General features: G+C 55.9%; 49 protein-coding genes. 18 read left to right on the top strand and 31 right to left on the bottom strand.

Going from position 1 to position 57671, the window contains the following annotated elements; translation table 11 throughout:
* Positions 1–87: 87 nt before the first annotated feature.
* Complete coding sequence (locus CGZ80_RS24120; RefSeq protein WP_094418233.1) at positions 88–1527, top strand: sigma-54-dependent transcriptional regulator; 1440 nt, start codon at positions 88–90, stop codon at positions 1525–1527.
* Positions 1528–1541: 14 nt separating this feature from the next.
* Here the strand turns inward: CGZ80_RS24120 and CGZ80_RS24115 are convergent, their stop codons facing one another.
* From CGZ80_RS24115 to groL (CGZ80_RS24055), 13 genes are all read right to left on the bottom strand, one after another.
* On the bottom strand, positions 1542–2309 hold the full coding sequence (locus CGZ80_RS24115) for a PIG-L deacetylase family protein (protein ID WP_094418232.1): 768 nt from the start codon (positions 2307–2309) through the stop codon (positions 1542–1544).
* A 40-nt stretch (positions 2310–2349) separates the two neighbouring features.
* On the bottom strand, positions 2350–2730 hold the full coding sequence (locus CGZ80_RS24110) for a hypothetical protein (RefSeq protein WP_094418231.1): 381 nt from the start codon (positions 2728–2730) through the stop codon (positions 2350–2352).
* Positions 2727–3572: a sugar phosphate isomerase/epimerase family protein gene (locus CGZ80_RS24105; protein WP_094418230.1), complete on the bottom strand. Its 846-nt coding sequence runs from the start codon at positions 3570–3572 to the stop codon at positions 2727–2729. The genes CGZ80_RS24110 and CGZ80_RS24105 overlap by 4 nt, the downstream gene beginning before the upstream one ends.
* On the bottom strand, positions 3569–4267 hold the full coding sequence (locus CGZ80_RS24100; protein ID WP_094418229.1) for a hypothetical protein: 699 nt from the start codon (positions 4265–4267) through the stop codon (positions 3569–3571). The genes CGZ80_RS24105 and CGZ80_RS24100 overlap by 4 nt, the downstream gene beginning before the upstream one ends.
* A gap of 99 nt (positions 4268–4366) precedes the next feature.
* A complete protein-coding gene (locus CGZ80_RS24095; RefSeq protein ID WP_094418228.1) occupies positions 4367–4846 on the bottom strand; it encodes a hypothetical protein in 480 nt (159 codons plus the stop codon).
* Between the two features lie 23 nt (positions 4847–4869).
* Positions 4870–5478, bottom strand: coding sequence for a zf-TFIIB domain-containing protein (locus CGZ80_RS24090; protein ID WP_143544126.1), 609 nt, complete (start codon positions 5476–5478; stop codon positions 4870–4872).
* Between the two features lie 120 nt (positions 5479–5598).
* On the bottom strand, positions 5599–6162 hold the full coding sequence (locus CGZ80_RS24085) for an isochorismatase family protein (protein ID WP_094418226.1): 564 nt from the start codon (positions 6160–6162) through the stop codon (positions 5599–5601).
* A gap of 46 nt (positions 6163–6208) precedes the next feature.
* Complete coding sequence (locus tag CGZ80_RS24080) at positions 6209–6499, bottom strand: FmdB family zinc ribbon protein (protein ID WP_094418225.1); 291 nt, start codon at positions 6497–6499, stop codon at positions 6209–6211.
* Positions 6500–6578: 79 nt separating this feature from the next.
* Complete coding sequence (grpE, locus tag CGZ80_RS24075) at positions 6579–7175, bottom strand: nucleotide exchange factor GrpE (protein WP_094418224.1); 597 nt, start codon at positions 7173–7175, stop codon at positions 6579–6581.
* 34 nt (positions 7176–7209) lie between these two features.
* Positions 7210–8328, bottom strand: coding sequence for a molecular chaperone DnaJ (dnaJ, locus tag CGZ80_RS24070; RefSeq protein ID WP_094418223.1), 1119 nt, complete (start codon positions 8326–8328; stop codon positions 7210–7212).
* A gap of 161 nt (positions 8329–8489) precedes the next feature.
* Positions 8490–10109: a chaperonin GroEL gene (groL, locus tag CGZ80_RS24065; protein ID WP_094418222.1), complete on the bottom strand. Its 1620-nt coding sequence runs from the start codon at positions 10107–10109 to the stop codon at positions 8490–8492.
* A gap of 40 nt (positions 10110–10149) precedes the next feature.
* Entirely contained in the window at positions 10150–10446 is a 297-nt protein-coding gene (groES, locus tag CGZ80_RS24060; protein ID WP_094418287.1) for a co-chaperone GroES, read from the bottom strand.
* A 142-nt stretch (positions 10447–10588) separates the two neighbouring features.
* Positions 10589–12295 carry a chaperonin GroEL gene (gene groL / locus CGZ80_RS24055; RefSeq protein ID WP_094418221.1) on the bottom strand — a complete coding sequence of 569 codons (1707 nt, stop codon included), beginning with the start codon at positions 12293–12295 and terminating at the stop codon, positions 10589–10591.
* A 747-nt stretch (positions 12296–13042) separates the two neighbouring features.
* Here groL (CGZ80_RS24055) and CGZ80_RS24045 point away from each other — a divergent pair.
* Together CGZ80_RS24045 and polX are read left to right on the top strand one after the other, a co-directional pair.
* Positions 13043–14944 carry a hypothetical protein gene (locus tag CGZ80_RS24045; RefSeq protein WP_094418219.1) on the top strand — a complete coding sequence of 634 codons (1902 nt, stop codon included), beginning with the start codon at positions 13043–13045 and terminating at the stop codon, positions 14942–14944.
* A gap of 22 nt (positions 14945–14966) precedes the next feature.
* Positions 14967–16685: a DNA polymerase/3'-5' exonuclease PolX gene (gene polX, locus CGZ80_RS24040; RefSeq protein WP_094418218.1), complete on the top strand. Its 1719-nt coding sequence runs from the start codon at positions 14967–14969 to the stop codon at positions 16683–16685.
* 16 nt (positions 16686–16701) lie between these two features.
* Here the strand turns inward: polX and CGZ80_RS24035 are convergent, their stop codons facing one another.
* Positions 16702–17838 carry a lactonase family protein gene (locus tag CGZ80_RS24035; RefSeq protein ID WP_233148634.1) on the bottom strand — a complete coding sequence of 379 codons (1137 nt, stop codon included), beginning with the start codon at positions 17836–17838 and terminating at the stop codon, positions 16702–16704.
* Between the two features lie 205 nt (positions 17839–18043).
* Between CGZ80_RS24035 and CGZ80_RS24030 the strand changes: the two genes are divergently transcribed.
* Together CGZ80_RS24030 and CGZ80_RS24025 are read left to right on the top strand one after the other, a co-directional pair.
* Positions 18044–21154, top strand: coding sequence for a DUF11 domain-containing protein (locus CGZ80_RS24030; RefSeq protein WP_094418217.1), 3111 nt, complete (start codon positions 18044–18046; stop codon positions 21152–21154).
* 176 nt (positions 21155–21330) lie between these two features.
* The gene (locus CGZ80_RS24025) at positions 21331–22311 is read left to right on the top strand and encodes an esterase/lipase family protein (RefSeq protein ID WP_143544125.1); all 981 of its coding nucleotides are present in this window, start codon (positions 21331–21333) and stop codon (positions 22309–22311) included.
* A gap of 44 nt (positions 22312–22355) precedes the next feature.
* Here CGZ80_RS24025 and CGZ80_RS24020 read toward each other — a convergent pair whose 3' ends face one another.
* From CGZ80_RS24020 to CGZ80_RS23965, 12 genes are all read right to left on the bottom strand, one after another.
* Positions 22356–22709: a hypothetical protein gene (locus CGZ80_RS24020; protein ID WP_158249841.1), complete on the bottom strand. Its 354-nt coding sequence runs from the start codon at positions 22707–22709 to the stop codon at positions 22356–22358.
* Entirely contained in the window at positions 22702–23274 is a 573-nt protein-coding gene (locus CGZ80_RS24015) for an Rpn family recombination-promoting nuclease/putative transposase (RefSeq protein WP_158222836.1), read from the bottom strand. Before CGZ80_RS24015 ends, CGZ80_RS24020 begins: the two co-directional genes overlap by 8 nt.
* Positions 23275–23514: 240 nt before the next feature.
* Positions 23515–25767, bottom strand: coding sequence for a polyribonucleotide nucleotidyltransferase (pnp, locus tag CGZ80_RS24010; protein WP_094418213.1), 2253 nt, complete (start codon positions 25765–25767; stop codon positions 23515–23517).
* Positions 25768–26270: 503 nt separating this feature from the next.
* Positions 26271–26540 (bottom strand): 30S ribosomal protein S15, encoded by a 270-nt coding sequence (rpsO, locus tag CGZ80_RS24005; protein WP_094418212.1) that lies wholly within the window; start codon positions 26538–26540, stop codon positions 26271–26273.
* 107 nt (positions 26541–26647) lie between these two features.
* Positions 26648–27325: an adenylyl-sulfate kinase gene (gene cysC, locus CGZ80_RS24000; protein ID WP_094418211.1), complete on the bottom strand. Its 678-nt coding sequence runs from the start codon at positions 27323–27325 to the stop codon at positions 26648–26650.
* Positions 27326–27554: 229 nt separating this feature from the next.
* The gene (locus CGZ80_RS23995; protein WP_094418210.1) at positions 27555–28406 is read right to left on the bottom strand and encodes an ABC transporter permease; all 852 of its coding nucleotides are present in this window, start codon (positions 28404–28406) and stop codon (positions 27555–27557) included.
* A 4-nt stretch (positions 28407–28410) separates the two neighbouring features.
* The gene (locus CGZ80_RS23990) at positions 28411–29220 is read right to left on the bottom strand and encodes an ABC transporter permease (protein WP_094418209.1); all 810 of its coding nucleotides are present in this window, start codon (positions 29218–29220) and stop codon (positions 28411–28413) included.
* 215 nt (positions 29221–29435) lie between these two features.
* Positions 29436–30908 (bottom strand): sodium/glutamate symporter, encoded by a 1473-nt coding sequence (locus CGZ80_RS23985; protein ID WP_094418208.1) that lies wholly within the window; start codon positions 30906–30908, stop codon positions 29436–29438.
* The gene (locus CGZ80_RS23980; protein ID WP_094418207.1) at positions 30905–31438 is read right to left on the bottom strand and encodes a FliO/MopB family protein; all 534 of its coding nucleotides are present in this window, start codon (positions 31436–31438) and stop codon (positions 30905–30907) included. The genes CGZ80_RS23985 and CGZ80_RS23980 overlap by 4 nt, the downstream gene beginning before the upstream one ends.
* A 51-nt stretch (positions 31439–31489) precedes the next feature.
* Positions 31490–32191 carry an NAD-binding protein gene (locus tag CGZ80_RS23975; RefSeq protein WP_094418206.1) on the bottom strand — a complete coding sequence of 234 codons (702 nt, stop codon included), beginning with the start codon at positions 32189–32191 and terminating at the stop codon, positions 31490–31492.
* A gap of 45 nt (positions 32192–32236) precedes the next feature.
* Positions 32237–33466 carry an NAD(P)/FAD-dependent oxidoreductase gene (locus tag CGZ80_RS23970; RefSeq protein ID WP_233148633.1) on the bottom strand — a complete coding sequence of 410 codons (1230 nt, stop codon included), beginning with the start codon at positions 33464–33466 and terminating at the stop codon, positions 32237–32239.
* Positions 33467–33470: 4 nt separating this feature from the next.
* Positions 33471–34262 carry a TIGR04282 family arsenosugar biosynthesis glycosyltransferase gene (locus tag CGZ80_RS23965; protein ID WP_094418205.1) on the bottom strand — a complete coding sequence of 264 codons (792 nt, stop codon included), beginning with the start codon at positions 34260–34262 and terminating at the stop codon, positions 33471–33473.
* 505 nt (positions 34263–34767) lie between these two features.
* On the opposite strand from CGZ80_RS23965, the gene CGZ80_RS23960 reads away from it, so the two are divergent.
* The 6 genes from CGZ80_RS23960 to CGZ80_RS23935 all read left to right on the top strand — a co-directional run bounded on the left by CGZ80_RS23960 (position 34768) and on the right by CGZ80_RS23935 (position 44457).
* Positions 34768–36339, top strand: coding sequence for a serine/threonine protein kinase (locus tag CGZ80_RS23960; RefSeq protein ID WP_094418204.1), 1572 nt, complete (start codon positions 34768–34770; stop codon positions 36337–36339).
* Positions 36340–36453: 114 nt separating this feature from the next.
* A complete protein-coding gene (locus CGZ80_RS23955) occupies positions 36454–37692 on the top strand; it encodes a lysophospholipid acyltransferase family protein (protein ID WP_094418203.1) in 1239 nt (412 codons plus the stop codon).
* A gap of 9 nt (positions 37693–37701) precedes the next feature.
* Positions 37702–39795: a hypothetical protein gene (locus tag CGZ80_RS23950; RefSeq protein WP_094418202.1), complete on the top strand. Its 2094-nt coding sequence runs from the start codon at positions 37702–37704 to the stop codon at positions 39793–39795.
* Positions 39764–41002: a hypothetical protein gene (locus tag CGZ80_RS23945; RefSeq protein WP_094418201.1), complete on the top strand. Its 1239-nt coding sequence runs from the start codon at positions 39764–39766 to the stop codon at positions 41000–41002. Before CGZ80_RS23950 ends, CGZ80_RS23945 begins: the two co-directional genes overlap by 32 nt.
* Positions 41003–41105: 103 nt before the next feature.
* Positions 41106–43052, top strand: coding sequence for an ABC transporter ATP-binding protein (locus tag CGZ80_RS23940; protein WP_094418200.1), 1947 nt, complete (start codon positions 41106–41108; stop codon positions 43050–43052).
* Positions 43053–43170: 118 nt separating this feature from the next.
* Positions 43171–44457: a PQQ-binding-like beta-propeller repeat protein gene (locus CGZ80_RS23935; RefSeq protein ID WP_094418199.1), complete on the top strand. Its 1287-nt coding sequence runs from the start codon at positions 43171–43173 to the stop codon at positions 44455–44457.
* A 42-nt stretch (positions 44458–44499) separates the two neighbouring features.
* On the opposite strand, the gene CGZ80_RS23930 is transcribed toward CGZ80_RS23935, so the two are convergent.
* The 3 genes from CGZ80_RS23930 to CGZ80_RS23920 form a co-directional block, all read right to left on the bottom strand.
* Positions 44500–45546: a prenyltransferase/squalene oxidase repeat-containing protein gene (locus CGZ80_RS23930; protein WP_094418198.1), complete on the bottom strand. Its 1047-nt coding sequence runs from the start codon at positions 45544–45546 to the stop codon at positions 44500–44502.
* An 86-nt stretch (positions 45547–45632) separates the two neighbouring features.
* The gene (gene mutM, locus CGZ80_RS23925) at positions 45633–46532 is read right to left on the bottom strand and encodes a bifunctional DNA-formamidopyrimidine glycosylase/DNA-(apurinic or apyrimidinic site) lyase (RefSeq protein ID WP_094418197.1); all 900 of its coding nucleotides are present in this window, start codon (positions 46530–46532) and stop codon (positions 45633–45635) included.
* A 30-nt stretch (positions 46533–46562) separates the two neighbouring features.
* Complete coding sequence (locus CGZ80_RS23920; protein ID WP_094418196.1) at positions 46563–47420, bottom strand: DUF429 domain-containing protein; 858 nt, start codon at positions 47418–47420, stop codon at positions 46563–46565.
* 240 nt (positions 47421–47660) lie between these two features.
* On the opposite strand from CGZ80_RS23920, the gene trpB reads away from it, so the two are divergent.
* Together trpB and CGZ80_RS23910 are read left to right on the top strand one after the other, a co-directional pair.
* Positions 47661–48884, top strand: a complete 1224-nt coding sequence (gene trpB, locus CGZ80_RS23915; RefSeq protein ID WP_094418195.1) for a tryptophan synthase subunit beta — start codon at positions 47661–47663, stop codon at positions 48882–48884.
* 74 nt (positions 48885–48958) lie between these two features.
* Positions 48959–49642 carry a metal-dependent hydrolase gene (locus CGZ80_RS23910; protein WP_094418194.1) on the top strand — a complete coding sequence of 228 codons (684 nt, stop codon included), beginning with the start codon at positions 48959–48961 and terminating at the stop codon, positions 49640–49642.
* A gap of 83 nt (positions 49643–49725) precedes the next feature.
* Here the strand turns inward: CGZ80_RS23910 and nirD are convergent, their stop codons facing one another.
* On the bottom strand, positions 49726–50046 hold the full coding sequence (gene nirD / locus CGZ80_RS23905) for a nitrite reductase small subunit NirD (protein WP_094418193.1): 321 nt from the start codon (positions 50044–50046) through the stop codon (positions 49726–49728).
* Between the two features lie 113 nt (positions 50047–50159).
* On the opposite strand from nirD, the gene CGZ80_RS23900 reads away from it, so the two are divergent.
* The 5 genes from CGZ80_RS23900 to CGZ80_RS23880 all read left to right on the top strand — a co-directional run bounded on the left by CGZ80_RS23900 (position 50160) and on the right by CGZ80_RS23880 (position 57151).
* Positions 50160–51995: a TIGR03960 family B12-binding radical SAM protein gene (locus CGZ80_RS23900; RefSeq protein ID WP_094418192.1), complete on the top strand. Its 1836-nt coding sequence runs from the start codon at positions 50160–50162 to the stop codon at positions 51993–51995.
* Positions 51996–52286: 291 nt separating this feature from the next.
* Positions 52287–53381: a GNAT family N-acetyltransferase gene (locus CGZ80_RS23895; protein WP_158222835.1), complete on the top strand. Its 1095-nt coding sequence runs from the start codon at positions 52287–52289 to the stop codon at positions 53379–53381.
* Positions 53382–53486: 105 nt separating this feature from the next.
* Positions 53487–55658, top strand: a complete 2172-nt coding sequence (locus tag CGZ80_RS23890; RefSeq protein ID WP_094418190.1) for a spermidine synthase — start codon at positions 53487–53489, stop codon at positions 55656–55658.
* A 382-nt stretch (positions 55659–56040) separates the two neighbouring features.
* Complete coding sequence (locus CGZ80_RS23885) at positions 56041–56352, top strand: flagellar biosynthesis anti-sigma factor FlgM (protein WP_094418189.1); 312 nt, start codon at positions 56041–56043, stop codon at positions 56350–56352.
* 277 nt (positions 56353–56629) lie between these two features.
* Positions 56630–57151: a Fur family transcriptional regulator gene (locus tag CGZ80_RS23880; RefSeq protein WP_094418284.1), complete on the top strand. Its 522-nt coding sequence runs from the start codon at positions 56630–56632 to the stop codon at positions 57149–57151.
* Between the two features lie 32 nt (positions 57152–57183).
* Here the strand turns inward: CGZ80_RS23880 and CGZ80_RS23875 are convergent, their stop codons facing one another.
* Positions 57184–57618 (bottom strand): hypothetical protein, encoded by a 435-nt coding sequence (locus CGZ80_RS23875; RefSeq protein ID WP_094418188.1) that lies wholly within the window; start codon positions 57616–57618, stop codon positions 57184–57186.
* Positions 57619–57671: the final 53 nt, after the last annotated feature.

Here is a 57671-nt window from a genome sequence, read left to right as displayed (position 1 = left end):
GTTTTTCCTAATGGTGACCTAGGAATTGGTGCAGAACTCTATCCCGGCATTGCCGGCACCATTTGATTTCGAAGACGACCGAGCAATATGACCCCGACGGCCTCTATCCTGCTTGTTGACGATGACTGGCACTTAGTTCAGTCGATGGCGGATTGGCTGCGCGAGCTCGGTCACAGCGTCGATGTTGCCGACTGCATTGAAGGCGCGAAGGTCTCTTTGGACCAGCGTCCCTACGATTTGCTGATTACCGATTTGCGGCTTCGCGATGAAGACGGTTTCCAGCTGATTGGGTACACCAAAAAGCGGCATCCAAACACTGTTGTGCTGGTGATGACTGGCTACGGTACACCCGACACTGCGATCGAGGCGATCAAGGCAGGTGCGTTTGACCTGCTGACCAAGCCGATGATTGATGACGAGTTGAACCTTGCCATCAGTCGTGCCGTTTCACAGCGTGACATCGAGCGAGAAAACGAAAAACTGCGTGAACGTCTCGACCGCCGCGCAGGTCTCGAGGGCATCATCAGCCACGACTACCGGATGATGAAAATTTTCGACGTGATCGATAGCATCGCCGATGCTCGTGCGTCGATCTTGATCACCGGCGAAAACGGAACCGGTAAGAGTATGATCGCTCGTGCGATCCACGAACGCAGCTCACGCCGCGGCAAACCCTTTGTCGAAGTCGCTTGTGGTGCGTTGCCTGATAACTTGCTGGAAAGCGAATTGTTCGGTCACGTCAAAGGCGCGTTTACGGGCGCAGCTGCTGACAAAGTGGGGAAGTTCCAACTCGCCGACCATGGCACTCTGTTTCTGGACGAGATCGGAACGGCGACGGCAGCGATGCAGGTCAAGTTGCTGCGTGTGTTGCAAGAGTTTCAGTTCGAGCAACTCGGCGGAACGAAAACACATTCGGTCGATACGCGCGTCATTTTGGCGACCAACGAAGACCTGTCCAAGGCCGTCACCGAAGGCAAGTTCCGACAAGATTTGTACTATCGGATCAATGTCGTCAACATCATGTTGCCGTCGCTCCGCGAACGTGTCGGCGATATCCCATTGCTCGTCGATTACTTCCTTCGTGAGGCAGCGGAGACCTGCGGACGGAAGGTCGAGGCATTTGATTCGAAAGCGATGGCACAAATGCAGGCCTATCGCTGGCCGGGTAACGTTCGCCAGTTGCAGAACGTCGTCGAGCGTGCGGTACTTCTTTCACGAGGTGACCATCTGACACTCGAAGATTTGCCGCCAGAGGTCCTTGGTAAGATCGCCGATCCGATGGGCGCGGCACTGCCGGAGCTCGGCATGCAGTCGCCAAACCTTGCCGTTACGCCAGCTGACTTTGAAGACAAAAGCCTTCGCGAAGCGCTTGAAGGCCCCGAGCGCGAGATCATCTTGCATTGCCTGCGTCGCCACAACTGGAACCGTGCCGCGACCGCAGACTCACTCGACATCAATCGTACAACGCTCTATAAGAAAATGAAGCGTCTGGGGTTGGATGACCCGCGGCTTCAATTCGCTCACTGATCAACCTGCCACGATCACTCGCTATCGCGAATCCGATCCGTCAAAGCCTCGCGCAACGGATCATCATCGGGACCACAGAATCCCCAGTGCAGATGTTTTCGCCAGCCTTCGGCGAACTCGAACACTCCGCTCATCCGTCCTGTTTCCGCGTTCACATCACGCAGTGCTTGTAGATAGCTATCCATCCCCTGACTTTGATCGAGCCACTGTTTCTGGCTCGCATGGCACGCCAACAGTTCGACCTTTTGCTCAACGACATCGCTGACATCGACATAGAAATGTGGGGGCACGACCTCGCAAAGCTGGGTCCGATTTCCGACCGGTTGGCAGTGATAGACCGTTACCGGTTCGTAATACGGTTCGACGGGCGGATCACTGATCAGATTCGGCATGCCGTGCGAGAACGCCGCGCTGACAGCCAACCGGCAGCTATTTTGGTGGTCTTCCATATAATCGATCGGTGGCTGTGTGAGCACGATCGACGCTTTTGCCTGGCGGACGAACGCGGTCACCTTTGCGACGTTCTGGATGTTATAGGCCGCCTCCATATCGGGAAAGATTGGCGGATAGAACGTCGCCCCTAGAAGCTCGCACGCGTGCTGAGCTTCCTGCAGTCGAGTCGCGGCGCATTCCTCACGTGATAGCGTCGTGCTGCCGCGTGAACCGTCGCACAAGTTGACATAATGCAGGTCCCAACCGCGTTGCTTGAGAAGCAACATCGTCCCCGCCATCATGTATTCGATATCGTCAGGGTGCGCCGCAATCGCGAGAACGGAAGGCATCAAACAGTCTCCACAAATCCTAAGGGGCACGGACCGTCGCCTACAGCGATCCGGCAAACAAGTTTGGCAACGAGCGATCAAATTGCCCGCGTGTCATGACATGCTGAACACCGATCGCTCGTGCCTGTTCAAGGTGCTGTGTCTGCACGTGTGGCGCATAAGCGATCGTGATTGAATCCGGACAAAGCTTCGCCCGATCTTCCATCAGGGTTTCCAGGATGCCGCTTCGCGTTGCCAAGTCCACGACGAGGTAGCGAACGGAGGCGATCTCAGGCACCCGTCCGGAAAGTTTAAACGCCAAGCCAGCCTTCTGTGCTGCGGCACGAACCCGCGACGCAAAGATCAAGTCGCCGGACAAGAACACCACAGTCGAAGTTTCATCCGACGACGAAGCGTTGTTGTTATCGGGGGTCTCGCTCACTTTCGCTTTGCCACTTCCGCCGTCATGAACTCGAAGCCTTCTTTGGCGAGCTTGATTTCGGTATCAAACATCGTTCGCCAAATCTTGGTCGCGGCGGCGATTTCAGGAAGCGCCAAACCGAACGCTTCGATCACCATCCATCCGTCGTATCCGCTGTTGCAGATCGCGTCAAAGTTTTCCTTCCAGTTGATCCCACCTTTGCCAGGTGTGCTGCGATCGTTTTCACTGATGTGGATGTGGATCAGCTTGTCACCGCCGGCATTGATCGCCTCGGTGATGCTTTTTTCTTCGATGTTGGAATGGAAGGTGTCATACATCATGCCACACGCCGGGTGATCGACTTCGCGGACGAAGCGTGCCGAATCGGCATGAGCGTTGAGCAGGTAACATTCGAAACGGTTGAGTGCTTCGACACCCAAACGGACCCCCACATTGCCAGCATGCTCGGCACACTCACGCATGCTTTCGACGCCCCATTTCCATTCGTCATCGGTTGGGCCTGCGCCACTGAAAAGCCCGATCGCGGAATGGTAAGGTCCGACCAGCGTTTGGATGCCGGCCTCGGCTGCCAGATCAAGAGTTTTCTTGGTCAGTTCGACGCCTTTCTTTCGAACGGCGGGATCAGGCGAAATCGGGTTATCGTCTTCTATGCGGATCGTGACGCCGGTCCGTTGCAGTCCCAAATCGTCGAGGTGTTTTCCGATCGCCCCGTAATCCAAATCCAGATTGAACATCGGCAGCTCGACGCCGTCGAATCCGATTTCTTTGAGCTGCTCACAGACCGGGAACATTGCTTCGGTGACTTCGCCGGTCCAAAGCAACAAGTTCATTCCGTATTTCATCGATCGTCAGGTCCTAGCGGGGGGAGGGAAGGGAAGGGCGTCGAGCCATCGGGACGCGTCAACAAACCCGTGCGACGAGATTCTACCAAGTCACGTGCATCGTGCAGCCATGGGAGGATCGAATGCGGCAATTCGGCCAATCGGACGCGTTTCATCACTTGATTGAGCCGCATCAACAGACGCTCGTCATCGAGGTAGTCGTATAGAAACCTCGCTTGACAGAATCGCTCGATCACCGCGGCCAGACGATCAGTGGGCTTGCCGGTGATTGTGTTGACACAATTTTCGAGTAACGCATGCGAACTCGACTCCACAGCCGCGTAGTATCGCCGCGCGATGTCTTCATCATCCCGAATCCAGAATGCATCGAGAAAAATCTCGATCAAAATATGACCGACAAACATCGGGCGAAATCCGCGATCACCGGGTAGCTGATCTCGCAAGGTCACCGCAAGCTGTAGGTTCAATTCGACAAACGCAGCGGTCTGATGAAACCAGCGGTCGTCTTGGATGTGATGCAAGATTCCTTGCGCAACTTGGACCGTCGCCAGATCATCGGACTGTAATGCCTCGGAAGCGTTCTTTTGTCGCGCACGAATCTTGCGATCGACGACACCCAACCAATCAGGCACCCCCGTCGAAATCGCAGTCAGTGGCTGATGCAAATACGGGATGGCATGGGACAAAAAATTCATCGATCAACAACTTGGTCGGACGGCGGCTTGGCAATAAGAGACGTATCGCAATGTCGACATTGCAACGTGGGCAGGCCAGCCAACCAGCTCGCTCGCTCGCTACAAATATCGCTTGATCGTGGACTTCGGATAGCCGTTATAGAAACGCTTGATCCAGTGTCGGCCGGAGCGGTCTTTTAAGTGTTGCTCCCATCCCAATCGGATCAAGAGCCGATCGGTAATCGCAGACGTCGACACGTGGGCCACGATCGCACAGGCGTTTCGGATCCGAGCGACTTCATCCAACACATGACAGGCCCCGACAAATGTTTTGTAGCCGGCGGTTCGCCCACTATGGATATAGTCGAGCGTCAAGAAGCCAGGCATTCCGAACGGGGTGTGGTAGTCCAACCAACAGAAATCGTCTTCGGGGCGCCCGTACCGACTTTGCCACCAAACCTGTGCCATCGAAACACTGCCGGCCATCAAGCGACGTTCGACGGAAACCAACTTTCCGTTTCGCATCGTAATACGCGCACAGCGCCAGCGGCGAATCAACTCGCAATGTTCCAACGGGTTTTCGACCACTTGTCCAAACACGACAGAAACTCACCTAGCAACCGTTAGAGATCCAGCAGCAAGTTCAACAGCGACACGCCCCCACGCAACAACGGATCTTGTTCTTGGTGGCCAAAATTACTGACTGGTCTTGCAGGTACGATCGGCGACGAACCTCGGGCAGGACGCTTGCCGGGCGCTCGGATGATCGCAGCCAGCTCCCAGTGATCCAGCCACGCAACGCCACAACCATTGCAGCTGTTAATGACAACGGTCCCAGGCCCGTAATACGGATGAGTCTCCATCGCTTCTAGACAAGCGGGGCAATCCAGTTGCCCATCAAGTTCGCGAGGATCCATCGGCGTCGGCGCTGCATCCTCGCCTTGATAAGCCATTCGTTTCTCGTGAATGATCGTCGCCAAGCAACCTTTCTCGATCACATAGCCACGACACCGGGTGCAAAGACAAACCCGCCACTTGCCGTGCAGGTTCGCAAACTCGAGCGGCACATGGCACTTCGGACAAGCAACGCCGGGTGCCTGCCCGAGCCGTTCGAGTGGCTCGGCCGGATCGTCGAGTTCGCTGGCGAAAACGTAGGTGTCACATGACAGACATCGGTGATGATTTCGATTGGAAATCCACCGCATTTCTTCGTGACAGTCCTGGCACTGCATCGTTTTGTGACCTAGTCGAAAGGGCTTCGCTGAAGCACCGGCGACTGGGAAACAACAGAAAACAGGCGACCAACCGCTGGTGTGGTTCAAACCTAGCACGCGTTCGAATGGGAAAGCCGCCTAAAGCGATTTCACGATTCGACTGACCGCTTTGAACTGCTCATGCTCGGCAGTTTCCAACCACTGATAGATCACCGATTCCAGACTAGTGATGGTCGCACCAAGGGAACGTATTTGTTCGATCGCCAAGTCGTGCTCCCAGCCACCGCGAGCGGCAACCGCTTCGGAAAGAACGACCGGGCGGAGGCCTTCTTGGAGTAAATCCATCACCGTCTGCAGGACACAGATGTGCGTTTCGACTCCACAGATCAGGATCTGATCACGACCTTCTGCGATCCAGGGATCGAGTTCTCGTCGGCATACCGCTGACGAGAAAGCGAGCTTTTCCTCGGGATCCGGAAAACGCTTGTCCAACGGTGTGACGAGCTTTCCCAACCCCTTGGGATACTGCACCGTCGCTGCCGCCGGTACGCCCAAACGGTCAGCGACCCTTAACAATGATTCGGTCGAATACAGGACGTTCTCGCCAGACGGGATCGCGGGCATCAACTTGCGCTGCAAGTCGATTACCAAGACCGCTGACGTGTCAACCGACAACCGATTCGACGAACGTTGGTACGGCATCTCAGCTTGCCCCTTGGTGTTGGCAATCCACGATTCAGAACGCAGGCTAGTCCTTGCCCTTGGACTTTTTACTCGCCTTCGCGTCGCCCTTCCCAGAATCCGATTTGCTTTCCGAAGGCTTGTTGTCAGCCTTGGCAGCCTTCTTGTAGCTATCGCTCCGATAATCGGTTTGATAGAAGCCACTTCCTTTGAACACGATCGCGGCGCCACTCCCGAACAAACGGCGAAGCTTCAGCTTGCCGCACTCCGGACACTTTTTCTTGACCGGGTCGTTAATGCCTTGAAACAGTTCCATTTCGTGCCCACAGGCATCGCATTGATAGTCATACGTTGGCATGGACAATCATTCTTGCAGAGGTACTAAAGAAAGTTAAATCGGTAGAGTCGTTGGGGACGTATCGCGAGCAGTCGCCGTTCTATGCCGGGCCAGTGCTAACAACGACTTGGCTGGGGCGGATCACACGGTCGTGCAACCGGAAACCCGATTGTGCGACGTGGGCGATCTTGCCGCTTTCGACATCGTTGCTGGGCATTTGCGAAATCGCTTCATGCAAGTTCGGGTCGAACGTTTCACCTTCGGTTGGGATCGGCGTGACACCATGCTTGCCAAAGACGTCGTCCATCTGCTTGGCAACCATCGCGACGCCTTCTTTCAGACCGTCGGTTTGGCCGCTGTTCACAGCCGCTTCCATCGCGCGATTCAAGTTATCGCGGACTTGCAGCAAATCGACGATCAGGTCTGTCGACGCGAAGCGAATCTGACTTTCGTAGTCACGACGCATGCGTTTGCGAAAGTTCTCGGCTTCTGCCTGAGCCTGCAACACTCGCTTGTCAGCTTCGGCAGCAGTACGGCGCAAGCGTTCCATTTCCTCGTCGCGAGTTTCCGGTTGGTCGAGCGTTTGCTCATCCGAAAACGCCTGATCGACGGCTTGATCTTCGACGCTTTGACCTTCACCTGCATTCGCTTGTGCGGATTCGGTTTCTGCTACTTCAGGATCGATTGGTTCACTCATGGTTCTTTTTGAAGATCACTTAAAACGGTAAGCACTAAAACAGGTCGGCGACCTTTTCAAGAAATGTTTTGCGATGAGGCAACACTGCCTCATGATCCAGATCGGCAAGCTTGCGAAGCAGTTCTTCTTGCTCGACAGACAGTTTCTTGGGGACCTCGATAAACACCTGGACCAGAAGGTCACCAGGCCGACCACCACGCGGGTCGATGACGCCTTTTCCGGACAAGGTAAACACCTCGCCATTTTGGGTCCCCGCCTCGATTCGCAGTGGCTCGGGACCGTCCAACGTCGGCACTTCGATTTCCGCACCGAGCGCCGCTTGTGTGTAACTGATCGGCAACTGCAGAATCAGGTTGCTGCCGTCGCGGCGGAACAGGTCGTGAGGTTTGACACTGATGAAACAGTAGCAATCGCCGGGTGGTCCGCCACTGGAGCTTGCTTCGCCTTCACCCTGAACGCGAACCCGCATGCCATCGTCGACACCCGCAGGGATCTCAACGGTCAATTCGGCCTTTTCGGTTTGCAGTCCAGTTCCACGACAATCGGTACACGGCTGGCTAATTCGCTGGCCAGCGCCACCACAGTGCGGGCACGCAGTTTGAACACGCAAGATCCCGGCCGATTGAACGACCTGTCCGCGTCCGCCACAGGTCGAACACACCTCGGGCTGGCTGCCTGGCGCCGCGCCGCTGCCTTCACAGGTGCCGCAACCGACATGACGCCGGAACGTGATGTCTTTGCTGACGCCTTTGGCAGCTTCTTCGAGCGTGAGCGTGACATCACAGCGAATGTCGGCCCCACGTTTCGCGCGACGTGAACGGCCACTTCGTCCGCCGAACAGATCGCCAAACATGCCGCCGCCACCGAACATCTCGCCAAAGGCTTCGAAGATATCCTCGACGTCGTTGAATTGGCTCGCCCCGCTTCCGCCGACTCCGGCGTGCCCGTAACGATCGTATCGGGCGCGTTTGTCCGCGTCGCTCAATACTTCGTACGCTTCGGACGCTTCCTTGAAACGTTCGACCGCGTCTTCGGCTTTGCTGCTATCGGGATGGTACTTGATCGCCAGCTTTCGATAGGCGCGGTCAATTTGTACCTTCGTCGCCGATCGCTCGACGGTCAGGACTTCGTAGTAGTCTCGCTTATTACTCATCGACACAAACAGTCGTCGTGTATGTGTTTTGATCAATGGGAAAAGGCGCCGTCACGGCGTCGCCTTTTCACCACGTGAAGTGCCGCACACAAAAACGGGCCGCCTACCGGTAAATGGCAGCGGCCCGTCGAAATGGTTGCGACACGGTTATCGCATCATGACTAGGAGACGACGCCTTCGGCACGAACGCGACCTTTGTCTTCCTTCTCAAAGTTCGTGACCATCGCTTCGGTGGTCAACAACAATCCGGCGATACTGCCAGCGTTGGTCAGCGCGGTACGCACAACTTTCACTGGGTCGATCACACCGGCTTTGAACATGTCGGTGTATTCACCGCTGTGGGCGTTGTAACCGATGGTCACGCCTTTTTGACGGACTTCGTCAACGACAACGCTGCCGTCGATTCCGCCGTTGTCAGCGATTTGCTTCATCGGAGCCGCGAGGGCACCCAACACGATATCGACGCCGATCTTTTCGTCACCACGAGCGCTCTTCTTGGCCGCTTCGACGGCTTCGATGCAGCGAACGAGGGCAACACCGCCACCTGGCAGGATTCCTTCTTCAACCGCAGCACGGGTCGCGTGCAAAGCGTCTTCCAAGCGAGCCTTGGTTTGCTTCATCTCGGCTTCGGTTTCTGCACCGACGCTGATGACCGCAACGCCACCGGCGAGTTTCGCCAGACGCTCTTGGTACTTCTCTTTGTCGTAATCGCTATCGGTTTGCTCGATCTGGGCGCGAATTTGGGCGACGCGTTGATCGATGTCTTCGCGTTTGCCGCCACCTTCGACGATCGTGGTGCTGTTCTTGTCAACGGTGACGTTCTTCGCACGTCCCAGTTGATCCAGCGTCACGTTTTCCAGTTGGATGCCCAAGTCTTCGCTGATCAGCGTTCCGCCGGTCAACGTCGCGATGTCACCCAACATTGCTTTGCGGCGATCGCCAAAGCCTGGTGCTTTCACGGCACAGACATTCAACGTTCCACGCAGCTTGTTGACGACCAACAGGGTCAACGCTTCGGCGTCGACGTCCTCGGCGATGATCAACAAAGGCTGGCCGGTTTGAGCCGACTTTTCGAGCAATGGCACGAGATCACGGATGTTGCTGATTTTCTTTTCGTACAGCAGCACCAATGCGTTCTCGAGGTTCGCTTCCATCGTACCCGCATCGGTGATGAAGTACGGTGAAACGAAGCCTTTGTCGAACTGCATCCCGTCGACGTAATCGACGGTGGTTTCGCGAGTCTTGCCTTCTTCGACAGTGATTACACCGTCTTTGCCGACGCGTTCGAGAGCTTCGGCGAGCAACTGACCGATTTTCGGGTCGTTGTTCGCACTGATCGCTCCGACGTGCTCGACTTCTTTCTTGTCTTCAACGGGACGTCCCATTTCCAACAAGTGGTCGCAGGCTGCGTTAACAGCTTTGTCGATTCCGCGGCGAACCGCGGTTGGGTTGCTACCAGCGACGATGTTACGAAGACCTTCTTTGAAGATCGCACGTGCGAGCACGGTCGCGGTCGTCGTGCCGTCACCGGCCAAGTCGCTGGTCTTTTGAGCGACTTCGATGACCAACTTGGCACCCATATTTTCGAATCGGTCTTCCAATTCGACTTCTTTGGCAACGGTCACACCGTCTTTGGTCACAGTCGGACCGCCAAAGGACTTGTCAATGATCACGTTGCGGCCGGTCGGTCCCATCGTCACAGCGACGGCGTTGGCCAACTTGTCGATCCCGGCCAGCATTCGAGCGCGAGCGTGATCGTCAAAAAGGAGTTGTTTTGCCACGAGAGGATTCCTCTATCAGTGAAAACGCGTACGGGAACGACTACAGAACCTTTGCCAAGATGTCGCTTTCGCGAAGGATCTTCATCTCTTGGCCATCGACTTCGATGTCGCTTCCGCCGTACTTGCCATAGATCACGATGTCGCCAACAGCGACGCTCAATTCGCCACGGTTGCCGCTTTCGAGCAGCTTGCCAGGACCAACAGCGACGATGGTTCCGCGTTGTGGCTTTTCTTTGGCCGAATCGGGAAGAACGATGCCACCGGCGGTGGTGGTTTCAGCTTCGACGGGTTGAACAACGACGCGGTCATCCAGTGGACGCAGTTTTACAGTAGCCATGATGCGATGTATTCCGTTTTTTGGTGATTGATATGTTTGGTTCGACAACCGCCCGAACACTGGCGAGCGGTCGATGGTCGCCCCGCTGCGGATCGTTCCGATCGACAACGGGGCAGTGAAGAGCAGGGGAGTGCAGGATGGATCACATCATGCCGGGCATGCCCATGCCGCCCATACCACCCATGCCGCCCATACCTGGCATTCCGCCCATGCCACCCATGCCGTGGTCATGGTGGTGATCGCCACCGGCGTTGTCTTCTTCCACTGGGATTTCGGTGACCAAGGACTCGGTCGTCAGAAGCAAGGTCGCGACGCTAGCTGCGTTGGTCAGCGAGGTTCGAACGACTTTTGCGGGGTCAACGATACCGGCTGCCAACAGGTCGCAGTACTTGTCGGCATTGGCGTCGTAGCCTTCGGTCTTGCCCTTCAGTTGGTTGACACGGTTGACAACAACCGCGCCATCCAAACCGGCGTTTCCAGCGATGGTACGCAGCGGTTGATCCAGAACGTTACGGATGATGTGAGCACCGAGTTGCTCGTCGCCGGTCAATTCCTTGGCCAGTTTTTCGACGGCCGGACGGCAACGCAACAGGGTCGTGCCGCCACCAGGAACGATGCCTTCTTCCAAAGCCGCTTGGGTCGCCGCACGAGCGTCGTCGATCAACGCCTTGCGTTCCTTCATTTCGGTTTCGGTCGCAGCACCGACGTTGATTTGTGCAACACCGCCGGCGAGTTTCGCCAAACGTTCTTGCAGCTTTTCGCGGTCGTAGTCGCTGTCGGTCAACGAGATTTCGCGGCGAATTTGTTCGACGCGACCTTCGATGTCCGCTTTCTTTCCGGCGCCACCGACGATGGTGGTGGAGTCGCTGGTGATGCGGACCTTCTTGGCTTTACCGAGGTCCTTCAGCTTGACGCTTTCCAGGTCGATGCCGAGGTCCTTGAAAATCGCTTGGCCGCCGGTCAGGGCAGCGATGTCACCCAGGATGGCTTTGCGGCGATCGCCGTAGCCAGGTGCTTTGACAGCAGCAGCCGAGATGATGCCACGCATTTTGTTGACAACCAACGTTGCCAATGCTTCACCCTCGACGTCTTCGGCAATGATCAACAAAGGCTTTTTGTCTTTGCTGATTGCTTCCAACAAGGGGATCATTTTCTTGTTGTTGCTGATCTTTTCTTCGAACAGCAGGATGTAGCAATCGTCCAGTTCAACGGTGACGTTGTCTTGGTCGGTGACGAAGTGCGGCGAAAGGAATCCGCGGTCAAACTGCATCCCTTCGACGACGTCGACATAGGTCTCGTTCGAGCGACCTTCTTCGACGGTGATCACGCCATTCTTTCCAACGCGGGTGAACGCGTTTGCCAAAACGTCGCCGATCGACGGGTCGTTGTTGCCAGCGATCGTCGCAACTTGCTTGATCTCAGACTTGCTCTTCTCGCTCACTGGCTTGGCGAGCTTCTGGATCTGATCAGCAACCGCGTCGACCGCTTTGTTCACGCCGCGGGTCAAGCTCATTGGGTCGGCACCGGAGGCGACCATTTTAAGACCTTCGCGGAAAATCGCTTCGGCGAGCAGAGTCGCCGAGGTCGTGCCGTCACCGGCAATTTCATTGGTCTTGCTGGCAGCTTCTTTGACGAGCTGCGCGCCCAGGTTTTCGAACGGGTCGTCCAGTTCGATATCCTCGGCAACCGTCACGCCGTCTTTGGTGACTTTGGGTGAGCCCCAGCCCTTATCCAGCACGGCGTTGCGGCCGCGTGGGCCAAGCGTGCTCTTGACGGCTCGCGCCAATTTGCTGACGCCGGCCAGCAGTGGCGCCCGGGCGTCGTCGTCGAAAACGATTTGCTTTGCCACGACGTTCTCTCTCCTGTGAGGTTTCAATAGGCATCTCCGCTAACCGGTTTTGCCAAGCCAAGATGGCGACGGCAAGGTCTGCGAGGATGCAACTTGTTAAGGGAAGTTCTTAGTTGGGACCCGCCAACGGACCATTCCTGGGGCGATCGTGCGAACACGTCCGCGTGCCAGGCTCGTCCGGTCAACGGCCTACCTTCGGGATCTGGATCGACCTTCTCGGGGTGTCCGGCCAGCCCGCCAGTTCTCGCTCCGAGACGGAGGCTCGGCGAAACGCAGTTGGGGCCAGTTCTGTCGACGTTTTGACAGTCCCGCTGATCGACCCCCGCACTAAGCAACCGCCGTGCCAACAAGGCCGTTCAATGAAATTTTCGTCGTCGGGTCGAGCCCCGCATACCATTTGATCGCCCATTATCGGCCCGGTAAAGCCGACTGCGGAAAAGCACGCGTTTTCGCCGTTTTATCGGCGGACTGGCGAGATGGCAGACGTGTCACGATGGCAGGCCAGCCGCTTCGCACCCCCAACGCGGCACAACTGTCTGCCATCGCGGCGGCAGAGTCAAAAATATCGACACGATCGGAAAACAGGTGCCAAAATCGCTTCCCAACCGCAAACTCTTCCTGGCGAAATCATTGACCAAACCCTATCTGCAGCGTCCACTTCAGCGGGAGAACTGTGGACTTTCCACAACCACAGCCCCCCCCGAAAGGACACCCCACAGACAATCATTGCTGCGACGGAAACGTTCCATGACCATTTGCCGGCTGACAACCAAAATCGCTGCCACCTTCATCGCGGCATCCGCAATCGGATGCTTCGACAATGAAGCGACGGCTGGATGCTTGGACTGGCTCTTCGGCCGCTCACCGGTCTACACCTCCAACTATCCCTACGCGCCCGTCTCGTCACCGATGACGATCGTCCCGGGAAGTACGCCGGTCAACGGAATTCCAATGGCCAACAGCGGTGCGGTCGCGGTTCAGCGTCCCGCATTTGGTGCGACGGCAACTCCCGGATACGGCTGGCCTGGCTACACCCAGGTTCAGTCCTACGACAACCCGTCGGTCTACACCGGTCTGCCGGTCAGCGATCCATCGACGACGACGTACAGGCTGCCGCTGACAACGTCTTCCTCAAGCGTCCCCGTGACCACGTGGTCCGGCAACACACTGCCTGCCAATGTGACGCCTTATCAAGCCTCACGCGTCCCGATCGCACAAACGCTGCGTGGGACAACGAATCCAATCCTTCCCAGCACCACCTACACCTCAAACTACGGAAGCGTCGCGCCGACGAGCTACTCCGCCCCGATCTCCACCGCCGTACCAACGACCGTGCCGCTGTCCTACGAACCTCGTCGCTGGCGCCTCGGATCAGGGCTGGCACGCTTTTTCAATTCGTTGCTAGGACGCAACACCGATTACGTCACGTCGTACTACAACGCCCCAATCACGTATTATCGCCCGGTAACGAGCTTCGACCCGACAACCGGTTCGACCGTCACGGTTCAGCAACCCTGCAGTTCCTACGTTCAGCAACTACAACGCGTCCCGTACAACACGTTGATGCCGACTACGGTCGCCCCCACCCAGACAATTATGCCGATGCAGTCCGGCGATCCGTGTACCATTCCGTACGCATCATCGAACAGCTACGGACCGTCAAGCTTTCCACAGTCGATGACACCCGGAACCTTTTCGACTCCGTCGCCAATCGGCCAAGTCGGTGGCGAATACACCCCAGGTAACTCAGGTGTCACTACGATTCCTTCGGTTATCCCCAACAACAATGGGTACCCCAACGAAACGCCACTCACCGGCGGAGACCCGGCTGACATTCAAGACACCGGGCAACCAGAATTGCAGCAGCAGAACCCCGGTTATCAGTCGAACTTTCCAAACTCACCTAGTGAAGGTTCGAGTCGGAATCTCGATGAACCGAACCTCTACGACGATTACTTTCGGCACGAACAAGAACAGCCAAACGACAGCTCAACACCCGGAAGCAACGCTCCTGTCAATAACAGCCCCGGCAACAGCAGCGAATCGAACATCCAATTGGATCCTCCGGTAACGGGCCGCACACGCGGCACGCGTCCCAACGATCTGTTCCGAAACGACGAGCGTTTGACCACGCGGACGCCACCTTCGCTGAGCAGTCAAACGCCCGCTCCCATCGCGCCGACCTACAGTTCGGTCCGCCCTGTCGGCGTCCCTCCCGGCAGCCAAAACGTCCGGAACAGTGTCCCCAACAGCGTGACCCAACCGCAACCAGTCGATCGCACACCGGCCTTCACCGGCAACCAAGACTCGTTCAATGACAAGACGCTACAACCGCCACCGTTGCCAGCACCTTCGCCGCGAACCGACGAACGCTACCAAACCAACGATTACCGCAATAGCGTCCCCGTTAAAGAAGTAACCCTCCGCGAAAACTCAATCCAACAGGTTTCCGCGTGGGATTCACTTGACCCACTGCCATCATCCAATGTGGTGCGTGCACACGCGGTGGGGTCCGGTAATCTCGCTCCTCAGCCGACCAGCTACCAAGGCAACTCTTCACAAACCATCCGCCAAGCCAAACCTCAAACGGTGACGCAACCCGCTCCTCGCAAACAACGAAGTAGTGCGGGCTGGGTGCCGGTCAATTGACCGGAAAAGGAACGATCAAACGATGGACAACTCTGGAATTGCCGCTGTCTTTGAAGAACTAGCGGAGTTGCTGGAATTCAAAGGCGAGAACCCTTTCCGAATCCGCGCTTACAAGCAAGGCGCACGGGCAATCCGGGACCTTGACGAATCGGTCGCCGACATCGTAGCCGATCCGGATCGCAAGCTCTCTGACCTTCCCGGCATCGGTAAAACGCTTGCCGATAAAACAGAGGTTCTTTTAGAGAGCGGGGAACTGCCACAGCTTGCGAAGCTGCGTGCGGAAGTTCCTGAGGTCATGATTCAGATCTCGCGCATTCCTGGCCTGGGTGCTAAGAAAGCAGCGATGCTCCAGAAAGAGTTAAGCATCGAATCGCTTGACGACCTTCGCAAAGCTTGTGAAGACGGCTCCGTCGCCAAATTGAAAGGGTTCGGCAAAAAGACTTCCGAGTCGATTCTCGAAGGACTCTCGATTGCCGAACAAGCGGCCGAACGGATCTATTGGTCTGCCGGCGACGACTTGGCCAACTCGATCAGCAAGCACATGAAAGGCTGTCGCGGAATCGAGAAATTGGAATGGGCGGGGTCCTATCGCCGCGGACGCGAAACGGTTGGTGATCTTGACCTGCTGGTCGTCGCGAAAGACCGAGACGCCGCAATGGATCACCTGGAAACCTATCCTGAAAAATCACAGACGATCGGTCGTGGTGAGACCAAGATATCGATCCGAGTTGGCAAGGCATTCCAAGTTGACATGCGCTGTGTTGATGCACACCAGTTCGGCGCCGCACTGCAATACTTCACCGGATCACAAGCTCACAACATCCACACGCGACGAATCGCCAAAGAGAAAGGCTTGAAGATCAACGAGTATGGCGTGTTCAAACTCGATGACGATCAGCAAGTCGCTGGTGAAACCGAACAGGATGTCTACGCAGCAATCGGATTGCCTTGGATCCCACCAGAACTTCGCGAAGACCGATTGGAATTCAAAGCCGCTGAAAAAGATTCACTTCCTGAACTGATCGAAACGTCCGACGTTCGTGGTGATTTGCACATGCACACCACAGCGACTGACGGACAAAATACGATTCGAGAAATGGCAGACGCCGCGATTGAACGCGGACTGAAGTACATCGCGATCACCGATCACAGCCAGCGCGTTAGCATGGCAATGGGTTTAACCCCGGATCGACTGCGCGAACAATGGAAAGCAATCGATGAGATCCGCCCCGAATACGAAGGACGGCTCGAAATCCTGAAAGGCATCGAGTGTGACATCCTGGAAGCGGGCGGAATGGACCTGCCCGACGACGTGCTCGCCGAAGCCGATTGGGTTTTGGCGTCCGTCCATTACGGCCAACGCCAATCGCGTGAACAGATTACCGAACGAATCTTGGGTGCGATCGAAAACGAACATGTTGATTGCATCGCGCACCCTACGGGTCGACTGATCAACCGTCGTCCGCCATACGAAGTCGACATGGACGCGGTAATGAAAGCGGTCGCCAAAGCGAAAAAGCTGATGGAACTGAACGCCAATCCAGCCCGCCTGGATCTCAATGAGATTCACCTCGCAGCTGCCAAAAAACTTGGCATTCCGATCGTGATCAGTACTGATGCACACAACATCCATGGATTGGATGTGATGCAATACGGGATTAAGCAAGCGCGACGCGGCGGATTAACCAAAGCCGACGTCGCCAACACAAAGACCTTCAAGCAGTTTCAAAAACTGCTTTAGCTGAAACGTGGTGAACTCAGAATTCCACGCAGATGCACTGTGGCACGAATACGGCATCGCGTGTGAATTGCAATTCACCAGTATTCTGATCGATACTGAAGATCGAAATCGAGTTGGTATTCTTGCCAGCCGCCAGCACCCAACGCCCAGATGCGTCGATGTTAAAGTTCCGTGGCCATGCGCCATGGATTGGTTCGACTTCGACCAAACTCAGACGCCCATTCGATTCATCCACGCTGTAAACAGTGATTGAATCATTGCCGCGGTTTGCGGTGTAAACGAATTTGCCTGACGGATGAACGCGAATCTCCGAGGCGCTATTGAACACCTCTTTCGCTTTGACGCTTTCAGGCAACGTTTCGATGGTTTGAATCGGTGTCATCGCCCCGGCTTTAGCGTCGTAGTCGAATACGGTAACCGATAGAGCTAGCTCATTGAGGACATAAACACGCTGACCGTCCGGGCTAAATTTCATGTGACGTGGGCCGCCACCGGGAGGACATTCGCCGTATCCATGTGGAGTCAGCGTTCCGGCGGAGGAATCAAGTTTGTAAATCACAACCTTGTCCATCCCCAAGTCCGGCACGAATACAAATCGATCGTCTGGCGATGTTCCAGTCCAGTGTGCATGCGAGGTCTCTTGGCGTCCCGCGACAACCCCCGAGCCTGGCGGGTGTTGTTGAAGATCAGAACGCTCGACCAAACCGCCAGATTCATCCAAGCGGAAACAAGCTGTTGATCCGGTGCCATACTGTGCCGTCAAAACCACCTTGCCGTCTCGACTGACCGAGACATGTGCGGCCCCGCCGTCACCCACCGGCAAGACGCTGTTTTCGACGAGCTTTTTTTCACCGACATCGCCACTGATTTCGTAGGCGATCACCGAAGGAGTGCCATCTTTGCTGGCAACGGCATAAAGCATTTTGCCATTGGGGTGTGTCGCCAGAAATCCTGGCCCGCTCGCTTCAGCAGCGAGATCGACTTCACGCAATTTGCCGGTCTCGGTATCGAATGCGCCATGGTAAATCCCTTGGCTCAATCCGCCACGCGGTGTCGACGTCCCGAACCACACATCCACCACTTCGGCGGATGCGTTCTGACATGTGGTGGCCATCAACAACACCCCAACAAGCGAGCAAAACAGAAAACGCATCAAAGGTATCCCCACCTCGGTGACCAGAGTCAAAACGGATATGGAAACTGGGACCATCGCCCGACTTTGTGAAACATTGAATGCGGGAAACATTGCATTGCAACCCGACAATCCGAACAACCGGCAAATTCTACTCAACTGAACCAACACGCGTTCCGATATCGAGAGTGTTAGGCTGTATTTACGCACAATATGAGATGGACGCATGCATCGCGGACGCATCAAAAACATCGCAATCTACTCGCTCATCGGAATCATGACCGGCGGCCCCGCTTGGTCAGCGACTCCGGGCGGTACGTCGCGAGCCAATCACCGTCGAACGTCAGCCCCAACCAATGCGGTTCAAAATGCGTACGGCGTTCGGTCATCCGATCCCTCGGCCAACATCCGACAAGTCGTTGGGAAGCAACCCACCGCACCGGAGAAAGACTCCGGCCGGACGCTGTCGTTTCTTCCAAAGCTACTGGGTGGTTCCCCAAGCGATTCCGGCACGACTGCGACGCGCCAACACAATCACGCGCCCCAACAAGCCGACTCGCCAAAGCCTCGCGGAATCCTGAACGACTTGTTTGGGATCGCCGGGAACGACAATCGGAACAATCACCAAGAGTCGCACGCGGCAACTCCGGTTCGCTCTCAAAACGATCCGGCACCGCCGGTTGACTGGAGCGGAATTCCGTACCACCAGGCGAAGTCGCAATCGCGGTCGAATTCTCCCGCGCCGATCCGGGATCCTCGTGCGGGTGAAGCACGTATGTCTTCGTCCAGCCAAATGGCATCTACGGGGTCTTCGCGGCTTGCACCGCAAGTTGAAACGCCAAGGCTCTCGACTCCTTCATTGCCCAAAGCTCCATCCTTAGAAACGGCGAGTAACAGCACTAGCAGTCGACGTACAGCGACCGTGCCGAGCACCGTCGCATCCGCCAAAGTTGAACGCGAGTCGGCCGCAACACTGTCACCACTATCGAGCAGTCGACGCAGTGGTCGCCGCAGCCTGCCAACTTTGGATGCATCCGAAATCGCAGCCGCCAATGCCGGTGGCATCGAAGAAGATGACTTGATTCCAAAGATCTCTCGCCGACGCATCAAACCAGAACCGCAATCGGCAGAGATGCAGTCACTGAGCGACAAGCCTGCGATTGCGACTAAAACGGCTTCGGCCCCCACAGCGGTGGCGAAACCCGAACCAGTCAATAGCGAACCGCAACCGGCTCCCCAACACACGCCTTCCGCTGACGTCGCTGCGAAAGCTCTCGAGCCAATCCAAAGGAAGGAACTGCCACGAAGCGTCGAACCATCGATCCCCGCAGTAGATTCCACACCCGATCCGATCGCCTCCGATTCGCAAATCGCAAGCAACAGCGATCCCGACTCTGGTGTCGCCGCATCGATGACTGATCGCGATCAACCAAGCGTCGAAGTCCCGACGATTTCCATGCCAACCACCCCATCGTTCGGCCCTCGCGGCAATGTCGCGTCAGCACGAACGAGCGTCCCGACGGCGACGCTGCAGGTGGAAACCAAACAATCGGTCGCTCAATCACTGCCTGAATACGAGCCCACACCAGAATCGAATCACAATCGCCGTGACGCTGCCCTAAAACCAACGAACGCAGCTCTACAGCCAGCGACGACGGCAATCGGTTCAGGATTGGCCAACTCCGCGCCAGTGGCGAACGAACCAAAAGCAAACTCGGCATCGTCGATCGGCATGCCACAGTCGACCCAACCCCAAAGCGATCTGACGTCCAACACCCCTCGTCAAGATTCGCCATACGAGCACACACCCGAACTGCCTGCCGCTAGGGTTGCTGAACACCATGTCGCCTCGAATCCATCTACTGAGATTGAAATCGAAAGTGCGCCGTTCACAGCAAATCCGCAGCGTGCTTCCGAAGTCCCAGCACCACAAGCCAACTCGGTTGCATCGGAACTTCCCGGTCTTCGCGTTGTCACTCAAGGCCCACGCCGCTTGATCATTCGACAGACCGAAGTCTTTGAAATTCATGTCGAAAACCGTGGCTCGATTGACGCTGAAGGCGTCTTGGTTCGAGCATTGGTTCCCGGCTGGGCGGAGTTAAAAGGTCAATCGACGTCACGTGGTCAAGTAAACCCGCCAAGCGAAGCGAATGACGGTCACCTCGTCTGGGCGCTCGACCGCTTGCCTGCCGGTGGAAAGGAAACTCTTTTTGTTCGCTTGCAAGCTCTCGAAAGCGGCGCGCACGAATTGGACGTCGACTGGACGCTGGTCCCACAAAAGAGCATCGCCAAAGTCGAAGTCCGTGAGCCCAAACTTGAATTGGTCATCGAAGGGCCAGACGACGTTGTCTACGGCGAATCGCAGACTTACAAGGTCCGCGTCCTGAACCCAGGCGACGGTATCGCACCGAACGTCGTGTTCACGCTTTCGCCAAACTCGCCTACGCCTCAAACTCAACGAATCGGTAATATCCCAAGTGGGAAAGAAGCCCAATTCGAGGTTGAATTGACCGCGCAAGATCTTGGCGACCTAAAGATCCACGGCTTCGCGGCTGGCGATCTGGAGCTTAAGTCCGAAGCGGAAAAGAAAATCAAAGTACTCGCCGCAGAACTTGAAGCGGTCTTGATCGGCCCCGAACTGAAGTACCAAAACACCGATGCGGTGTACCAGCTTCAACTGACCAACAACGGAACCGCTGATTGCCAAAGTATCCAGGCCAGCCTAGGGCTACCACCGGGAACGGAATACGTCAGCGGACTTGATGACGCCCGCAAACACGGCACCAAGTTGACCTGGCAGATCGAATCGCTTCCTCCAGGAGCGACTCGCGAATACGAGTTCACTTGCAAAATGGTCGCCCCAGGCAACCATCTCTTCGACTTCATGGCCACTGGATCCGCAGCCGGACAAACAGCGGTCGAGCTGGAAACCCAAGTGGAATCGATCGCTGACTTGGTCCTCAGCATCAACGACCCTGCCGCACCGGCTCCCGTCGGTTCTGAAGTGGTCTATGAAATCGTGATCAAGAACCGCGGAAGCCGCCAAGCGACCGATGTCCGAGCTGTCGCACAGTTCAGCAAAGGCATCGAACCACGACGCATCGAAGGCCACTCCGGGCAAGTCCTCACCGGACAAGTCCTGATCGACCCGATCGCAGCAATTCGCCCAGGCGACGAAGTTCGTATCCGAGTGATTGCCGAAGCCGAATCGGACGGACACCATCGCTTCCGAACGGAAATCCGCTCAGGCGAAACCGTCCTCGTTTCCGAAGAAGCGACACACTACATGAGTCGCAAAAGCGAGCGAGTGAGCCGTCGCAGTACAACGACTCGCTAACGCCCAAAAACGAAGTGCGTCATCTGATCAGCCCGGTTCGAAAGAATCGGGCTGATTTCGTTTCGTTACCCAAGAAAGTTGCACGAAGCGCGGACGTACATGCGGGCTCCAATTTGAGAACAGCCTTCAACAGTCAATCACGCGCGTCTTCGCGATACACCACGGAGCCACGGACGATGCAACGTTCTCTACTACTGTGCTTTGCGCTGATCGTTTCTCTACAGTGCCATCGACATCAGGTACACTCCGACGAACACAACCTTTCGGAGCACCAAGAGCATCAATCGATGACGGATCGCACCAATTTCAATTTGCCGATCAAAACCGCTGGCGGAACGCAGCTGTGGACCGATCACCAATGGCGAAATGGCTATCGCATTCAACAAAACGCACTGACTGGTCACTGGCGTTTACTCGATTCACAGAACGTCCGACGTGCATGGGGAAGCCGCATGCAATGCCAAGCGGCGCTCGAAGGCTTGTGCCCCAAAGCTGAAACGTCCGCTAGCACGCACTATGTCATTCTGCTTCACGGTTTGATGCGAACTTCAGGCAGCATGAAATCTCTCGAACCAGTCCTCGCCGAGGCTGGACTTCCTGATTGCATTCGCTTCTCGTACGCGAGCACTAGGTTCTCGATCGGAAAGCACTCCGCCGCACTGCGTGAAGTCCTTGAAGACCTGCCAAACGATGCGACTTTTAGCTTTGTCGGCCACAGCATGGGAAACATCGTCGTCCGCCATCTGATCAGCGACCTACAACTCGAAGGCGATCCACACCACATTCTCGACCGCTGCCAGACCATGGTAATGCTTGGACCGCCAAATCAAGGCGCCGCAATTGCTCGGCGACTGGGCAAATTAAAACTCTTCGAATGGGTGACCGGACAAGGCGGCATCGAACTTGGACCTGAATGGGAAGACCTACAAGCGAAGCTCGCCACACCACCATTTCCTTTTCACATCATCGCAGGTGACATTAACCCACCCATTGCCAACCCGCTTGTCGATGGTGAAAGCGACTACGTCGTGAGCGTTGATGAAGCCAAGCTAGATGGATCCGCAAGCTTCCAAACGGTACCTGTGCTTCATAGCTTTCTGATGAGCACACCGGACGTGATGCACAAAACGGCAGAATTGCTGAAACCGGCCAGCTAAAAAAACGACGCTCGTATCGCTGGCTGTGAAACCACAAGTCAGTCTCAATCGCGGTCGCGCAGTCGCTGCTGCAGTAGAACTTCCACCTCAGCCAACTCCTCGGTAGACAGTGCACGAAGTTGATCAAACGAGTGCTGAACGTCGCCGACAAGAGACTGCAATATCTCGACACGCCCGATTAGCGCACCACGCTCTTCACCGATCGCTTTGCCGCGTGCCTCACCAATCGCCTGACCGCGCGCCTCACCAATTGCTTCAGCAGCGTCCAAACGCGCCTGCTCGTCGCGCTGCATCTTCAATCGAGCGTCGTAAAAGCGTTTTTCGTTGGGGTTCCTGGCGATCATTTCCAATACACCTACCGCTTCGGTGAACACGGGATCCGGTAATTCACTACACAACACTTCGGCTGTCGAACTTGCCGCGTATCGAAAAAAAATGGATCCACTGACTGATCGGATCTTCGGGTATTCGATTATTCGTGGGGCGAACGTACTTCGGCAACTGTAAAAGATGAATTTGCAGACAATCGGTCAGTGGCAAACCATTTGACGTACGGAGCTGAAAATCGAAGTGTAATTGATCCGGCTCAGCATAGAGCACCGCATCAAGAATACAAATTCCAATCACCGAACGGATGTCGCTGTATTGGTCCCCCTCGCCAATCTGATCTGCCAATTGAGTTGCCGCATAATAGGCGAGCCTTTCTGCCAGCCCGGCCTGCAGCGTCGTTTGAATTTCAATGTCGATCAACCGACCGTGGTCATCCGTTGCGAGGATATCCAAAATCGACAATTTGTCCTCCTCATAGCGTCTTTCGACGATCGGATTCCGAAATTGGACTTCTGTGATCCTGGGATTTCCTCCCAGCACCGAATTCAGAAAGTGAATTGTGATTGCTGGATGGCTTGGATTTCCCAAAAGCAACTTACACGCAAAGTCGACACGCGGATCGATTCCTATCACCACTTCGCCACTCCGTTGCAAACCGCTCGATCCGCCTCGGCACCAATCTGCCGAGATCCCGACTTGGCTGAATCGACGCAAACGCTTGGCGTCAGCCGTTCACAACCATTATACCCCATCTGGATAAAACTGATCGCGATACGAAAACAGCCGGTGCGAAGTTTCGCTACCGGCTGTTTTGTTTTATCGAATTAGTCACCAGTTGAAGTCAGACTTCGGCTGGCTAGGCATCAAACTGGATCAGTCGCGACGCGAACGTCCGCCGCCGCCACCGCCATTGCCGCCACGACGGCGACCGCTACCACCACGACGACGAGGACGGTCTCCGTCTTCGCCACCACGGTCACCGCGATCTTCGTCTTCTTCGCCAACCATTGCAGCGATTTCGTCGGGCTCACCCAACTCTTCGAGTGCTTGGCGGCGGCTCAGCTTCACGCGGTCGTGCTCGTCGACATCGATCACCAAAACTTTCATCGCATCGCCAACGCGAACGACTTTGTCGATGCTGCTGATGTATCCGCTGCTCAGTTCGCTAATGTGGCACAGCCCGTCGCGTCCTGGCAGGATCTCGACGAACGCACCGAAGTCTTTGATGCTGCTGACGATCCCGTCATAGATCTTGCCGATCTGAACGGTCGCGGTGCAAGCTTCGACTTGCTTCATCGCTTCGGCTGCGGAATCCTTGTTGTTGCCGGCAACCAAAACGGTTCCATCATCATCAACTTCGATCACACATCCGGTCGACTCTTGGATACCACGGATATTCTTTCCGCCAGGACCGATCAAAGCACCGATCTTGTCAGGCGAAATCCGAGTACGCAGCAAGCGTGGTGCGGTCGGTGCGATTTCACGACGTGGGCGTGGAATCGTGGTCAACATTTTGCGAAGGATTTCGATCCGAGCTTCACGCGATTGCTTCAGCGTTGCACGAATGATTTCGTCGCTAATCCCGGTGACCTTCAGGTCCAACTGGATACCGGTGATACCGTTTTGGGTACCAGCGATTTTGAAGTCCATGTCACCGAAATGATCTTCCGAACCGAGAATATCGGTCAACAGAACGAAGTCATCTTCCGACTTGCGGACCAGACCGACCGAGATACCGGCAACGGGATTGCTGATCGGGACGCCAGACGCCATCAGTGCCAACGTTGCACCACAAACTGACGCCATCGAGCTCGAGCCGTTCGATTCGGTGATATCGCTGATCACGCGAACGGTGTAGGGGAAGTCATCGGCCGTAGGCAGAACGGGCGCGACGCTTCGTTCAGCCAAGCAACCGTGACCGATTTCACGACGTCCTGGGCCACGGATTGGGCGACATTCACCAACCGAGAACGGTGGGAAGTTGTAATCCAGCATGAACTTCTTGCTGAACTCGTCGTGCAAACCGTCGACACGTTGCTCGTCACGAGCGGTGCCCAAGGTGACGGTGATCAACGCTTGGGTTTCGCCACGTTGGAAGATTGCCGAACCGTGAACGCGTGGCAACACGTCGGTTTCGCAGTGGATATGACGCAGGCTAGTCGTGTCACGACCATCGGGACGGGTGCCCGAAACGATCAAGTCACGTGCGACGTTGCCTTCCAAGTCGTGCCAAACGCTCTTGAATCGTTTGACGCAGATCGCGCCTTCTGCATCTGGATCGGGAATCATTTCCGCGATTGCTTTGTCACGCAGTTCTGAGCACGCTGCCGCACGGTCATGCTTTCCGGAGGTTTGCATCGCGGTCTTGAAAGCGTCGTAGTACGCTTCGCTGACCTTACCCAGCAGACCGTCGTCTTCCGGCGCGACGTATTCAACTTTCTCAGGTCCGACCTTGGCGATCAACTCGTCCAACAGGTCAAGGATTTCGCGGATGATGCCATGTGCGAATTGAATCGCTTCGATCATCTGATCTTCTGGCATTTCGTTGGCGAAACCTTCGATCATTGCAACTTGCTCGCGCGAGCCGCTGACGATCATGTCCAGTTCGCTTTCTTCCAATTCGGAATTGGTTGGGAAGGCGACCAATTCGCCGTTGACCTTACCAACTCGGACCGACGCGACTGGGCCGAGGAAGGGCAGGGGGCTGATCGCCAAAGCAGCCGATGCACCGTTCATCGCCAAAACGTCGCCGTCATGCTCTTGGTCGCTGGCAACGACCATTGCTTGGATTTGGACTTCGTCCATGAAGCCTTCTGGCCACAAAGGACGAATGGGGCGGTCGATCAAACGAGAGCTGAGGATCTCTTTGGTTGATGGACGACCTTCGCGTTTCAAGAATCCGCCCGGGAACTTCCCGGCGGCGGCAAATCGCTCGCGGTAATCGCAAGTCAACGGGAAAAAGTCGATACCTGGACGGGGGTTGCTGCTTGCCGCGGCAACCAAAACGACCGTTTCGCCATACTGCACGAGAACGGAACCGGCGGCTTGTTTGGCCAACTGCCCGGTTTCGAACGACAGAACTTGGCTGCCGATCTTCTTCTCTACGCGAATTTTATTGACAGTCACTTTTCTTTCCTTAACTACTACACTCAACAACAAACGACCTTGCTTGGCTGTCCCGGCCCCATTGCCGACCGCCAGTGCAAAATCAGAAATAAACGCCGGATCACGGCACCAACTTCCAGGCTGCGCAAAGAACAGGTCTCGTCCATAAGAAACGCGAGCCTAGCAACCAATCGCAACGCCCTAATGATCCGACGAATCAAGGCGCCACAACCAATCCACTTGGAAAAACTTGGCTGATGTCAACCACGTGGCAGAGAATACCACAGAAAGACCAGGTGGAAGCTGCTCCTACGGGGTCGATGGTTAATCGAAAAATCAGCCAGTATAAAATCTGCCGATACAGCGGCAGGCAACAATGCCTGCACAAACCCCGCCCGGCGATTAATAAACCACCGCCGGCTTCAGCATGAATAGAAAAGATCGGGAGAAGACTCTTCGATTGCCGCCCCCATGGCGACATTTGGCCGAAGCCATGTCATGCCGAGTGGCGGCTGAACCCTGGGCTACTTACGGATGCCCAATTTACCGATGATATCGAGGTACCGCTGTGGGTCCTCACCGCGGACATAGTCCAACAAGCGACGGCGTTTGCTGACCAAACCAAGCAAACCACGGCGTGATGCGTAGTCTTTATGGTGCGTCCGCATGTGCTCAGTTAAGCCATTGATACGCTCGGTCAGAATCGCAATCTGAACCTCTGGCGAACCCGAGTCACCTTCTTGCGAACCGTGCTCCTTGATGACCTCAGCCTTACGTTCTTTCGAAATCGTCATTCGACTCTACTTCTTATTTCCTACGACTAAATTCTCTAACGCGTCTCTCTTTCGATACAGAGGCGGTAGTGTACCGGCATCGGACAATACCGCAACGGCAAATAATCCTAGATCCGTGACCGCTTTTCCAAGTAGTCGCGAACCTCTGCCGCCAATTCTGCAATCGTTCGACCAGCCCCCCCATCAAGCCGGACCTCTGGGGCCTCCGGCGACTCATAGGGGTCGCTAATCCCGGTGAAATTCTTGATCTCACCGGCTCGAGCTTTTTTGTACAGCCCCTTGGGATCGCGAGACTCGCAAATCTCCAACGGAGTGTCGACAAACACCTCGATAAAATCGTCACCGCCTGCCGCATTGACAATCTTTCGCACTCGCTCGCGGTCCTTTCGGTAAGGACTCACAAATGCTGTCAACGTGATCAGCCCGGCGCCCGCCATCAAGGCAGCCACACTGCCAATCCGGCGGATATTCTCTTCGCGATCGACCGCTCCGAACCCCAAGCCGAATCGATCCGAAAAATCCTGCCCATGCTCACCCGCCAAAACGGCGGGCGGAGCACACAAACCATGCCGAACATTGTCACCATCCAACAACGTCGTCGCACGACCTTGCTGGTTCAACATCACATCCAACGCATTGGCCACGGTGCTTTTGCCACATCCGCTCAGCCCGGTAAACCAGACCACACAACCTCGCTGCCCCAAGACCTGCTCACGCATCGAACGGTCGACACTGTGATCGTGCCAAACGATGTCCTGGGAAATGTCAGTCGATTTGTCAGACATGGTGCTGCAACTGGAATGGGAATCGCAAATCAGATGGGATACAGATAAGATGAAACACTGGGGTGTGTCGCGTCAGCCATTCTGCTGGACGCCGCTTCCTATTCCAAGGTGGTTATCGTGCACAACACTGGCAACCAGTTAAACCAACTCGAAATTTCACAGCCAATTCCGCTTGCCACGGCCCCTGTATCGGGCGTCACTTGCCAAACCACTTTGGCGCGAAGCCCACTCAGCTACTGGCGCTGCGGTAACTCAGCAAACTGCGGCGGAACATCCAGCGACTCGCCACCACGCTCAGCACCGTTGCGACGGCTGCCCAAACGACGAACCAATGTCCGCCGTGCTGCTCCGACACCGGTTGCGCAATGATCCGAGCGGGGACGTTGACGACCAACAAAATCGGGATCACGAACGTGAAAAAACCGTAGAGCGGACGCCCCCAGGATCGGTCGTATATCTCCATCGGGTAGCGGCTGAAATTGGTGATGTAAAACCAAAAGTTGTACAGCGATTGGTTTCGCCCCAGCCAAACACTTGTCGCACTCAACGCCACCATCAAGCTGTACATCATCATCACCCCGCAGGCGACAAAGATCACGTACAGGAACACTGACAACACCGACGGAATCATCGGGTCAACCTCCCGTGTCCCCAGGTTCCAAAGCGAAACGACAGCGATCAGCCCACCCGCAAAGAAATTCGACAACTGGCTCCAATCGATCCGCCGAAACGAAATCAAGAACTGCGTGTCGATCGGCTTCAAAAGGGCAAAATCCAACCCGCCCGTGCGGATCATCTCGCTGAACTCCTGCGCGTTCGGCATAAAGAACGTCTGCACCAACGAGTTAATGAACCAAGTTGTCGCGATGAACAAAAAGAATCGGTCGCGATCCCAGCCGGTCCCTTCACCGATCGAACCGGTGTGCTCAAAGATGATTAGATAAAACCCGATGTTCATCGCGGTCCAACCCAAACTGCTGACGCACTGCAGCAAAAAGTTGGTTCGGAACGTCATGTCACGGACCAAACTGTTCCGTGCAAACGTCATGAAGACTCGTGCGTACCTTCCCAGATCTGACATCGCATTAGCCTCCAAATCCGCTGTAACGCCGCACCCCACGTGCATAGGCAACGCGGCACAGAACGATAAAGAATACCAACCAAAGTGCCTCGATCCCGATCTCGATCCAAAGTTGATCCTCGGGAATCTTGCCTAAGAACACTGCCGCCGGGAAATACGCCAAGTACTTGAACGGCAGGAACTGCACGACGGCTTCGATCCCGTCCGGCAGCATCGTCAACGGAAACATGTGACCGGACAAAAAGAAGCTAAACAGCATCACGACAAACAGCAGCGATGTGACTTCGAGAAACCAAAACCCAATCATTCCGATCGCCGCTTCCAGGAAAAACCCGATCAGGAACCCCATGATCAGCGACGCACAAAACGCGACAAAGACTTGCGCACCTGGGAATCCGTCGACGAAGTAATCGCGTGCGAGATAAAACACGAGCGCGAATGGCGCCACAGCGATCGCGTAGTACGCCAACTTGTGAGCCACCCGGGTCAGCAGCAAAAACGCGATGAAATCGATCGGCTGGATCAGGTACCGCTTGATCTCGCCATCGCGTATCTGTTGTGCAATCCCAGACGCCAACCCTGGCATGCTGGAAAATGCCCGTGCGATCATGGTCAGCAAGTAGTACGCAACCATATCGCGGAACCGAAATCCGCCGATGGTCGTCGCGTCATTGCCTTCGGCCGCCCCGATCGAATCGAACACGGCGTACCACAGAAAAATCTGTGTGATGATCGGCAGGAACCGCATTAATGTGCCGAGCGCAAAATCCCCGCGATACACCAAGCGTTCGCCCAGCGAAGTTCGCAGAATCATGCCCCACACAGAAAATCGATGCCCAAACCCAGGCGCCGGTAGCGACGTGGCTTCACCAGGAGTGACGGGTGCGACAGACAAAATAAAACTCGTCAAATCGAAGGAATGGTCGAGATCGCCAGGAGAATATCGCACGGGTTAGCCTGCGACCAGACTCCGCGCCCGGTCGGTTCCGCCTCACAAAGCCGCTTTGGCACTAGCCCTACGCAGCGGCGTCATTTGCCGCGGTTCCAGCGACGGCCAATCACGATCAACGATAAAACAACCGCACCAATGATCAGCGTCGGCCACCAAATCGACACGCGTTCCAGCACCAACAGCGGCAGCGCGATCGTCAGCAACCCACCACCGATAAACGGCGCCGAAATCGGCACCGCCAACGCATAATCGTTGGCCGCCGTCGATTTCAAATCTGGATCGACAACGCGCAACAAAACAAATCCCGTCGCAGTCGTTCCCGTCGACATGCCGTAGTTGATCAGCCCGAGCGGAAACCAATTCTCGCGAGGCAATACCCAGCGGGAGATCAGCATCAAACAGACAGCCGTCCAAATCGCACCAAAAAGGAACAAAATCGCAAAGGGCAGGGCATAGGTCACCACCGTTTCGATCTTCAATGACGTGATCGCGGCAACAACCAGCACCTCCATCGCCGACGCAGACAGACGCTGCAGCGTGCTGTTGTCCAGCCATCCTCCCACGCCGAAGCGAGCCATCAAGTGCCGCAGTCCCCACCCCGCCAACATCGTGTAGATGAATAGCGGAAACCCTAACAGCGTCGAGGCACTCATTCGCCGGGTCAGCTGAGACTCCGCCTCCTGCAGCGAATCCGCCGCACTCGAAACCGCGTACTCGCCCCATCCCCAACTCGCGTCAATCCAATCGGCCGCTCCCTGAACCATCGCCTGCGACAACATTCCGATCCCAATCGCAATTCCGATCCAAACCGCCTGCAACAACAGCGGATCGATGGTCTCGGAACCTGTCACCTGGAAACCGATCGGCTTACGAGCGACGTCACCCTCTGGTCCATCGTCGTCCGACTTGTCCGCCAGATGCGAGTTAAACCAGCCCAGTCGTGAGCCAAAATTGATCCACACGATCCCGCTGACCACGCCGTAGACCAGCCCGCAAGTCGCCATCAGCATCCCCAAATCCAACCCGGCATCGAGACCAATCGTGGGGCTGCCCAAGACGACGCCCATCGCGCCTGCTGTCCCGTGGCCCCCGGCAAATCCGGTCTCGATCAACATTCCAAACGAATTCGGAATCGCCATCGAAGGGTCGAGCGACCCCATCAGCGGCTGAATTACGGTTGCGGTTGCCAGCAAACCGACGAAGGTTTCACCGAAGACGATGATCCAAACCATTAGTCCCTGGCGAGCCACTCGTGACGATGTCGAACGATCGATCGGCCCGCCACTCGAATCCGCCGACTGCAACATCATCGCGGCAAACACCACGGAGATCAGGGGTCCTGGCCAACCGCTCAGCGAGGACGAGGTTCCTTCGGCCCAGCCGACCAACGACTCGTCGCCTGACCGCAAACAGATCTGAACCAGCAGCAGCCCGACAAAACCGGCGACTACCGACGCGGGAATAAACAGCCAACGCAGTGGGGCAATCGCTTGGCGCAGCAGCACGCCGACTAACAACAGCGCTGCGACGACTGCGATCGCAACATTCATCGAGTCGCCATTCCGGAACGCCGGATGGGTGTGATCGTCCCGGTTCCACTGGGCGAACTCGACGTAGTGCGTCGCCCGACGATCTCGGGCCGACCTTGGCAGCGTGCCGTAATTCGCTCGACTTCATCCGGATCGACGATTTCTGCCAGCGTCACCGGATCGCCATTTTGAGTCTGTCCGATCAACAACAGCCTTTCGCCGACACGGACATAACTCACTCGCGTCCTCGCATCGATCGATGAAGTCCCCAGTACGCAAAAGACGTCGTCCGGCAATGAACCGGCTGCTTTCCGTGTCCCGCCATAAGACCTGGAAACCCAGACCAATCCTCCGAAAACGGCTAGCACGACTGCCAACGCACTGACCGTGGTCAACACCATCGGGGGCAGAAGGCCTTCGGATTCAGCATTCTGCACTTCGCCGGCTTCGTCTGGATAAACCAGTTCCGGAAACTCGGCCATCGCAGGCGAGCCACTTGTGATGCAGAGCAACAACAGACCGCAAATCGACAGGGCAAGGCGTTTTGACATGAATCCTATGTCGCCGAAAGACGCGACAAAATCAAGGTCAGTGCTCGCAGATCAGCCGCGCGCCGGACGATACAAATCCAGATCCGCCCGGCCGCCCAGCGAAGCGTAGACGGCGACAATTTCCTTCAAACCGGTCCAGAAATCACGTTCTACATCCCGCCCCGTTGTCTCAACATCCGGGACTAAGCCGCCGATGCGAAAATAATAGTCCGTCGGCAATTCGAACGAACAGTCGATCTCTGCGCCCGCATGTCCGGTCGCGACGATGATCGCTTCAAAATCGCCGCCTTCATGGCCGGAAACGTGAACGCGAAAGTCCGGCGGCAATGCTTCGCCTGTCTCGTCGTCCGTCAATTCGACCTGCTCGATCCGTTCGACTTTGGCACCTTCATGCACTCGACCACGGAGCAAGTCGGTTGCTGCCAATGGACGCCAAACTTGGTCCAGCCATTCGCCCACGGTGGTCGGACTGGTCGCCGGTCCGATCGCACCTGACTGTGCCGTCAGAGCCGATCGCGAAACCGGAGACACACAACGATCGGGGCTGATCGGAATCGGTTCGCCTTCACGTCCGATCAAGACACTGGCGACGCATTCGGCTTCGAATAAGGTGACTTGATATCCGAGGTATCGACCGTAGATTGCCGCCTCCAACCCCAATGGACCTCCGCCGATGACCGCGATGGATCCTGGCGGGTCAAGCGTGGGCTGGTCGTCAAATTCCGTGTCGATGTTTTCTTGATTGTTTTCCATCCGGTGGATTGTAGGCATCCCTTCCGAACGCGAAAGCCCGACGGACTAAGTTCCGCTTCCCAATGATTGCTGCTGCGTCGGGTGCGATTGCTGTTTGCCGACCGAGAACGGTTCCAACGACAGCGGCGGTGCTTTGCCTGCAATCAAGTCTGCCATGCAAACCGCTGTCGCAGGAGCCAGATGGATGCCGCTGCGGTAGTGCCCCGAAGCGACGTAAATCGCAGAATGATCCGGCAACTTTCCAAACATTGGGAATCCGTCGAACGTCATCGGACGCAGTCCCGACCAAGCGGTCACTTGCGTCGCTCGCGATAACTCGGGGCAAACCGTTGCGACAAAGTCTCGCAAGTCCTTCATTACCCTGGGAGTCGTCCCGTGCTGCAAACCGACTTCCTCTTCACACGAACCGACCAGCACCAACCCGTCTTGCCGCGGAACGATGTAACGGTTCCCAAAGTTCAGCACACTGGTCAGTTTTCGCTCTCCCATGTCCAACAACAAGATCTGCCCACGCATCGGGATCACACTACGAGACAGTTTCAACCGTGGCGAAACCAACCCCGTCCACGATCCTCCACAAACCACCACAAGGTCGGCTTCAAAGGTCACACGTTCGGTGTTTAACGAGTCACTACCTAAACCGCCGCTATGTCGTTCGACAAACACCTTGGCAGTCTGCCCACCATCATCGAAGTCCAACACACGTACACGATCGACCAAGGCGACGCCTTTCGCGCGGCATGCTGCTGTCAATCCATCGAGGAACAACGGCGTCCGAATTTGATATTCGTCGGGAACCCACCATGCTTGTGCACGGTCGACATTTGACGCCCAAGACTGCATCAGTGGCTGATGCTTGGCGAGGTCCTCCAAAGACCGATGTTCGCACTCGATCGACAACTCTTGCCAATAATGAACCATCCCCATCATCGATGCGGTTTCGCCAGGCGTGTCGGCAAGGTACCAACCGCCGCAACGTTCCAGCTCGCAATCGATGCCGGTCTCATCAATGAAACGCTGCGCCCATTCGGGAAATAGCTGGTGACTTAGTCCTCGCAAACGGTCGATCGGATCCGTTGCCGTTTCGAAATTCGCCGGCGGCAGAATTCCAGATGCCGCCCACGAAGAGGCCGACCGCCGGATCGATGACTCAGCCGCATGATCAAATACGGCATCGCGTTCGAGAACCGTGACGGTAATTCCACGATTGGCAAGCTCGTAGGCAATCGACATTCCGATCGCCCCCGCACCGACAACGATTGCTGTTTCTCCCACTCAGTTATTCTCCACCTGCGAGAATCCGTTCAATTTGTTCCGCTAAATCTTGCAACATGCGATCAGTCGAATGGTCGAGCGTCTGCCTCAGTCGCAACAAGTCGTCTTCTGTATCGACATCGCTCTGTATTGGCAACGTTGCCACGCGAAGGCCAGCCTTTTCGGCGTGTTGAATTGTTTGCTCAAACACCGACTCGCTACTCCAATGGATGCCCTGAAACAAACCTTCATATCGTGTCGACCAACCGCGTAGCCCGATTAGATAGTAACCGCCATCTTCGGCGGGGCCGAGTACCACATCATGTTGCTGCAACTGCTGCCAAGCGTCGTTAATGATTGCTGGTGAAACCAGCGGGCAATCGGCACCAATCAAGACACGTGCTGGACAACGACTCGCGCCCAACGGTTCACCATCCAAACAGCGTTCGAACCAGTGCCGCATCCGCACACCGAGATCTCCATCGACTTGCTGCTCAAGTTCCCATTGCGAATCCAATCCGATCGCGGCGAGCCATCCAACGAAATCGGAATGTCGTTCTGCCGGAGCGATCACGAGCTGTTGCCGTTCGGCAGCCCCCGCCAAGCTTCGGACGAGGTGTGCGCAGAACAACTGGTGCAGCCGAGCCGCGTTTGCCATCCCGATCGAGACACCCAAGCGAGTTTTCACCGCAGTGGGCTGCCAGTACTTGGCCATGATGCCAAGTGTCACGTGGCCGAGTTTCATCTCCGCTCCGAGTTTCGAAACGTTACCTGCTTCGCCGCCGTGACAGATCGATTGGCCAGAATGATGGTCCACGTTGCACTTGACGGTATTGGGAACTGAAAACGTGTGAAAAACTAAAACGGGGGGCACGAACCCTGCTACCAACGCCTCGCGCGCTGTCAGCTAGTCAGCGGAACATAGCCAGGGAAGACAAACAACCCTTGTCGACTAAAACACGATCCGAGTAGGGGAGACTGACCTACGCCCGATCTGTAAACGACCAACCAACAATCGCTGCAATCACACCAAGCGGACCTTGTCCGTCCAGAATATCCAGAAGTTCATTATGCTGAGTTAGCGGCGGGGAGTTACGATAGGGTCTGTCTTGCGTGCGAACTAGAAAGCCCGACTTTTCTGAAAAAAATCGTCAGCTCGACGACACCTGACTCTCCTCGGCATAGTGTTGTCGCTTAGACTTCGACTCGCAAACTTTTCGACCCTGGAAACAAACCTTCGCGGCGGCGTTAAACGAACCGATCAATGTTCGTTGAAAACACAATTGGCCTGTCGCACGGAGGGTTTGGTACCCTGACCGCCTATGTCCACCCTATCTCCTGAAAAGTTCCTGGAACTGATCGAGAAAAGTCGCTTGGTCGACCCGACCAAACAAGCGCGGCTGGTGGAAAAAATTCGCGAACAGCTTGGCGGAAAGCTGCCTTCCGATGCAAAAACGCTGGCCCGCGTGTTTCAAAAGAAAGGCCTGCTGACCGAATGGCATCTCGAGAAGCTTCTTGCCGGAAAATACAAAGGCTTCTTCCTCGGCAAGTACAAGTTGCTCGGGCATATCGGCACCGGCGGAATGAGCAGCGTTTATTTGGCCGAACACACGGGGCTGCATGACCGACGTGCGATCAAGGTTTTGCCAAAGAAACGCGTTGGTGATTCGTCTTACTTGGCACGGTTCCAGCTCGAAGCAAAAGCGATCGCTTCGCTAAACCACCCCAACATCGTGTTAGCGCACGACATCGACAACGAAGGCGATGTGCACTACATCGTGATGGAATATGTCGACGGGCTGGACCTTCAAGCACTTGTTAAACGTGACGGGCCACTCGATCCTTCGACCGCGGCGGACGTGATTGCACAAGCCGCACGCGGTCTGTCGCATGCACACAGCAAAGGGATCATCCACCGCGACGTCAAACCAGCCAACTTGCTGCTCGACTCTAAACACGTCGTCCGCTTGCTGGACATGGGCCTGGCCTTGATGGGTGCCGAAGACGACGAGTCGCTGACCGTTGCCAACAACGAGAACGTGCTCGGTACCGCCGACTACCTTGCTCCCGAACAAGCACTCAACAGTCACTCGGTCGACCACCGTGCCGACATCTATGGCCTGGGCTGCACTATGTATTACGTGTTGACCGGCCAGCCGCCGTTCAACCAAGGCACCTTGGCTCAGCGGATCGCGATGCATCAAAAAGAGATGCCGAAGCCGATACGCCAAATCCGCCCCGATGTCCCGGGTGAACTGGAAGGCATCTGCGTCAAGATGATCCAAAAGGATCCTAAGTTTCGTTACCAGACCGCCGACGACGTTGCCGAAGTCCTCGAGCGTTACGTGGCAAAAGTCCCACGCGGCCAAAAGGTCACCATCGGCTTGGGTGAAAACAGCCAATACATCGACGACGGATCGTCATCGATCTCACTCGATGATGCCGATCTCCGTCCGCCCAATACCGGCGGCGATACCGTCTCGAACAAGAACAACGACACATTGGCTAGCAGCCGCAGTCGCTTGATCCAGAACGAAGGACTGAGCAGCAGCGATAGCGGGAAAATGGTCAACGTCGCCCGTCGGGACTTCGATTTTGGCGAAGGCAGTTTCCTGGACCTACAGGTGGAATCCGGTTACGCGGGCGGACGATCGGGAAAATCGAATCGTTCGGCAGCGAGCCGATCGGGTACCGGCCGCTCGGGTGTTCGATCCGGCAACGCCCCCGCCACTCGCGGACAGGGCGGCCGAAATTCGCAACGACAACCGGGCACCGACAAATGGCTGATCGGGTCGTTGCTGCTCGCGTTCTTTGTTGTCGCGGTCGGATTGGGATTCATTTTGGCGAAAGCCACCTCACAACAACCGCCGACGCAAACCGAAGTCGCGCAATAGGCAGCTTGCCCAAGGCTCTCTAAACTCTTGGCGTGGTGCCGGCACACCACCTCATAAACGGCGTCGTAGTGTTACGTCGAACTCCACTCCGTTTTTCGCCAAGATTTCTGAAGCATGACTGTCGTCTTCGATCGGCCCTACGAATTTATCCCTCCGATCCGCTCGACAGTGTGGCCTTGGGTCATCCAACGTCTGCGGTTATACGATTATTACTTGCGACGCAAGGAAGGCGTGGTCGGCTACGAACTACGCGGCATCGAACACTGCAAGAAAGCAATCGATGACGGACATTCGATCCTGCTAGCTCCCAATCACTGTCGCTACGCGGACCCACTGGTCTTGGGCTGGCCCGGCCGCCAACTCGGATTTCACGTCCACGCGATGGCATCTTGGCACCTGTTCAACGAAGGTGCACTCGACTCGTTCGCGATTCGACGAATGGGTGGTTTTTCAGTCTTTCGTGAAGGCAACGATCGCAAAGCACTCGAAGCCGCGATCGAGATTTTGACTGAAGGACGCCGCCCACTGATCGTGTTCCCCGAAGGTACAACAAACCGAACCAACGATGAACTGAAACCGCTGCTCGATGGCGTCGCCTTCATGGCCCGCACCGCAGCCAAACGCAGACGGAAACGCAAGGATGATCCTGAAACCGCGGCGACGGCGGGCAGCGGTGATGTTTACATGCAACCGGTCGCGATCAAATACGTCTGCGTCGAAAAGATTGATCACTGGGCCCATGAACAACTCGATCGTTTCGAAATGCAGATCGGCTGGAACCACATGCCAACGCGTGACATTCGCGCACGCACGCTTCAGCTTGCCGAAGCGATGCTTGCCCTGAAGGAAACGCAGTACTACGGGCGATCCTGCGGCGGACCACTTCCAGAACGCCGTGACACGCTGATCGAACATATCCTGACGATCACCGAACAGCAGATGTCGATCGACAATACCTCTGATGTCGTTCGTGAACGCGTCCGCAACATCCGAGCGGCAGCATCCAGCCGTTTCTTCAGCGAGGGCCAACGCCCCGAAGTCAAACAGGAACTGCGCCGCCATGTCGACTCGGCAGATCTGGCACAAGACCTGTCGTCGTACCCTGACAGCTACTTGACGGAAGACCAGGTCACGGACACTCGGATTGTTGAAACGATTCAGCGAATGCAAGAAACCGTCAACGGCAAAGCTGACCACTCGATCCCGCTGAAAGCAATCATCCAATTTACCGATCCGATCAAAGTCGACACCGGTCGCCCACCCAAGGGCCAACGCGACCCGCTGATGCAATCACTCGAAGATTCCCTCTCAGCAATGCTCCGCGAGCTTTCGAGCGAAGCCAGGAAACTGTAACGCGTTGTCATGCTATTGATTCGCGATCTCGCACCGCTTTTCTGCATCCATGCGAGCCTGCTACTGGGCACGCTTGTGATTGGCGGTGGGAATGCTGCCGATGTTAGGTTGCAATCGCTATGGCTGGCATTTCTTTCCACCGGTTGGCTGATCGCTCCGCAATGGCAAGGCCGTACGTCGTCTATCCTGACACGCTATTGCGGCGGAATGATTTCGTCGATCGCGATCTACGCGGTCACGGTCGCAGGACTCAGTTGGCTGGGACAGGGCATGCAGGCGATGCTTGTTTGCTGGTGTGGCATCAGTTTGGCTGCAATCACGAACCGTGCGATTCAGCTTCGGCAATGGCTACCGATGCGATTGCGCATCTTGCCAACACAGGTCGCTTTGATTTCTACCGCGATCGTTCTTGCGGTGTGTGTGTATCAAGCACCACGATCAAATGACATCCATCAATTCATATTGCAACAACAGGATATGACGCTGTCGTCCAGCTTGCAGGTTTCTTCCATCGGAATGACCGCAATGGACGTCGACCAACCGATGCCTCGCTGGCGGGCACACTATTTCCACTTGTTACCAAGCTTGTTCAGCAAAGCGAGTGGCATCGCGGTTGACTTGGTCCTGCAGCGATACCTCACGATACCGGTCGCCTTTAGCGTGATCGTTTGCTTGGCCTGTTTTGTCAGGACGCTATCGCTACATCGCGCTGACTTGCCGCTGTGCATCCTCGCGATTGCCGGGCCTGTCTTCTTTTGGTTTCGAAACTTCAACGCGTTTAACTATTCGTTTCGCATCACCAACAACCTGCTACTGGACAAAGACTTTGCGTTGTTCTGGCTGATCCCTGCGGTAGCGGTACTGTCACTTCATTGGGTGCGTGGACGCTCGCGTGCCATCGTACCCCTGTTCATGCTGAGCCCCGCAATCGTGCGTTTCCATCCGCTCACTGCGGTGTATCTGCTTTTGCTGATCACTCCGTTGCTACTTGCCCTTGCTACGTCATGTCGTTTTCAACCGCGACGGGCGCTCGCGATTGTCGGATACGTTTGCGTACTATTCACCGCCGTCGTTTTCATTGGAGACGCCCAAGGGAACCACGATCAAATTCGTGAAATTATCTTGATGGATTACCAGCAGTCACTGGATGATCGACCGCTGCATTACTGGGTTGGCTTCTACAACACCATTCCGAACTCTGATTTGCCGTCGGACACACTGGCGTACGATGGCGAACGACTCACTTTGAAACCAAGTGTGATTTTAGGATGCGGGTTGCTGCTCGCGATGCATGGGGCGTGGCTCGTCCTATTGGCGATGCGTTTGTGTCGCCGAATCGGAAACATGCACGTTTTATTTGCCACAATCAGCATCATTGGGCTGTGGGGTATCTGGTTTGTCAGCCCTTTCATTCTGACGCGCGCCCCACATATCAGCGGAGGCTACGAGCGTCTGCATTGGTTTGCATACCCGGCGGCATTGACGACAGTCGCGATCGCCGGCAGTTTGATTATTCCTCGTCAGCTTCGAAGGCCAGCGCATTGGTTAATCATGACCCTAATTGGCCTCAGTTGTTTGCTCTCACGATTGGAGATTGCATCGCCGATCACGTCGGTACGCGGGCTGAACAGCTTGCTCGACTATGAACAGCACGACGCCATAAAACGTCTTGCGAGTTGGCAAGGCATTGATCCTTCACGAACACTCGTCGATCGAAAGCCGCAGGCATTGTCAGACAGCGATCGTGTGCTGCTGCTGGACCTATCCGCCACCACACAATACTGGTGGGTGCGATCGGGAAGCTACTGGCCGGATTGCTACGTCGAAGCGTTTGCGTGGGATCGTCGTGGCGATTCGTTTCTAAAAGATCGCCATTGGTTTTATCACTTTCTGGATCGACAGCCGTTGTCCGACAATGCGAAAGAAGAGGCGATCGAGTGGCTGCGCGAAAAAAGGATTACACTGATTGTCGATCATCGTCCCGGCGCCCTTGAATACCTGCAACAGTTAGGCGTACCGATCGAGCCGCTCGATGAAACGACTTTTCGCTTGACGATCGCTTCCCGCCCGTATGTCGACCAACCCGTACCAGCCGCCGAGTGACCCTTCGTCACTTGATTCTTCGACGACCGAAGCGGCGGTAACGCCACGGTATCACGGTGGCTTGACCATGATCACCGGATCGGTTGATGAAGCCGACGCGATTAGCTTGGCCAAGGCCTGCCAGTTGCCCGAAACATCCGACGTTATTCAATCGCGTCCCAAAACGTCGTGGTGGGGAATCTCATTTGTCCTGCTGATCTTGTTGCCGATAATCGTCCTCTTGGATTTGAACAGTGTTCGATTTCCAACATTGTCTTCGCTCAACCTGACGCTCGTCGCGTGCTTCCTCGTCGTGGTCGGCATTTTCGTGGCGTTGCTATTGATTTTGACAACACTCAATGCGCGCCGCTTTGTACTCGCAGATCCGCCGTTGGGTGGCAGCACAACGATCCGCCTTAATGAATTTGGCTTGTCGGTAGAAAAGCAAACCCGTGACGCACGCGAACTGGAAATCTTTTGTTCGTGGCGCCAGGTTCAAGCGACCGTGTGTGACTCCGCGTGGCTGTTGAACCTTGGATTTTCCAGCCCCGTACTTGTCATGCGTGACTGGGTTGCGGAACAGCACGAACGTGCGATCTTTGACGCGCTCGTCAGTGACATCGCACAGTGGTCGAGTGAACAACCGCTTGCCCTCGATTTGGAATCAATCCCGGCAGAAGCGGCAGAAGCTTTTCCCGATTACAAACGTGACGCAATACCACTCGTCGTTTCGACCAGGGCGGAAAAAAAAGCTCGACGAGCGATCCGCCGATCGGTTGCGGGTATCTTGCCAGACTACCGTATCCGCCCTGCCAACACTCCGATGCTGGCCTGGGCGATTGGGTTGTGGCGAGCACTGCTGGCAGCACTGGTCGCGTCGATCTTGTGGACCGTGTTTGAACACCAGCTGAACCATATCGGCGAAGGCCCCGTTCGCTTAGTCGCACTGGTACTGCCTCAAGTCGCGTTCTTACTCTTTAGCATTTGGTTGACAATCAAAGTTAACCGTGATGTCAAAATCGCCGGCGCGCTGTCCGGAAATGAGCTGTGGTTTGACCATCGCAGCCTGTTGCTGAGATTTCCGCTGGACTCATTGAGACAGCGTCTGAGTGTCGATCAAACACTTGTACTCGCGACCGAGACCGGTTCGACCACAATCGTTTTACCGGCAAGCTACTTCGAAAGTCGTGAAGATTTTCAGCGGGCCTCCGCCAAATTGCTTCCGTAGCAGCACGACAATCAAGATTGAAATCCACGATCGACTGGCATTCTAGGATTGACGACCATGCCATGGACTTGCCAAGCCGATCGTCGGGCCATACCAATAATGCATGTCCATACAACCTAGCCGCGATCGATTTCGCGAATATCGAGACACCGTCCGAAAACGCAATACGGAGAAACAGCCCCGTTCACAGCGTGGGGGAGGCTTCCACGGCTCATCGACACCCACGAAGAAACTGGGCAATCGTGAACGCGGATTTTGGGAACTGATCAAAGAATTCTGGCGGCTGGTTCGCCCACACCGACGCCAGATTTCGGTCGCGTTGTTTTTCCTCACAATTGCGATCGGACTAAGGTTGATCCCGCCACTAGGAACCAAACTTGCCATCGACTGTGTGCTGACCGATCCGCCGAAACCGCTGCCGGCGTACTTGGATGGGATCGTATTGCCGAGCGATAAGATGACGCGTCTGCTGTGGATTTCGATCGCCGTGGTGGTGACCACCGCCATCGCAACGGTGGTGCACCTGTTTAGCCGCTGGACGGGTACCAAAGCAGTTAACCAAGCTCAGATTGGTATCCGAAAAAACGTTTTTGAACACGCGATTCGGCTGCCGTTGGACAAGGTCTATGACCTGAAAAGTGGCGGGGTTGCCAGTCTGATCCGCGAAGACGCAGGCGGAGTCGCAGAGCTGATTTTTTCGATGCTCTACAACCCTTGGCGGGCGATCGTACAGTTTGTCGGCAGTCTGATCATCCTGGTCTTCGTCGACTGGAAATTGATGGTTGGCGGGCTCCTGTTGTTGCCGATTGTCTGGGTGACACATCGCACGTATATCAATCGAATTCGTCCGCTGTATCGCGACATCCGTAAACAGCGTCAACACATCGATTCCAATGCCACCGAAACGTTTGGCGGAATTCGTGTGGTAAGGACCTTTTCCCGATCACGCAACGAATCGAACCGCTTTGTCCACGAAGGCGGATTCCTGGTTCGCCAACAACTCTTCACTTGGTGGTGGACGCGGATCATCGAAACGATCTGGGAAGTTTTGATCCCGATCGCATCGACGGGACTGCTGCTTTATGGCGGATACCAAATCATCCACGGCGAACTAACACTCGGCGACATGATGATGTTCTTGGTTTATCTCACCATGTTGCTGGATCCTTTGGCGACCATCGCCGCCAGCGCGGTCGGCTTTCAAAACAATTTGGCAGGACTCGATCGAATTCTGGATGTCCTCGAAAGCGATAGCGAACTGCCGACCAATCCGAACGCGGTTCATGTCAGCCGGCAAAGCAGCGAAGGAGAACTGGAACTGCGAAACGTCACGTTTCATTACCCCGAGACTCAAACCGAAGTGCTCAAGAACGTCTCGATCCATATCGAGTCAGGCCAGACCGTCGCACTGGTCGGGCGAAGCGGGGCAGGGAAGACAACGCTAACGAATCTGATCGCAAGGTTTTATGACCCGACCGACGGAAGTGTTCTCCTCGACGGGCGAGACCTACGCGAAATCAATCTGGAATCGTACCGCAGCTTGCTCGGAATCGTCGAACAGGACGTCTTCCTGTTCGACGGAACGATCGCGGACAACATTAGCTACGCCCGACGAGGTTGTCGTCCGGAGGAAATCGTTGCCGCGGCAACCGCAGCAGCCGCTCACGAATTCATCGAGAAACTGCCCAAGGGCTATGACAGCGTGATCGGGGAACGCGGTGTCAAGCTCTCCGGCGGACAGCGACAGCGTCTGGCGATCGCCCGAGCGATCCTGGCTGACCCCAAGATCCTGATCCTTGATGAAGCGACTAGCAACCTGGATAGCGAAAGCGAACAATTGATCCAGCAGTCGCTCGAACGACTTCTGCAGGACCGCACTGCGTTCGTTATCGCGCACCGCCTGAGCACGATCCGCAACGCCGACAAAATCATTGTTTTGGAGGATGGCCGCGTCGTGGAGGTAGGGACACACCACGAACTACTCGCCAAAGGGGGGCGTTACCAAGACATGGTTCACCTGCAAATGTCAGAAACCAATCCGGCGGGATAACAAACCATCCGATACGCCAGTCAGGGGAGAACAAATGCCAGTTTTTGCTGCGCCGTAATTTTGGCTATGATAGGGGCCTTCCACTAAGCTCGCCTTAACGCCGCTCCCCGATACACTGATGAAATCAATTCAATTGATCTGTTTGGTCGCAATCACCTGCATTTGCACGATCGTGAATGCCCAGGATGCTGACTGGCCTCAATGGCGCGGCATTCATCGCGACGGACATGCGGCACCTCAATCGCTGTTGAAGTCGTGGCCCGATGACGGTCCCAGCCTGGCGTGGTCCGCAAAAGATCTTGGCACCGGGTATTCGGCCTGTGCAGTAGTCGGCGATTCGCTGTACACGATGGGCTCCAGTGAAGGCGAAGCGTACGTTTATTGCTTCTCGATGGCTGACGGAACGCCCCGCTGGTCAAAATCGGTCGGCCCGGCAGGTGAAGACAGCGATTACAACACCGGCTGGGGAGCCGGCCAGCGCTCCACCCCAACGGTCGACGGTGACCAGGTGTTTGCCTTGACCGACAAAGGCGTTGTTGCCGCACTGGATCGCCATACCGGCGACGTCAAATGGACCGTTGACCTTGTCGAGAAGTTCGGCGGAAAGATCCCAACCTGGGGCTACAGCGCATCGCCGCTCGTCGACGGCGACCGCGTGATTGTCTGTCCTGGCGAAGCCAACTTTCTAGTCGGACTGGATCGCAACAGCGGCGAAAAGGTCTGGGGATCGCAGGAGATGAGCGCGTCTGCCGAATACGTTTCACCGATCAAAGGGACCGTCGGCAACGTTTCGTTTTATGTCACAGCCAGCAAACCAGGATTGGTCGGCTTTGATGCCCAAACTGGCAAAAAACTATTCGAGGATTCAACCACCGGAAACAACATCGCCGTCATCCCAACGCCAATCGTTGCCGGCGACTTGGTTTACCACACCAGTGCCTACGGTGCTGGCAACACGCTGCTGCGCCTGGTTCCGGCAGACAACGGACTGACCGCGATTTCGGTTTACGCACTCAACAGCAAATCGATGGAAAACCATCACGGCGGTGTCGTGTTGGTCGATGGTGTGATCTATGGCTTCACCAAGCAAAACGGCGGTTGCTGGATGGCGCAGGATCTCGAGTCCGGTCAAGCGTTGTGGTTCGAACGTGCACGCCCCAACAACAGCGGTTCAATCTGTTACGCCGACGGTCGACTGTACTGCTATGGCGATAAAGACGGCAGCGTTTTGTTGGTCGAACCGTCACGAGAAGGCTTCAACCAAGTTGGCAAGATGACGCTTCCTCAAGAAACGTCGGTACCGCGAAAACAAGGCGCGATCTGGGCACACCCAATCGTTGCAGGTGGCAAACTGATCATTCGCGATCAAGACCTGCTTTACGCGTTTGATATCTCGGCAAAATAGTCGCGATACGATGACGACTTGTCAGCCGGCGTTAACGATCCGTTAACGCTGGTAGATCGGCAAGTATCCGTAATCGAGCTGCATCATGATCAGGTTGCACGCGGTGACGTATACCGGATGGATCTGGCCTTCCCAGTACCCATCGGAGCGCTGCTCACTCGCGATTCGGTCATAGAGCCGTACACGAAACGGCTTCCAAAGCTCCTCGCCTTGGCGATAAACCACCTGGCTGTAATACAGATACGTGTAATGCCAGTGGCCAAAACTGTGCGCACCGTCACTGATGCCGTGCAGTTCCTTTTTGGCGTATTGCCACATCTCTGGCACATGGTCGCTGTCGTAGTCACCGGCGTTGTAGAGCGCCGCCAAAGCAGCCGCGGTAATCGCAGGACGACTGTTCCCGCGCTGTCGACTGCTGTAGCTGATCCCGCCGTCTTTGTTTTTGCAGTCGTAGATATACGTTTTCGCCCGATCAATGACGTCACCGCTGACAGGGATCCCGGCGTTGCGACAGCCGCGCAGTCCTTGAACCTGAGTGATCGTCGTTGAACCTTCGTCAAAATCATTGCCTTCTGCTGCCGAGACATAGCCCCAGCCACCGGCGGCCGTTTGTGCATAGCCACTAAATTGCACCGCACGAGTCAGTACATCAACGATTTCTTTGCGGCGATCCAAGAGGCCCTCTTCGCCGAGCACCTGGGAGAGGAAAAGCATCGCGAAGCCGTGACCGTAGGTGTATCGCTGGTCGCTTTGCGGGTCACCGATCAGTCCGTTGCTTCTGCTTTTGCTGATCAGGAAATCGGCGGTCCGTGCGATTTCGCTGGCATAGGGCCCCTGCGTTGTTGTCGAACCGCTGCCAATCATCGCGGTCCCGGCGAGCGCCGCAATCGCCGTCGGATAGACCTGCGTGTTCCAGTGTCCTCGTGAGGACTGTGTTCGCCGCAGCCAAGCGAGTCCCTTCTGTGTGGAAGTCTCCCAAGCGGCATTGCGCTGGGACTGAGCCTGTGCTCGACGCCCGAAGAGCAGACCGGCCGCAGCCAGGGACGCAGAGCCGCGCATCCAATTTCGTCGGCACAGTTTATTGCTCATTTCTGATTCCCCCTCAAACGGGCCTGCTTGGCGAAACCTGCGGATTGCCCACGCGTTTCGCAGACGGTGTCCGCACAGTGTATCGTCTATTCCAAAGAAGTCGAAACTTCGATTTCTGCCACATCAGGGTGTAACCCCCTCTTTTTCTGACAGACGCCGCAAAAAAACGTACTTCGCTGGGCCTGAACGATGCGGCGAATCGAATCCTCGCCACAACGGGGACAGATCTCGTCGGCCCGATCGTAAACGCGGTGGTAATTTTGGTAGCCGCCCGATTGATTCAACGCATTGCGATACGTCCCGTCAGATAACGTGCTGCCTTCATGTGCGATGGCGTCCTCAAGCACCACTCGTGTCGCCATGACGATTCGTTTCCACTGGGCTTTGGTCAATTGATCACAGCGTGAACGCGGATCGATTCCGGCCAAGAACAACAACTCAGCCGCATAGAGGTTTCCGATCCCAGCCACGACGGACTGGTCAAGCAACGCGACCTTGATCGCGCGACGGCTGCGGTTCAGTTTCTCACGGAGCGATTCAGCATCAATCAGCAATGCATCTTGCCCCAATTTCGACCGCACCTGCTGCTCCAGTTCCGCTCCTTTGAAAAGTCGAACGGTGCCCAATCCACGCCGGTCCCAAAACAGCAATTCGCGAGGGGCATCGAAAGCCGCACCTGACGGTTCCAACTGCAGACGAAACCGCAAGTGCTCTCGTGTGGGTGGATCGGCAAGCAACACCAACCCCGTCATCCGTGGTTCAATCACGACCGACAATTCACCTTCAATACACAAGATGACGCGTTTGCCCAGTCTTTCGACACGTTCAATGCGTCGGCCTTGAAGCTGCCGCGCGATCGTCCGGATCGAAGGCCGCATTAAAATCGGACGACGCTCGCACGGCGGGCAATCTGCAGCGACGATTCGCGAACCGACGATCGGTAGCACACCGCGACGCATCGTTTCGACTTCAGGTAGCTCAGGCATAGATACAATTCATTCGAACGTCGAACCAAACTAGCAGTAAACGTAGCCTTCTTTGGGGTACCGTTGGTGCGATGCAATCTGATGGTGATCGGCGCGCTCGTACCCTTGCCAAGCCCCGACCCCAGCCAGCACCGCATCCAACGCGTCGCCACCAGGATCGTTCAACATTAAACGACGACGATACGGCGAAATTTCCACCAAGTGTCGAATTCCGGCCAGGATTTCACGCCGCACACCTCGCTGTGCCTCCGTCGGCGATTGCCCTCCCGATTGTTTGTAATTGCGATACGGCAAGCTCATCCGTTTCAGCGTCGACGACGGGCAGGCCTCTAACACGATCGATCGTAACGGCACCGCCTGTTTTCGGTTGTATTGAAACGGAAGAACCGCGACTCCGGGATCGGCAATCAAATTGGCGAGGACATCACGCATACCGTGGAACGTTTGATAGATGATCCGGTAGTGGTAACAATCAAACGGTGTCTTGGTGTCCTGATCGGTTTGCCGGCGGACGTGCAGAGCCCCCGTTTGATCTTTCGAAATTTCGACGAGGTTCAAACCAAAATCCTTGGCCGTGCCGTTGAACTGCGAAACCAATTTCAGCTGGTTCTTCCACGTTCCCAACGCGAGTTCGATCGGCAGCCCAAATGGGAAATCGCATCCCCAGACGGTTTCCTTTTGAACCCGAATGCGGTCCGTTAAATATTCGTTGACGCGTTCGCGTTCGTCATTTGCGGCGAGTCGTCCGAGTGGCTGCAGCGAGACCAAACGAAACGGCGGGTCGCCGTCGTCACCCTCCCCCAACCGGGAAAGCTCCGCCGCCCATGCGGTTCGGCCACTTTTGGCCGCGCCGCTGTAGTCGATGCCCATGACGGTATGGATTGGCATCGATTGGAGTTCTGACTTAACCTTGGACTCGGAATGAACTTTCGCCACTGAACGTGAAGACTCCGAACCTGAAGACGCCGTACGTGAACCTGAAACAGACGGCAACGCGCTGGATTTCGACGGCTTGGAGCTAGCTGCGTTGACCACGGGACTTCAGCGGGGGAAGATGTGTTGCGAAAGACGTTCGGCATGTCCCCACGCCGAACCAACGAAAAAATAATTACACCAAACGATAGCAGTATGAGTACCGCCCCTTCGACTGGTGCCGCCTCGGCGTCAGTTCCAGATCAACGCGGCCGTTTTGGCGATTTTGGCGGCCGATTTGTGCCCGAGACACTCACTCGCGCGCTCGATCAGCTCGCCGAAGAGTACGAGATTGCCAAGAAAGACCCGGAATTCCAGCGTGAACTCAACGGCCTGCTGAAAACATTCGTCGGCCGGCCGAGCCCGTTTTATCATGCCAAACGACTTTCCGATGCCTGTGGTGGGGCACAGATCTGGCTCAAACGCGAAGATTTGAACCACACCGGGGCGCACAAGATCAACAACACCATCGGCCAAGCCCTGCTGACGCTGCGGATGGGTAAAAAACGCGTGATCGCCGAAACCGGCGCCGGACAGCACGGCGTGGCGACCGCCACCGCTTGTGCCCACTTCGGGCTACCTTGTGTGGTTTACATGGGCTCGGAGGACATCCGCCGACAAAAGCCCAACGTGTTCAGCATGCGATTGCTGGGCGCCGAAATCTGTCCGGTCGAAAGCGGATCACGCACACTCCGTGACGCCGTCAACGAGGCGATGCGGGATTGGATGTCTTCCGTTGAAGACACGCACTACATCATCGGTAGCGTGATCGGACCACACCCGTTCCCAATGATGGTTCGCGATTTTCAATCTGTCATCGGTCGCGAAACCCGTGACCAATCGCACACCCTGCTGGGCAAACTGCCCGACTGCGTTGTCGCCTGTGTCGGCGGTGGCAGCAATGCTGCGGGAATGTTCTATCCGTTTATCGAAGACGACGATGTGCGTTTGGTCGGGGTCGAAGCCGGCGGCCGCGGCAGTTCGCCCGGTGACCATGCCGCCCCCATGACCTTCGGCTCACCGGGCGTTTTGCACGGCAGTTACAGCTACGTGATGCAAGACGACGACGGCCAAACCTGTGACGTGCACAGCATGAGCGCAGGCTTGGACTATCCCGGGGTCGGCCCCGAACACAGCTACTGGAAAGACACCGGACGCGTCGACTATGTGCAATGCGGCGACCGCGACGCGATGGAAGCGTTTGACAAATTGGCGCGCTCCGAAGGCATCATCCCGGCTCTCGAATCCAGTCACGCGCTTGCCCAAGCGATCAAATTGGCCGGTGAAATGAAGCCGGACGAAAACCTCGTCGTCTGCCTTTCAGGTCGCGGTGATAAAGATGCGATGGAGATTGCCCGATTACGTGGTGAAGAGTACTGAGTTGTCGGTGACGAGCCGATAACCTGCTACGGATACTTGTTAACTGGACGTTCATCAACCGACGCGGAAATCCAATGATTAAATTGACATGGCTGTCGCACGCCAGCTGGTACATCGAAACGAAATCGATGCGGATCTTGCTCGACCCGTTTTTTACCGACAACCCGGCAGCCCAGGTCAGCGCAGACGACTTCGCCGACTGCACTCATGTGTTGGTTTCCCACGGCCACTTTGACCATGTCGGGGACGTCGCTCCCGTCGCCGCCAAATCGGGCGCCCAGATCATCACCAACTTTGAAATTGCGCAGTGGTTCCAAGAGAAGCACGACCTTTCAAATGTGTTGGGCATGAACATCGGCGGACAAATCGACCTCCCCGATGGCACGCTCAAAATGGTGCCTGCGATTCACAGCAGTATGTTGCCCGATGGCAGCAACGGCGGATCGCCGGCCGGTTTTGTGCTCAAGCTCGGCGATCGCAGCGTGTACTTCGCCTGCGACACGGCTTTCTTTAGCGACATGCGTTGGTACGCAAAGAGCGTCGACATCGTGGTGCTGCCCATCGGCGACTTGTACACGATGGGCATCCGCGACAGTTTGGAAGCGATCAAAATCATCGAGCCAAAGATCGCTCTGCCGACACACTACGGGACTTGGCCTCCGATCGAACAAAACGCCGCCCACTGGGCTGCTGCCGTTCGCGCCGAAACCGATGCGATGGGCATCGCGCTCGAAGTCGGCGAGACCTTCGAAGTCTAAGCTGCTCTGGCAGTCAGATTAAGCCGCAGAGTCATTGCCGGCTGCGTTGTCGCTCCGGCAGAACAAACGTTTCTGCCGAGCCGCTACTCTTTTTCCTTTTCACGGACAAAGACCTCGTCGCCCTCGACCTTGACCTCGAAACAATCGACTTTGACTCGCGGGTTGTCTTCCCAAGTTCCGTCGGCCACGCAAAACCGCCATGCGTGCCACGGACAGGTCACCGAATTGCCCTCGACGTACCCCTCTGCCAAGGACGCGCCCATGTGTGGGCAGAGGTCATCGATCGCATACCAATGACCATCGTCTTGTCGAAATACGGCCACCATGCGGCCGTCGACAGGAACTGCTCGTCCACGTCCCTTCTCGAAATCACTGACTTTTCCGACAGATTCAAATTCACTCACCGGTGGATTGCCTACGTCAATTGAGTTTGCCTTGCAAAAATAGTCCCTTAGCAGTCACACTTTAGGCGTTCGCAGTCTTACTGCCCACTCCCGCAAATCACTGTGCGTCCCGCATGATCAACGAAAAACGGCGAAAACAGCTGGAATCCAGAGTCTGGCCCCACGTTCAAACCCCAGCGCAATACGTTGGCGGCGAGCGAAACATCATCGTCAAGGATCACCGGACGCTGCGCGGAAAGCTGGCGGTGGGGTTCCCCGATGCTTACACGATCGGGATGAGCCATCACGGATTGCAGGTGCTGTATTCGCTGATGAACCGTCGCGAGGATTGGTGTGCCGAGCGTGTCTTCACGCCCTGGCCGGACATGGAGGAGCAGCTCCGCAAAAACGACATTCCGCTGTACTCGCTAGAAACGTTTACGGCGCTGTCTGAATTCGATGTCGTTGGGCTGAGCTTGCAATACGAAATCAGCTCGCCCAACGTGCTAACGATGATCGACCTGGGCGGCATTCCGCTGGAAGCATGCGATCGCACGATGGCGGACCCGCTGATGGTCGCCGGCGGCCCGTGCTGCCAGAACCCCGAACCGATGGCCGAGTATTTCGATGTGATGATCACCGGCGACGGTGAACCGGCGCTGCCAACGATCTGCGACCTGTGGTTGAAACTCAAGGACCGCTATCGACGCGATGACGGATCGTTTGCCGACGGCGAGATTGGTCGTAAACAGCGTGAAGACGCGTTGGCCGAGGTCGCCCGGTCGCTGGACTGTGCCTACGTGCCTCGGTTCTATCAACCGGAATACAACGGCGGACGCATCGCAGACTTGAAACGCACCCGCGACGACGTCCCCGCAACGATCGCACCAAGTGTAATCAGTGACCTTGATGGCATCCCGTTGCCGACGTCGCCGATCGTGCCTTACATCGATTGCGTTCACGACCGGATCGCGATCGAAATCATGCGTGGCTGCCCACACCTGTGTCGCTTCTGCCAAAGCACCGTGATTAAACGGCCGCTGCGAATTCGTGAAGTCGAAACCATCGTTGACGCCGCCTGGGAAAGCTACCTCAACACCGGCCACAACGAAATCAGCATCCTGTCGCTCTCTAGCAGCGACTACCCGCACTTCGAACCGCTGGTCAAACGCCTGCACGAGGTGTTCAAACCTCTGGGCGTCAACATCAGCGTGCCCAGCCTGCGAGTGAATGATCAGCTACGTTCGCTGCCACAATTAATTGGTACCGACCGCCGAAGTTCGCTCACGCTGGCACCGGAAGTCGCACGCGATGACATGCGTGAACAGATCCGCAAGAAGATCAAAAACAGCGACTTGATCGAAGGCTGCCGCAACGCGTTTCAAAACGGATTCGACAGCGTCAAGTTGTATTTCATGTGCGGCTTGCCAGGGGAACGAGAAGTCGACCTGGACGGGATCGTGGACTTGGCCGAAACGATCGCAACGGTCGGCAAGGAAGTCCGTGGTCGTTATGCACGCGTCACCGCCAGCGTTTCCAATTTTGTGCCGAAAGCCCATACGCCATACCAATGGAACGGCATGCAGCGGCGCGAGTATTTCAAATGGGCACACAAGTATCTGTGGAATCGTCGCCAGATCCGCAGCGTCAACGTGAAGTGTCACAATATCGAAACCAGCTTGCTCGAAGGCGTGCTCAGCCGCGGTGATCGCCGCACCGGTAACGCCATTCGTTTGGCTTGGGAACGTGGTGCCCGCATGGACGGATGGACCGAGTACCTTGATCCAGAACGTTGGTGGACCGCAATCAATGACGCCGGGATCGATATCGAAAAACAAGTCCACGAAAGCTACGAGATGATGGACAAGCTTCCGTGGGACCACGTGAACGTTAAATTCGGACGCGGCTACCTGGAAAAAGAGCAGGGCAGGGCAACCGTTCAATTGGCCGCGATGGCGAATGCCGTCTGATCAACGGTCACCGGGCCGTTGAGCCCGCATTCATATTGCGTCATTGCCCGCACAAGTCTGACAAAACGCGATACCGGAATGGTTGATACACCAAGTCCGGTGTCGCCCCTCTAGCGATCGAATCTCATTTTGTAAGGACACCCCTGCGTCCACGTCCTAGGTTTCACTGTGAGTAGTCAAAATTCCCACAGTATTCCCACACAGTGCAACCCCGACGCAATGTCCATCGTTGATCCGTTACCGCGTTCATTAGGGCCGGCGCCCACAAAGACCGCGATCAACGTGCGCTTCATGCGATACAACGAATTGCTCGCTTTGGTCCCACGTTGGGAGACGCTCATCGACCGCTGCCCTTGGCGGAATCCCTGCTACGAACCAGAGTTCCTGCTCTCGCTGTTACGCGCGATCGACATCGGCTCGGTTCGTGTGATGGTCGCCGAGCGGGGCAACGAATTGGTGGGGCTGATGCCAATTGCGACCAAACAGCAATTTCACCTTCCAATTCGAATCGCCGAAACCTGGCGACCGGATGAAGCGTTTGACGCGACCCCGCTGCTCGATTCGTTTTGGGCCGGTGATGCGCTGCAGGCCTGTTTCAAATCGCTTCGCCGCCACGGGTTCCACTTGCTAAGCCTAAACACGGTGTCGGCCAACCCGGAATTCGTATCGGTTTTCCAAACAGCGACCACTGCGACGTCGTTAGCGTATTTCACTCGCGACCAGTTCCAACGCGCCGCTCTGCGACCGGCAGGTGGTGCAGAGGAATACTTTCAGCGTGTGCTTTCGAAGAACCGCCGAAAGAAATTCAGCCGCGCGCTAAAAAGCCTCGAATCCCGCGGCACCGTTCGATTCGAAACGGCAGCCGTGCCCGCCCAAGCCCGTGACTGGATGGAGGTGTTCTTAGACCTCGAAGCATCGGGCTGGAAAGGCAATGCGTCGACCGCGTTCGCTAGCGAAGATGACTCACTGAGTTTCTTTCTCGACATGATTGGCCGTCTCATCGATTCGGAAAAACTGCATATCACGCGGTTGACCGTCAATCGCAACCCGATCGCGATGTTGATCGACATCCGGTCTGCGGATCACGTCGCCTGCTACAAAACCGCATTCGATGAACGCTATTCGCAATACTCCCCGGGCGCACTTCTGGAATGGCACAACGTCCGAAGAATGTTCGACCAAGGCGTTTCGCTTTGTGACAGCTGTGGCGATCCTGACAACGAATTGCTGAACGCGTTGTACAACGAACGTTTGGACTTTCAACACCTGATTGTCAGTCTTGATCGCTGGACGAACTTCATTCCAAAGAGGGTGTTGCCGGCACTTCAGTGGATCAAACGCCGATTACCAAGCCAACGTGGCAACGAAAGTACGCCGAAGGGGTAAACCCGACGAATCAGTTTGCTTCACCACAAGCTGAAACCTACGCTTGCTCGATCATTCTGCCTTGAGTGTCCTGGACCTGGCTCGCACGTAGGGAAATCAACGTCAATGTCTGCGCACGAATCGCTATCCGCTTCCGATTCGATTCAACCGATCGTTGCTTCATCAACCAATCCCCCAAGTCAAACCGACGCGTCTGAATTAGGCGTCACGGATTCTGTGGGTGGCCGGTCGCTCCTATGGTTCGTGGCCACGACGCTGCTAAGCGCGTTCTTGGTATTCCAAGTTCAACCGATCATCAGCAAGTGTGTGCTGCCTTGGTTTGGCGGCACACCAGCGGTTTGGACGACATGCATGTTGTTCTTCCAAGTATTGCTGTTTGGTGGATACCTTTACGCACACTTGTTGCGAACGTTTTGCACGCCGGTCTTTCAAGCCATCATTCACCTGACATTACTGGGCTCTGCAGCCTTGATGGTTCCCATCGAACCGTCCGATGCATGGAAGCCGATGGGAGACGAATCGCCAACGTTCTATTTGCTTTGGATGCTTGCCCGCCACGTTGGGCTTCCATACTTTGTGCTTTCCAGTACCGGGCCATTGATCCAAGCCTGGCTCAGCCTGCAAGACGACAGCGATCGTGTTTATCGCTTGTACGCGCTTTCCAATGCTGGTTCGCTCTTCGCGCTGCTCAGCTATCCGTTTCTCTTCGAACCAGTCCTGTCGGTGTCAACACAATCGACATTGTGGTCATTGATGTTCTTGGCCTTCGTTTTGGTTCAAGGATACGTGGCGGTGGGGCTGTTTCGCATGCATCAAAGAAAGAACACGACAGCGTCATTGGTCGCTCACAAAGGATCCGATCAACCGATCTCGCGATTGCAAATTGTCTCGTGGATCAGCCTTCCCGCACTGGCCAGCGTCATGCTGCTTGTGGTTACCAACCATGTCTGCCAAGACATCGCGGTTGTCCCGTTTCTTTGGGTCTTGCCGCTGAGTTTGTACTTAGCAAGCTTCATCGTCTGTTTCGACTCGCCCCAGTGGTATCGCCCCAAGCCGATCGCAGCAGTGACATTGGCAGCCTTGGCATTGATCCAAGGCAAAACGATGTTGCCCGGCAGCATCCAGTTGATCGCCGAGGCAACCTGCTACATGACGATGCTGTTCGGCGCGTGTTTGTTATGCCATGGTGAAGTCGCACGGCTTAAACCGGCAACCAATCGCTTGACACTGTACTACGCCATGCTTTCCGCCGGCGGAGCGTTAGGTGGGATCATCGTGGCCATCATCTGCCCGATGGTTTTGAACAACCATGCCGAACTGCCATTCTTCGTGGCCTTGGTAACGGCGTTAACGTTTTTGCTATTCTTCGCGTGCAAGGGCTGGAAGCAGCCCCACTATGACTGGGCCGCTGCCTCGCGACTAAAGTTCGGTGCGTTGCTGGTGATGATCACACCGATCATCACCATGGCACTTGTTTCGAATCATCGCACGATTGCTTCTCAGCGGAACTTCTTTGGTGTCCTTAAAGTTCGCGAGAAACCGCTAGGCTTGTGCTTGGTTCACGGCAGCACGCTGCACGGTATGCAACGCTACGCCCCCAATCAATCGCAGCCGACAACTTACTACGGCAAAGGCAGCGGGGTGGGATTTGTTTTCGAAGCACTCAAGGAAGAACGCCCCGAGTTGGAGATTGGGATTGTCGGATTGGGATGTGGCGTCCTGACAACCTACGGCCGGCCGAGCGATCACTATGACCTAATCGAAATCAATCCCGCCGTCATCGACATCGCCGATCGTTACTTCACATTCATGCGAGATTGTCCCAGCAAACTGGACCGCCATGTCGGCGATGGCCGCTTGGTGCTGGAACGGATGACCGACAAGCGTTTCGATCTCCTGGTGCTCGATGCCTTCAGCAGTGACGCGATTCCGGCACACTTGCTGACACGTGAATCCATGGCGCTCTACAAGCAGCGACTTGCTGACGAAGGCGTCCTTGCCATTCACACATCCAACAACCATTTGGAACTTTCACCGCTGGTCCATCGACTGAGCGCGGACGCAGGACTGGAAAGCCGTATGCTCGAAGGTATTGGAGATGACTCGATCGGCACGACCCATTCGACCTGGATGATCATCGCCCATACCGGTCACCTGATCTTTGAGATCCCGGGACTTGCCGACGCGACGAAGGCTACCGACCAAATGCTGCGTGACGCCCCGCTGTGGACTGATCAACACCATGATTTGGTCAGCGTATTGCGACTGTGGCAATAACAGCAAATCGAATTCTGAATTCATTCGGATTCGACTTGCTTTGCCTGAAGCCGGTTTGCTAACGTCCGATTCGACGTCGTCAGGATGCGCGCCGAAAGTGTTTAAAAAGACTCAGGTTCAGCCCTCGGTCATGCCGAGTACATACTCTGTTTCCGCTTGCTTTGCGCTAGCAAGAGTCTCTTTAAAGCTGAATGGATTGCATCCTGGGACATGGATCGCGGCGCTCTTGGCCGATGCGGAAACGATTTGAGGGCAACCACTCCGTGGATTGCTTTCCTATCCGGCCCCCGTCGCTCAATTTCGCCTTCCGATGCGTTTGCGTCACCGCTGACGTTCATCGGCATCGGCATAATCCTCCCATCGTCACCGGAGCATAGCTCAGATGCAAATCTACGGCCCCTTTCGGGTTAGCACTACTCAGTCGACTTCCAACGTCCAAGCCACCAGCAAGGTCGCAGGAAACGAATCCACTCGCGCCGCCGACCAAGCGACCAGCCGTGGGCCAGTCGATCAGCTCGACCTGAGCTCGTCGGCAAGTGCCGCAGGCCGAATCGAATCTCAAGGCGCTGTCGCTGGAGAAGGCATTCGTTTTGATCGAGTGGCAGAAATTCGCCGCCAAATCGCTGACGGTGCATACGACACCCCTGAAAAAATGGACGCGGCCCTCGATCGATTCCTCGATCTGTTGGGTTAATCCTGCATTTTTGTCCAGGAACCGGGCACCTTCCGGTCACCAGACCAATTTGATCTCAACCGACACGGCTAGTACCTGATTGTTACAAATCGGGGAACTAGCCGTCCGGCGTTTGCGAGGGCAATCAGATCCCCAGCAAGCCCTCAAACGCAAGCAAAATGCATCGGGCGGACGACAAAAAATTGCTCGGCGTGTAGACTGGTACGGTGCCGGCGTTCGGTACGGCAAAAACTTCTCTGTAATCCGCTTTTCCAGTTCATTGACCGACACGTCCAAGATGCCCGACCAGTCCAGCGGTGATCCCGTGGCAACCAAAGTGGAACCGCTCCAGGTCTCGCTCTCGCCACAGGAACGATTCAGCGAGTACCTGCAATCGCGTGGGCTACGTCAAACGAATCAACGCAAGTTTCTGATCGAGCAGGTGTTCAGCCAACACGATCACTTCGACGCCGAAGAACTGATCGAACGGCTTCCCCGCCGTGGCGAACCGAACTATGTCAGCACCGCGACCGTTTATCGAACGCTTCGCGAATGTGTCGACGCGGGGCTACTCAATAGCTTCCAGCTGGACGGGCGAACCGTCTACGACCATGACTACGGCTACCCGCAGCACGATCACTTGTACTGCACACGCTGTCAAAAACTGCTGGAATTTCAGAGCGACGAATTGCTAGCGATCCGTGACTCAGTCGCCTCGTTGCATGGATTTCGGGTCGAGAGCCATCGGATGATTATCCAAGGCGTCTGTCGTGAATGCTCGCGTAGCCGCCGCAAAAAGCGCAAGCAAGATCTCGTTTAGGCTGTGTCTCGGCGGTTCACGCCCCAACTGCCTTAACCCAGAATTTGCTTCAAGATTGCGCCCAAAATCGGCTCGTTCTTGTCGAAGTCACGGCTCTCGGCCTGCAACTGAACGACCAGGACATCGTCCTCGGACCAGTCCGGCAAATTGGTGAGCACGATCAAACGGCTGACAATCAGCAGATCGAGATAATAGAATCGCAAATCGGTCACAGCGGTCCCTGGCGGCAACCACTCCATCGTCGTCTGGTCTCGTTCTGGGTGATCGTACTCCGACGTAATCGCATCGACGATTCCTTCGATTAAGTCATCGACCTGATTGGCTTGCCTGCGTTCGAGACTGAGAAAACCTCCACCAGGAAAATCCAGCGTCACGCCCTGGTCACCCTCGTCTTCTTCGCGTTCGGCGACCTCCCAGTTCTCGGGGTACAAAAAGCGAAGGCCAAAGCTGTCGAACTGAGTCGGCATGTCGGATGGAGCGGGGCAGGGGAGTGGACATCAATCGGGCACGAAAAACAACG

Source organism: Rhodopirellula sp. MGV (genome assembly GCF_002251265.1).
In the GTDB taxonomy this organism is placed as follows: domain Bacteria; phylum Planctomycetota; class Planctomycetia; order Pirellulales; family Pirellulaceae; genus Stieleria; species Stieleria baltica_A.
The sequence above is the reverse complement of the archived record's forward strand: the minus strand, read 5'-3'. Positions and strand labels throughout refer to the sequence as shown.

What these genes read in the sequence shown, in the direction of transcription:
- CGZ80_RS24120 (WP_094418233.1), top strand. Translation starts at nt 88, where the DNA reads ATGACCCCGACGGCCTCTATCCTGCTTGTTGACGATGACTGGCACTTA.
- CGZ80_RS24115 (WP_094418232.1), bottom strand. Translation starts at nt 2,309, where the DNA reads ATGCCTTCCGTTCTCGCGATTGCGGCGCACCCTGACGATATCGAATAC.
- CGZ80_RS24105 (WP_094418230.1), bottom strand. Translation starts at nt 3,572, where the DNA reads ATGAAATACGGAATGAACTTGTTGCTTTGGACCGGCGAAGTCACCGAA.
- CGZ80_RS24100 (WP_094418229.1), bottom strand. Translation starts at nt 4,267, where the DNA reads ATGAATTTTTTGTCCCATGCCATCCCGTATTTGCATCAGCCACTGACT.
- CGZ80_RS24090 (WP_143544126.1), bottom strand. Translation starts at nt 5,478, where the DNA reads ATGCAGTGCCAGGACTGTCACGAAGAAATGCGGTGGATTTCCAATCGA.
- CGZ80_RS24085 (WP_094418226.1), bottom strand. Translation starts at nt 6,162, where the DNA reads ATGCCGTACCAACGTTCGTCGAATCGGTTGTCGGTTGACACGTCAGCG.
- CGZ80_RS24080 (WP_094418225.1), bottom strand. Translation starts at nt 6,499, where the DNA reads ATGCCAACGTATGACTATCAATGCGATGCCTGTGGGCACGAAATGGAA.
- grpE (WP_094418224.1), bottom strand. Translation starts at nt 7,175, where the DNA reads ATGAGTGAACCAATCGATCCTGAAGTAGCAGAAACCGAATCCGCACAA.
- dnaJ (WP_094418223.1), bottom strand. Translation starts at nt 8,328, where the DNA reads ATGAGTAATAAGCGAGACTACTACGAAGTCCTGACCGTCGAGCGATCG.
- groES (WP_094418287.1), bottom strand. Translation starts at nt 10,446, where the DNA reads ATGGCTACTGTAAAACTGCGTCCACTGGATGACCGCGTCGTTGTTCAA.
- CGZ80_RS24045 (WP_094418219.1), top strand. Translation starts at nt 13,043, where the DNA reads ATGACCATTTGCCGGCTGACAACCAAAATCGCTGCCACCTTCATCGCG.
- polX (WP_094418218.1), top strand. Translation starts at nt 14,967, where the DNA reads ATGGACAACTCTGGAATTGCCGCTGTCTTTGAAGAACTAGCGGAGTTG.
- CGZ80_RS24035 (WP_233148634.1), bottom strand. Translation starts at nt 17,838, where the DNA reads ATGCGTTTTCTGTTTTGCTCGCTTGTTGGGGTGTTGTTGATGGCCACC.
- CGZ80_RS24030 (WP_094418217.1), top strand. Translation starts at nt 18,044, where the DNA reads ATGCATCGCGGACGCATCAAAAACATCGCAATCTACTCGCTCATCGGA.
- CGZ80_RS24025 (WP_143544125.1), top strand. Translation starts at nt 21,331, where the DNA reads ATGCAACGTTCTCTACTACTGTGCTTTGCGCTGATCGTTTCTCTACAG.
- rpsO (WP_094418212.1), bottom strand. Translation starts at nt 26,540, where the DNA reads ATGACGATTTCGAAAGAACGTAAGGCTGAGGTCATCAAGGAGCACGGT.
- cysC (WP_094418211.1), bottom strand. Translation starts at nt 27,325, where the DNA reads ATGTCTGACAAATCGACTGACATTTCCCAGGACATCGTTTGGCACGAT.
- CGZ80_RS23995 (WP_094418210.1), bottom strand. Translation starts at nt 28,406, where the DNA reads ATGTCAGATCTGGGAAGGTACGCACGAGTCTTCATGACGTTTGCACGG.
- CGZ80_RS23990 (WP_094418209.1), bottom strand. Translation starts at nt 29,220, where the DNA reads ATGATTCTGCGAACTTCGCTGGGCGAACGCTTGGTGTATCGCGGGGAT.
- CGZ80_RS23985 (WP_094418208.1), bottom strand. Translation starts at nt 30,908, where the DNA reads ATGAATGTTGCGATCGCAGTCGTCGCAGCGCTGTTGTTAGTCGGCGTG.
- CGZ80_RS23980 (WP_094418207.1), bottom strand. Translation starts at nt 31,438, where the DNA reads ATGTCAAAACGCCTTGCCCTGTCGATTTGCGGTCTGTTGTTGCTCTGC.
- CGZ80_RS23975 (WP_094418206.1), bottom strand. Translation starts at nt 32,191, where the DNA reads ATGGAAAACAATCAAGAAAACATCGACACGGAATTTGACGACCAGCCC.
- CGZ80_RS23960 (WP_094418204.1), top strand. Translation starts at nt 34,768, where the DNA reads ATGTCCACCCTATCTCCTGAAAAGTTCCTGGAACTGATCGAGAAAAGT.
- CGZ80_RS23955 (WP_094418203.1), top strand. Translation starts at nt 36,454, where the DNA reads ATGACTGTCGTCTTCGATCGGCCCTACGAATTTATCCCTCCGATCCGC.
- CGZ80_RS23950 (WP_094418202.1), top strand. Translation starts at nt 37,702, where the DNA reads ATGCTATTGATTCGCGATCTCGCACCGCTTTTCTGCATCCATGCGAGC.
- CGZ80_RS23945 (WP_094418201.1), top strand. Translation starts at nt 39,764, where the DNA reads ATGTCGACCAACCCGTACCAGCCGCCGAGTGACCCTTCGTCACTTGAT.
- CGZ80_RS23940 (WP_094418200.1), top strand. Translation starts at nt 41,106, where the DNA reads ATGTCCATACAACCTAGCCGCGATCGATTTCGCGAATATCGAGACACC.
- CGZ80_RS23935 (WP_094418199.1), top strand. Translation starts at nt 43,171, where the DNA reads ATGAAATCAATTCAATTGATCTGTTTGGTCGCAATCACCTGCATTTGC.
- CGZ80_RS23930 (WP_094418198.1), bottom strand. Translation starts at nt 45,546, where the DNA reads ATGAGCAATAAACTGTGCCGACGAAATTGGATGCGCGGCTCTGCGTCC.
- mutM (WP_094418197.1), bottom strand. Translation starts at nt 46,532, where the DNA reads ATGCCTGAGCTACCTGAAGTCGAAACGATGCGTCGCGGTGTGCTACCG.
- CGZ80_RS23920 (WP_094418196.1), bottom strand. Translation starts at nt 47,420, where the DNA reads ATGCCAATCCATACCGTCATGGGCATCGACTACAGCGGCGCGGCCAAA.
- trpB (WP_094418195.1), top strand. Translation starts at nt 47,661, where the DNA reads ATGAGTACCGCCCCTTCGACTGGTGCCGCCTCGGCGTCAGTTCCAGAT.
- CGZ80_RS23910 (WP_094418194.1), top strand. Translation starts at nt 48,959, where the DNA reads ATGATTAAATTGACATGGCTGTCGCACGCCAGCTGGTACATCGAAACG.
- CGZ80_RS23900 (WP_094418192.1), top strand. Translation starts at nt 50,160, where the DNA reads ATGATCAACGAAAAACGGCGAAAACAGCTGGAATCCAGAGTCTGGCCC.
- CGZ80_RS23895 (WP_158222835.1), top strand. Translation starts at nt 52,287, where the DNA reads ATGCGATACAACGAATTGCTCGCTTTGGTCCCACGTTGGGAGACGCTC.
- CGZ80_RS23890 (WP_094418190.1), top strand. Translation starts at nt 53,487, where the DNA reads ATGTCTGCGCACGAATCGCTATCCGCTTCCGATTCGATTCAACCGATC.
- CGZ80_RS23885 (WP_094418189.1), top strand. Translation starts at nt 56,041, where the DNA reads ATGCAAATCTACGGCCCCTTTCGGGTTAGCACTACTCAGTCGACTTCC.
- CGZ80_RS23880 (WP_094418284.1), top strand. Translation starts at nt 56,630, where the DNA reads ATGCCCGACCAGTCCAGCGGTGATCCCGTGGCAACCAAAGTGGAACCG.
- CGZ80_RS23875 (WP_094418188.1), bottom strand. Translation starts at nt 57,618, where the DNA reads ATGCCGACTCAGTTCGACAGCTTTGGCCTTCGCTTTTTGTACCCCGAG.